The organism is Mesorhizobium waimense, assembly GCF_003601975.1.
In the GTDB taxonomy this organism is placed as follows: domain Bacteria; phylum Pseudomonadota; class Alphaproteobacteria; order Rhizobiales; family Rhizobiaceae; genus Mesorhizobium; species Mesorhizobium waimense.
Window position 1 is genome coordinate 1 of sequence record NZ_QZWZ01000047.1, and the last position, 43,938, is coordinate 43,938.

43 protein-coding genes and 8 pseudogenes are annotated in these 43,938 nt (G+C 59.4%); 15 read left to right on the plus strand and 36 right to left on the minus strand.

Features of this window, described 5'->3' with window-relative positions; translation table 11 throughout:
- The first annotated feature begins 223 nt into the window (after positions 1–223).
- Positions 224–1,492: pseudogene (locus tag D3227_RS43910) on the plus strand (IS256 family transposase).
- Positions 1,493–1,529: 37 nt separating this feature from the next.
- Positions 1,530–2,614 (plus strand): annotated as a pseudogene (locus tag D3227_RS32980) (IS701 family transposase); the annotation flags it as partial.
- Here the strand turns inward: D3227_RS32980 and D3227_RS32985 are convergent.
- From D3227_RS32985 to nifH, 19 genes and pseudogenes are all read right to left on the minus strand, one after another.
- A pseudogene (locus tag D3227_RS32985) lies at positions 2,560–2,700 on the minus strand (IS630 family transposase); the annotation flags it as partial. The pseudogenes D3227_RS32980 and D3227_RS32985 overlap by 55 nt on opposite strands.
- 305 nt (positions 2,701–3,005) lie before the next feature.
- The gene (locus D3227_RS32990) at positions 3,006–4,163 is read right to left on the minus strand and encodes an IS110 family RNA-guided transposase (RefSeq protein ID WP_425374580.1); all 1,158 of its coding nucleotides are present in this window, start codon (positions 4,161–4,163) and stop codon (positions 3,006–3,008) included.
- An 88-nt stretch (positions 4,164–4,251) separates the two neighbouring features.
- A pseudogene (locus tag D3227_RS32995) lies at positions 4,252–4,588 on the minus strand (helix-turn-helix domain-containing protein); the annotation flags it as partial.
- Between the two features lie 250 nt (positions 4,589–4,838).
- A pseudogene (locus tag D3227_RS33000) lies at positions 4,839–5,362 on the minus strand (transposase); the annotation flags it as partial.
- A 116-nt stretch (positions 5,363–5,478) separates the two neighbouring features.
- Positions 5,479–6,260 (minus strand): annotated as a pseudogene (locus tag D3227_RS44150) (1-aminocyclopropane-1-carboxylate deaminase); the annotation flags it as partial.
- Between the two features lie 234 nt (positions 6,261–6,494).
- The gene (locus D3227_RS33010) at positions 6,495–6,866 is read right to left on the minus strand and encodes an exopolysaccharide production repressor protein (protein ID WP_342634033.1); all 372 of its coding nucleotides are present in this window, start codon (positions 6,864–6,866) and stop codon (positions 6,495–6,497) included.
- Positions 6,775–7,092, minus strand: coding sequence for a ferredoxin III, nif-specific (gene fdxB / locus D3227_RS33015; RefSeq protein WP_120018357.1), 318 nt, complete (start codon positions 7,090–7,092; stop codon positions 6,775–6,777). The genes D3227_RS33010 and fdxB overlap by 92 nt, the downstream gene beginning before the upstream one ends.
- Positions 7,089–7,292: a CCE_0567 family metalloprotein gene (locus D3227_RS33020; protein WP_120018358.1), complete on the minus strand. Its 204-nt coding sequence runs from the start codon at positions 7,290–7,292 to the stop codon at positions 7,089–7,091. The genes fdxB and D3227_RS33020 overlap by 4 nt, the downstream gene beginning before the upstream one ends.
- A gap of 275 nt (positions 7,293–7,567) precedes the next feature.
- Positions 7,568–8,071, minus strand: coding sequence for a phasin family protein (locus D3227_RS33025; RefSeq protein ID WP_147377738.1), 504 nt, complete (start codon positions 8,069–8,071; stop codon positions 7,568–7,570).
- Positions 8,072–8,276: 205 nt separating this feature from the next.
- A complete protein-coding gene (locus tag D3227_RS41280; protein WP_147377739.1) occupies positions 8,277–8,654 on the minus strand; it encodes a hypothetical protein in 378 nt (125 codons plus the stop codon).
- Positions 8,655–8,723: 69 nt separating this feature from the next.
- Entirely contained in the window at positions 8,724–9,368 is a 645-nt protein-coding gene (locus D3227_RS33030) for a universal stress protein (RefSeq protein WP_245451993.1), read from the minus strand.
- 345 nt (positions 9,369–9,713) lie between these two features.
- Positions 9,714–10,499, minus strand: a complete 786-nt coding sequence (locus D3227_RS33035) for a response regulator transcription factor (RefSeq protein WP_120018361.1) — start codon at positions 10,497–10,499, stop codon at positions 9,714–9,716.
- 27 nt (positions 10,500–10,526) lie between these two features.
- Entirely contained in the window at positions 10,527–11,006 is a 480-nt protein-coding gene (locus D3227_RS33040) for a NifX-associated nitrogen fixation protein (RefSeq protein WP_120018362.1), read from the minus strand.
- Between the two features lie 16 nt (positions 11,007–11,022).
- The gene (gene nifX / locus D3227_RS33045) at positions 11,023–11,520 is read right to left on the minus strand and encodes a nitrogen fixation protein NifX (protein ID WP_120018363.1); all 498 of its coding nucleotides are present in this window, start codon (positions 11,518–11,520) and stop codon (positions 11,023–11,025) included.
- Entirely contained in the window at positions 11,486–12,868 is a 1,383-nt protein-coding gene (gene nifN / locus D3227_RS33050) for a nitrogenase iron-molybdenum cofactor biosynthesis protein NifN (RefSeq protein ID WP_120018364.1), read from the minus strand. The genes nifX and nifN overlap by 35 nt, the downstream gene beginning before the upstream one ends.
- 9 nt (positions 12,869–12,877) lie before the next feature.
- Positions 12,878–14,368, minus strand: a complete 1,491-nt coding sequence (nifE, locus tag D3227_RS33055) for a nitrogenase iron-molybdenum cofactor biosynthesis protein NifE (protein WP_120018389.1) — start codon at positions 14,366–14,368, stop codon at positions 12,878–12,880.
- 63 nt (positions 14,369–14,431) lie between these two features.
- Positions 14,432–15,973, minus strand: a complete 1,542-nt coding sequence (nifK, locus tag D3227_RS33060) for a nitrogenase molybdenum-iron protein subunit beta (protein WP_120018365.1) — start codon at positions 15,971–15,973, stop codon at positions 14,432–14,434.
- 132 nt (positions 15,974–16,105) lie between these two features.
- Entirely contained in the window at positions 16,106–17,608 is a 1,503-nt protein-coding gene (nifD, locus tag D3227_RS33065) for a nitrogenase molybdenum-iron protein alpha chain (protein ID WP_120018366.1), read from the minus strand.
- Between the two features lie 102 nt (positions 17,609–17,710).
- The gene (gene nifH / locus D3227_RS33070; RefSeq protein ID WP_120018367.1) at positions 17,711–18,604 is read right to left on the minus strand and encodes a nitrogenase iron protein; all 894 of its coding nucleotides are present in this window, start codon (positions 18,602–18,604) and stop codon (positions 17,711–17,713) included.
- Between the two features lie 445 nt (positions 18,605–19,049).
- Between nifH and D3227_RS41285 the strand changes: the two genes are divergently transcribed.
- Together D3227_RS41285 and D3227_RS33075 are read left to right on the plus strand one after the other, a co-directional pair.
- Positions 19,050–19,382: a hypothetical protein gene (locus tag D3227_RS41285; RefSeq protein ID WP_147377740.1), complete on the plus strand. Its 333-nt coding sequence runs from the start codon at positions 19,050–19,052 to the stop codon at positions 19,380–19,382.
- Between the two features lie 257 nt (positions 19,383–19,639).
- Positions 19,640–20,047, plus strand: a complete 408-nt coding sequence (locus D3227_RS33075) for a DUF6538 domain-containing protein (protein ID WP_120018368.1) — start codon at positions 19,640–19,642, stop codon at positions 20,045–20,047.
- Between the two features lie 121 nt (positions 20,048–20,168).
- Here the strand turns inward: D3227_RS33075 and D3227_RS43915 are convergent, their stop codons facing one another.
- Positions 20,169–20,303, minus strand: a complete 135-nt coding sequence (locus D3227_RS43915) for a hypothetical protein (protein WP_281035005.1) — start codon at positions 20,301–20,303, stop codon at positions 20,169–20,171.
- A gap of 31 nt (positions 20,304–20,334) precedes the next feature.
- On the opposite strand from D3227_RS43915, the gene D3227_RS41290 reads away from it, so the two are divergent.
- The 5 genes from D3227_RS41290 to D3227_RS33095 all read left to right on the plus strand — a co-directional run bounded on the left by D3227_RS41290 (position 20,335) and on the right by D3227_RS33095 (position 24,530).
- Positions 20,335–20,733, plus strand: coding sequence for a hypothetical protein (locus D3227_RS41290; protein ID WP_147377741.1), 399 nt, complete (start codon positions 20,335–20,337; stop codon positions 20,731–20,733).
- Between the two features lie 112 nt (positions 20,734–20,845).
- A complete protein-coding gene (locus D3227_RS33080) occupies positions 20,846–21,883 on the plus strand; it encodes an SIR2 family protein (RefSeq protein WP_120018369.1) in 1,038 nt (345 codons plus the stop codon).
- Positions 21,880–23,628 (plus strand): ATP-binding protein, encoded by a 1,749-nt coding sequence (locus tag D3227_RS33085; protein ID WP_120018370.1) that lies wholly within the window; start codon positions 21,880–21,882, stop codon positions 23,626–23,628. Before D3227_RS33080 ends, D3227_RS33085 begins: the two co-directional genes overlap by 4 nt.
- A 159-nt stretch (positions 23,629–23,787) precedes the next feature.
- A complete protein-coding gene (locus D3227_RS33090; RefSeq protein WP_120018371.1) occupies positions 23,788–24,081 on the plus strand; it encodes a hypothetical protein in 294 nt (97 codons plus the stop codon).
- A 158-nt stretch (positions 24,082–24,239) separates the two neighbouring features.
- Positions 24,240–24,530 carry a hypothetical protein gene (locus D3227_RS33095; RefSeq protein ID WP_120018372.1) on the plus strand — a complete coding sequence of 97 codons (291 nt, stop codon included), beginning with the start codon at positions 24,240–24,242 and terminating at the stop codon, positions 24,528–24,530.
- Positions 24,531–24,796: 266 nt separating this feature from the next.
- Here the strand turns inward: D3227_RS33095 and ubiM are convergent, their stop codons facing one another.
- The 11 genes from ubiM to queC all read right to left on the minus strand — a co-directional run bounded on the left by ubiM (position 24,797) and on the right by queC (position 34,233).
- On the minus strand, positions 24,797–25,978 hold the full coding sequence (gene ubiM, locus D3227_RS33100; protein WP_120018373.1) for a 5-demethoxyubiquinol-8 5-hydroxylase UbiM: 1,182 nt from the start codon (positions 25,976–25,978) through the stop codon (positions 24,797–24,799).
- 106 nt (positions 25,979–26,084) lie between these two features.
- Positions 26,085–26,795 carry a DsbA family protein gene (locus D3227_RS33105; protein ID WP_120018374.1) on the minus strand — a complete coding sequence of 237 codons (711 nt, stop codon included), beginning with the start codon at positions 26,793–26,795 and terminating at the stop codon, positions 26,085–26,087.
- Positions 26,796–27,056: 261 nt separating this feature from the next.
- Positions 27,057–27,281: a cation:dicarboxylate symporter family transporter gene (locus D3227_RS43205; RefSeq protein ID WP_342634034.1), complete on the minus strand. Its 225-nt coding sequence runs from the start codon at positions 27,279–27,281 to the stop codon at positions 27,057–27,059.
- 613 nt (positions 27,282–27,894) lie between these two features.
- Entirely contained in the window at positions 27,895–28,035 is a 141-nt protein-coding gene (locus D3227_RS41935) for a hypothetical protein (RefSeq protein WP_167480959.1), read from the minus strand.
- A 44-nt stretch (positions 28,036–28,079) separates the two neighbouring features.
- A complete protein-coding gene (locus D3227_RS33115; protein ID WP_120018375.1) occupies positions 28,080–29,213 on the minus strand; it encodes a M24 family metallopeptidase in 1,134 nt (377 codons plus the stop codon).
- A gap of 27 nt (positions 29,214–29,240) precedes the next feature.
- Positions 29,241–29,846 (minus strand): hypothetical protein, encoded by a 606-nt coding sequence (locus tag D3227_RS41295; RefSeq protein WP_147377742.1) that lies wholly within the window; start codon positions 29,844–29,846, stop codon positions 29,241–29,243.
- Positions 29,843–31,336, minus strand: coding sequence for an efflux transporter outer membrane subunit (locus tag D3227_RS33130; protein WP_120018378.1), 1,494 nt, complete (start codon positions 31,334–31,336; stop codon positions 29,843–29,845). Before D3227_RS33130 ends, D3227_RS41295 begins: the two co-directional genes overlap by 4 nt.
- Positions 31,337–31,849: 513 nt before the next feature.
- Positions 31,850–31,978 carry a hypothetical protein gene (locus D3227_RS43920; protein WP_281035006.1) on the minus strand — a complete coding sequence of 43 codons (129 nt, stop codon included), beginning with the start codon at positions 31,976–31,978 and terminating at the stop codon, positions 31,850–31,852.
- Positions 31,979–32,453: 475 nt separating this feature from the next.
- Entirely contained in the window at positions 32,454–33,182 is a 729-nt protein-coding gene (gene queE, locus D3227_RS33135; RefSeq protein WP_120018390.1) for a 7-carboxy-7-deazaguanine synthase QueE, read from the minus strand.
- Positions 33,179–33,535: a 6-carboxytetrahydropterin synthase QueD gene (queD, locus tag D3227_RS33140; protein ID WP_120018379.1), complete on the minus strand. Its 357-nt coding sequence runs from the start codon at positions 33,533–33,535 to the stop codon at positions 33,179–33,181. Before queD ends, queE begins: the two co-directional genes overlap by 4 nt.
- Positions 33,535–34,233, minus strand: coding sequence for a 7-cyano-7-deazaguanine synthase QueC (gene queC / locus D3227_RS33145; RefSeq protein WP_120018380.1), 699 nt, complete (start codon positions 34,231–34,233; stop codon positions 33,535–33,537). The genes queD and queC overlap by 1 nt, the downstream gene beginning before the upstream one ends.
- A gap of 332 nt (positions 34,234–34,565) precedes the next feature.
- Here queC and D3227_RS41300 point away from each other — a divergent pair, with 332 nt between their 5' ends.
- Entirely contained in the window at positions 34,566–34,745 is a 180-nt protein-coding gene (locus tag D3227_RS41300; protein ID WP_147377743.1) for a hypothetical protein, read from the plus strand.
- A 334-nt stretch (positions 34,746–35,079) separates the two neighbouring features.
- Complete coding sequence (locus D3227_RS43210) at positions 35,080–35,331, plus strand: DUF6074 family protein (RefSeq protein ID WP_120018381.1); 252 nt, start codon at positions 35,080–35,082, stop codon at positions 35,329–35,331.
- A 227-nt stretch (positions 35,332–35,558) separates the two neighbouring features.
- Here D3227_RS43210 and D3227_RS44155 read toward each other — a convergent pair whose 3' ends face one another.
- Both D3227_RS44155 and D3227_RS33165 read right to left on the minus strand, forming a co-directional pair.
- On the minus strand, positions 35,559–35,738 hold the full coding sequence (locus D3227_RS44155) for a hypothetical protein (RefSeq protein WP_342634035.1): 180 nt from the start codon (positions 35,736–35,738) through the stop codon (positions 35,559–35,561).
- Positions 35,739–36,298: 560 nt separating this feature from the next.
- Positions 36,299–37,810: an IS66 family transposase gene (locus tag D3227_RS33165; protein WP_208646523.1), complete on the minus strand. Its 1,512-nt coding sequence runs from the start codon at positions 37,808–37,810 to the stop codon at positions 36,299–36,301.
- Between the two features lie 213 nt (positions 37,811–38,023).
- Between D3227_RS33165 and D3227_RS41305 the strand changes: the two genes are divergently transcribed.
- From D3227_RS41305 to D3227_RS33180, 4 genes are read left to right on the plus strand one after another with little or no spacing between them, the layout of a single operon-like run.
- Positions 38,024–38,593: a hypothetical protein gene (locus tag D3227_RS41305; protein ID WP_147377744.1), complete on the plus strand. Its 570-nt coding sequence runs from the start codon at positions 38,024–38,026 to the stop codon at positions 38,591–38,593.
- Positions 38,574–40,064 (plus strand): DNA methyltransferase family protein, encoded by a 1,491-nt coding sequence (locus D3227_RS33175; RefSeq protein ID WP_120018385.1) that lies wholly within the window; start codon positions 38,574–38,576, stop codon positions 40,062–40,064. Before D3227_RS41305 ends, D3227_RS33175 begins: the two co-directional genes overlap by 20 nt.
- A complete protein-coding gene (locus D3227_RS41310; protein WP_147377745.1) occupies positions 40,042–40,449 on the plus strand; it encodes a hypothetical protein in 408 nt (135 codons plus the stop codon). The genes D3227_RS33175 and D3227_RS41310 overlap by 23 nt, the downstream gene beginning before the upstream one ends.
- Positions 40,439–40,954 carry a hypothetical protein gene (locus tag D3227_RS33180; RefSeq protein ID WP_147377746.1) on the plus strand — a complete coding sequence of 172 codons (516 nt, stop codon included), beginning with the start codon at positions 40,439–40,441 and terminating at the stop codon, positions 40,952–40,954. Before D3227_RS41310 ends, D3227_RS33180 begins: the two co-directional genes overlap by 11 nt.
- Here the strand turns inward: D3227_RS33180 and D3227_RS33185 are convergent.
- From D3227_RS33185 to D3227_RS33195, 3 genes and pseudogenes are all read right to left on the minus strand, one after another.
- Positions 40,930–41,468: pseudogene (locus tag D3227_RS33185) on the minus strand (transposase); the annotation flags it as partial. The gene D3227_RS33180 and the pseudogene D3227_RS33185 overlap by 25 nt on opposite strands.
- Positions 41,469–42,202: 734 nt before the next feature.
- Entirely contained in the window at positions 42,203–43,177 is a 975-nt protein-coding gene (locus D3227_RS33190) for a hypothetical protein (protein WP_120018387.1), read from the minus strand.
- A 641-nt stretch (positions 43,178–43,818) separates the two neighbouring features.
- A pseudogene (locus D3227_RS33195) lies at positions 43,819–43,938 on the minus strand (IS5/IS1182 family transposase); the annotation flags it as partial.

A 43,938-nucleotide genomic window follows, 5' to 3' on the forward strand; every position in this document is an offset into this window, starting at 1 on the left:
TCAGGCGCTGGCGATCAATCGGCGAAACGGTGAGGGATATTCCTGTGCGCATGCGCCAAACTCGCATGCGCACTCGCGAAAGGGAATCCCAAGCCGGACTCTTATGTTAGGCGGAAACCACTAGGTGGAGCTATGGCCGAACTGGGGGATGACGGTTTGAGAAGAGCGGCGTATCGAGGCGGTGATGAAGCCTGCCAGAACCTCTCAAGGAGAGCGAGACGCCATGAACGAGACTATCAACATTGTCCGCCTTCGTCAGCCCAACGAAATCGATGATCCCCTGACGGATGTGCTTCGCAGCGGCGCGCGCAAATTGCTTGCGCAGGCGATCGAGATGGAAGCCGAGGCGTTTCTCGCCGAGATGAAGGATCTCAAAGCTTGCCGATGGTCGTGACCGGATTGTCCGGCATGGTCACGCCCCGGAGCGGAGCATCCAGACGGGGATCGGGCCGGTGCCTGTCAGCCGGGTGAAGGTCCGGGATCGCGGCGCGAACGGCGAAGCGGACCGGGTCCGGTTCTCCTCATCGATCCTGCCGAAATGGGCGCGTCGGACGCGCAGTCTGGATGCGCTGCTTCCCGTTCTCTACCTGCGCGGCGTTTCGACGGGGATTTTCAGGACGCTCTGGCGGCCCTCTTGGGCAAGGAGGCGCCGAACCTGTCACCATCGGTGATCACGCGGCTGACGGCAGAGTGGAACGCCGATTATGAGCGTTGGCAAAAGCGCGATCTTTCGGCGCGCCGCTATGTCTATGTGTGGGCGGACGGGGTCTACCTGCAGGCGCGGATGGAAGACCAAGCCGAATGCATGCTGGTTCTGATCGGCGCCACACCCGAGGGCAAGAAGTAACTTGTCGGCTTCCAGACCGGTATTCGCGAAGGTGCGCACAGCTGGCGCGAGCTGCTGGTCGACGTCAGGCGTCGTGGCCTTAAGATCGCGCCCGATCTTGCCGTGGGCGACGGCGCGCTTGGCTTCTGAAGGCGCTCGATGAGCTCCTTCCCGGCACCAAACACCAGCGATGCTGGGTGCACAAGACAGCCAATGTTCTCAACAAGGTGCCGAAATCGGTGCAGGCCGGCATGAAGGCAGACCTGCGCGAAATCTATCTCGCTCCCAACCGGGCCTCGGCCGAGACGGCAATTGCCGTCTTCGTCGAAAAATATGACGCGAAATATGCCAAGGCGGTCGACTGCCTGACGAAAGATCAGAATGCGTTGCTGGCGTTCTACGATTTCCCCGCTGAACACTGGGATCATCTGCGAACGTCGGATGAGATCGACAAGCGTCTTTGCCACCGTTCGCCACCGCACGGTGCGTACCAAGGGCCCGCTATCCTCGAAAACCGCTAGGCTGATGGTCTTCAAGCTGGTCATGGCCGCGGCCAGGACGTGGCGACGATTGAAAGGACAAAATCAGTTGCCGAAACTGCTCGCAGGTGCCAGGTTCCTGGACGGAATCGAGGTCATCGAAACGAAGCCGCAGAGCGCCGCTTGATCAGCCTCGTCACCCAAATTCCAGCATAGCTCCAGGTCGACAAGTTGGCGGTAACGGTGCGTGGCTGATCGTGGCGACACCGCGCTCCCCAAGAAGGGGCGCCACTCGGTCGGCGTCGCGCCGCAATATGCATCGGCGCGTTGGCAAGAACGTCAACAGTCGCTGACGCTGGCCTCTGGCGAAGGGCCGGTCATGGTGGGGCTGCGGCTGTTTCTGCCCGAGAGCTGGACTTCCGATCCCGCCCGGCTCGATCGTGCCGGTGTGCCCGCGGACCATCGTGCCTCCAGGACCAAGCCCGAAATCGCGCTGGCCGAGATCGACCGGGCTCGCGCAGCCGGCATACGCTTTGGCTGCGTGCTCGCCGATGCCGGATATGGCTTGAGCGCCCCCTTCCGGCAGGCGCTCACCGAGCGCGGCCTGATCTGGGCCGTCGGCATCCCGTTCAAGCAGAAGGTCTATCCCGCCGACGTGGCGATGATCTTCCCCGTTGCCGGACGTGGCCGCCCACGCCAGCGGCACATCCCTGATGTGAAGTCGATGACCGCGCAGGCGATGCTGGAGAAAGCCCAATGGCGGACGGTCAGTTGGCGGCGTGGTACCAAAGGCCGCCTCTCGGCACGCTTCGCAGCTGTCCGTGTCCGGGTTGCAGATGGCCCACCCCAGCGCATCCGCGACATGGGCGCTCAGCATCTGCCCGGCGAGGAGGTCTGGGTGATCGGCGAGCACCGCTCGACCGGCGAGCGCAAATACTACCTGTCCAACTTACCCGCCGACACTCCGCTCAAGCAGATCGCAGGCGCCATCAAGGCGCGCTGGGTCTGCGAACAGGCGCATCAGCAGCTCAAGGAGGAACTTGGCCTCGACCACTTCGAGGGGCGCTCATGGACGGGCCTGCATCGGCACGCGCTGATGACGATGATCGCTTACGCCTTCCTGCAATCTTGCCGCCTCAAACAAGCGGGAGGGGGAAAAAAGAATCCTCGGCCCGCCGCCCCAACCGAGCCTACCCGCCGTCAGGCAAGCCATCCTCACCGCGCTCGCGCAGCTGCCCCCAATGTAGCATTTACCATAACGAAGCCCGAGGCGATATCGAGGGCTGCGAACAAGGAAGCGGTGCCGTGACGGACATAGCTATGGGTCCGGCGCTCGGGAATGCCGGGCATCATCGGCAGGATGGGCTGGGTGCGGTCGAGCGCCTGGATTTGGCTCACATGGGGATTTGCGGGTCAAGATGCTCGGATCAGGATTCCATGGTAAATCTCGCTCGTGCTCCGTATCCAAGGTCTGAGCCCGTTTGCATGACTCGGCCCGTTTCCGATGCCGCTTCAAACTCACATCCGGTCGCCGCTCTCATCGGCCGCACCAATATCCCGCTTGCGTCGGGCGAAGGCTCAGGAGGGCGGGACCATTCTCTTCTTCGGCTTTTTAAGCCAGGCCAAATTTCGGTCCGCTCACCTGGATCCGCCGGAGCTGATCAGGCCCCAGGAGATTGAAAAGGGGAAAGCGTTTGTTCTCAGGCGGCCGTTGTCTCGACTCCTTCCAGCACAACCCCAGCGGTCACATATTTCCAGAAGGCGATCAGCAGCTTTCGCGCCAAGGCAACGATCAGGACTTTCCGAACTCGGCCACCATTGGACTGTACACGCTGATGAAACCACAGGGTCAGCATCGAGCGGAGCTGATGCTTTACCCACAACCAGGCGAGCTGGATCATCGTTGTTCGCAGCCGGGGGTTTCCGGCTTTGGAGACACCTTGCTCGTGCGCGACGGATCCGCTCCGCCAAGGCGTCGGCGCCAATCCGGCATAAGCGGCAACCTGCCGTCGGTTGGAAAAGCTTCGGAATAATCCCTCCGACCACAGGACACCGGCGAATTCCGGGCCAATCCCCTTCAAATTCTTCAACATTGCTCCCGGCGCTGGCGTGCCTTCGTCAGACGGGCTGAGCATAGCATCCCGCTCAGTCTCCACGGACTTGATCTGCTGAAGCGTGAGTTCGAGTCGATCAAGTTCGCGTCCAATCTGTGCCTTCAAATGCTTAGGTAGCGGACGATCATCACCGGTCCTGAGTTCCTCAAGCCGTTCCCGTCTTTTGCGCAATAAAGGCTCATAGTCAGAGATGCCCTGGGCGAAGAGCAGCCCCTTGATCCGATTGACGTGCTCGACGCGCTCCGCGGTCAGCGTCTTGCGCTCGCGGCAGATTCGGCGGCGATCCTCCTCTTGTGGGGTCGGTGCTCGAACCATGGCGCACACCCGCGGCTCGCCTCGCTTGTACGCCAGCAACGCGCGCACCAGAGCTTCCCCGTCGATCTTGTCAGTCTTCGCCCGTCGACGCCGGCGCGACGTCGCGATTGAAGCGGGGTCAACGACGTGGCTTTCGACCCGTTCGTCCTGCAGTAAGCGGTGGATCCAAAAGCCGTCGAGGCCCGCCTCTTGAATCACGATGACTGGAACGACCTGTCCCGTGCGGACCTGAACCTTGTCTTTGAGCTGAGACAACCGTGCCCGTAGTCCAGCGACGTCACCGCTGCGAACCGTATGCTTCGACATCTTTTCTCCGCCGCCCGGCGACAGCGATGTAATCAGCCAGGTCGATCGACTAAGTTCCAGTGAGACGAAAATTGCGCCAAGATTGGTGCGAATAGCGGTCGGCGCTTGGGATCGGTCAGTGATAATTTGCATGGTCGCCTCCAGAGTGGGTGGGTCAGCAACCTTCACTCTGCCAGAGCGTTGGTCGCTATCCACTCCCCATGGGATCTCTCTTCTCATCGACGCTGAGAAACAGCGCCCTGTTGGGCGGTGACAGGTGAAGGCCGGCGATATCGCGGACTTTGTCGACGAACAGCGGATCGCTGGAGCAGGCCGTCAACGCGCTCCTTCAAAAAGCGCCGCCGCCACTTGCCAACGGTCTGCTCATGAACGCCGAGTTCGGCTGCCACGGACTTGCTGGGAAGGCCATCTGCGCACCGCAGAATGATCCGGCATCGTTCAGACATCGACCGCGCCACACGACGCCGGCGAACCTGACGCTCAAGATAGGCCCGCTCATCCCCACTCAACACCAGCGGCGAAATCGGCCGTCCCGTCGCATTGGCCATCGTCTCGCTCCTTCTTCACTCGCGAGCACAACCCTATAATGAAATGAACTTCAGTTCCAGACGACTAGTTTCCGTTCAAAAATGCACGCATTTCGCTGCGCTTACAATGATTTGTGCCTGACTGGAGTGAAGGCATGGCACAGCGTTATCGGAGCCGACGGTCGGCAAAATGGTGTCGTCGGCACGATCGTGCATACGCTGGGAGGGCCGGCGAAGGCCGGCGCGACGCAACCGCGAAACCGGCTCGGTGTCAGGTCGGCTTGGTGCGGGTGAAGCGGGCGTGGTTGTAGACCACAACCGAGGACCAGACGTAGGCCTTGAGGTGATCAAGGCCTCGCCAGGTGCAGCGGGCAAGGCCGTAGGCGCGCTTGAGACATGAGATGCCGGCTTCGATGCCGGCGCAGAAGTTGCGCAGCTTGCGATAGACCCACTTGCTTCTGACCATGTCCTCGATCCCGAGGCCGGCCTTCTTGTGGAAGGCCATGTCGCGAACGCCCCACGCCTTGGCCGTGGACAGGTTGTCGCGCGTGGCGAAGCCGCCATCGGCCGCCGCTTGCCGCGGCGCCTGACCATAGAGATCGATGTGGCGCGCCAGCATCGGCAGCAAGCGGTCGCCGTCGGCGGTTGCCTGCTTCGATCACTAGATCGAGGCTCATGCCACTCCTGCCGGTGGTCAGGTTGAATTTGTGGCCGTACTCGGTGTCTCGGCTGCCTTTGACGATGATGTCGGCATGCTCTTCGAAGAGGCTGACCCAGCTTCTCGCCGGCCGCAATCCTCGTGTTGGAGCATCAACCGCCGACTCCCTCGGTTTGCCCGACGGCCCTCGAATGAATTTTGGGCGGCGTATCGCCGTCACGGCAGGGCGGCGTAATCGCAATCTGTCGAGGCGTCAGCCGTCGCGGAAGGTGTAGCCATAACCGTTAATAGCCGGCGCGCCGCCGAGATGCGCGTAGAGGGTCCTCGGCCCTTCCGGAAAGAATCCTTTCTGGACGAGGTCGATCATCCCTTGCATCGATTTGCCCTCATAAACGGGATCGGTAATCATGCCCTCGAGCTGCGCGCATAGACGGATCGCCTCCTTGGTTTCCTGGGACGGAATGCCATAACGCGGGTACGCGTAGTCTTCCAGCAACACCACGTCATCCTCGACAGGTTCCGTTTCGAGATCGACAAGCATCGCTGTGTGTTGGGCAATGCTGAGCACTTGCGCCTTAGTCTTTCGGGAGTGGCAGAGGCATCGATACCGATCACTTTGCGCTGTTGGTTATCTTCTGCGAACCCGACGAGCATGCCGGCGTGCGTTGAACCGGTGACCGTGCAAACGACAATGTAGTCGAAAGCAAATCCAAGCTGTTTCTCCTGACCGCGCACCTCTTCCGCGAAGCCCACATAGCCGAGGCCGCCATTCGGGTGGACAGAGGCGCCGGCGGGTATCGCATACGGTCTGCCGCCCCTCGCCTTGACCTCACAGAGCGCTTTTTCCCAACTGTGGCGGATGCCAATGTCAAAGCCCGCGTCGACCAGGCGCACCTCTGCTCCCATGATGCGGCTCAAGAGAATATTGCCGACCCGGTCATAGACGGCATCCTCATGGGGAACCCAGCTCTCCTGAACCAGGAGGCATTTCATGCCGATCTCGGCGGCAACCGCGGCGACCATGCGGTTCTGCGACGGCTATTATGTGTCCGCGATACCAAACAGCTGCATCTCTTCCCGTTGGACGGCCCAGGATGCGGTCACCTCTGCCATTTCAAGCGTACCTATTTTGAACGATCAGCTTAACGTCCCTGGTTGACCCAAAGTGGCGTGAGATTGATGTCCGAGCTTGTCACTGCGCAACAGAGCAGCGATGTGCCGCCCATCGAAACGAGCTGAGGCACATTCGAAAGTTCATCCCTCATCTCGTCATGGTCTAACGGCTGGTTTCGAACTTCCTTCCCCTGTCGAAATGCTCAGTCCTTTTTCACCCGCTCTACAAGCGCAGTTGGACCGCCAGACCAGAAAGAGCAAGCTTGCAAAATAGACCATCTGAAGCAGCAGCGAGCAGGCCAGCGTCGTAACGATTGCAAGACGGACAGAATGCGAGGCGAAGTAGACAGTCACAGCGTTGCTGCAGAGAACCAGCACCAGGACACGAAAAAAAGTTCTAAAAGGCAACGCCATTCTCCTCGTTTGTCTCGTCATGTCATGCCGCGACCTGGTCGGCCGCGACATGGGTCTGACAATTCTTCGGGCAGACTCGGGCGCAGGCTCCGCAGCCAATGCAGCGGCCGGCATGGTCGACCACCATGATCATGCGATTGAGCTCGCCATCGAAGTCATCGTCCTTGCCGTCGCAGGCACCGAGGATTTCACCGGCGTCATCGACGCCGTAAAGATGCATGACCCCGCGCGAGCAGACTTTAAAACAGCGGCCGCAGCCGATGCAGGTCGTGCCGTCGATAACGGTCAGACATTGCGGCATATAATAGGAGCGGTCGCGGGTGACGAAAGTGCTGCTCATCGTGAACTCTCCAACGCGTCGAGATCTCTCTTGGCAGCATCCAACTCGGCAAACACGTCGAACGTTTTCTCGGCGACCGCCTTGATCTCGGTCCAGTTTACCGGGAGATCTTCAGCAAGGTCGTGCAATTCCATCTTCGCATTTCCCGCGCGCGATTGCAGTTTGCGGACTTTTCTCTGCAACTCATCAAGCCCTGACATGATCCCATTCCTCGAAAATCATTCATCGCGCCGATGCCGCGTCGGGGAGAGCAGCGGTCGCATAAGTTTCGCGCCACCTCCGGCGCGCTCCGAGACGTCTTTAAGGCGGACCCACATGCACCTAGGGAAGGGTTTTCACCTAACCGACCAACAGCCAGACTCATCAAAAAACATGCGCTCGATGCACCCACGGCTGACCTCCATCGTCGGCGGTGTCCTTAGAGCCGGCGGGCTACGGAGTCGAAAAGGATGACCTTTCAGTGCCGCCACCATCATCAGGTCGCCTCGAAGTCCGTCAGCGCTTTCTCCAAGACGTCGTTGATCGGCCTGGAGAGGTCCGCTGCCGCCATGATGGTGAGTGCTTGGAATTCCCTGGCCTGCTCCACACACATCTCAGCACTCTGGCGCAAGAAATTCGACTGCAGCACGATGGCCTCCGACGGCGCCTTCGCAGCAACCAACGCCTGCAGATGCGAGAAGGCGGCCTCGGCGTTGGTCCGCAATAGAGCGACCGTCTCCAGCGACAGTTCGTTACCGACGGCTCTTTCGCTTTGGAAGATGGTTTTGAGCATTCTCCCGGCGTCTTCAGCATCCGACGCAAATTTGACAAGAGCTCCTGTCGACTGCTCGCTCGTTTCTTCGGCGACTGCACGGAGATGACCGGAGGTTTTGGCAGGGTCTAATGCCAGGACGCAGGCAGTTCGATCCTTCTCGCCAGCTTTGTCTTCGGTCCTGGCCATTTCGTTTTCCTTCTGCTCGACCATTGCCTTGGCGGCCAAGCTCTTTGCATTGCCCTGTGGCTCCGTCCGGCTGAGCTGGCCGGAGCCGAGCTTTGTATGTCCGCGCGTTATTGACTATATCGGCGCACGGGGAGCGGCATAAAACCAGTCTTACGGACACGACGCATTTTAACCTTAGCATAGAAGGTAAGCGAGATAATTAATTGTTGTGTTAAATTCTTTAAGAAATAATTGCATTTGTTATTTATATTTTAAATCGTTTCAGTTGCATATCATTTGTAACGCACCCGTTATATTTGTTACAGCGAAGGCGATACGAACATGCCGTTGCCGCCAAACCCTTGACCAGATGCCCCAGCACAAGAAAAAGGGAATGATCCCGCACATTCAGCCGTCCGGCTTCTGGGGCGACCATTCCGGATGTAAAGACACCAAGGTGCAAGGCTGATTTCAACGCACTTCTAAGCCGCCGATATGGAGGGATCTCCCTGGTGACCTGGCCTGATGACACTTCGGAGAAAGTCCCAGCGAACGAGGGCGCACCAAGCCTCGCGAATTGCAGCACATTCACGTTGCCCGGCAAAGCCGCGTCGCATTGCTCCTCCCGGTCGAAAGGCTTCACTGGCTTCTTCAAACGGACCTGCGGCATCAGGCGCACAAGGAACGGTCCCGATGAGCAGTCCGAACCCGGTCAGCGAGCCAGAAACAGCGGCAAGGCCGGCTTCCCAACGATCCATCTCGTAACGCCGCCAAAGAGCCGCTCGCGCAGCCGGCGGCTGCCATAAGCGCCCATGACGATCATGTCGGCAGATGTGTCGATCGCGTGCTGCGCGAGCACCGTGGCCGCCGGTTTGCCGGCGCTCGGCAGCCGGTCGACCGCCACCCGAGCACCGTGCCGGGTGAGATAGGCTGCAATGTCGGCTCCGGGCTCCGCGCCGTTTGCGTTGCAGATTGGCTCCGGATCGACGAGTGTGACACGAACTTCCTCAGCACGGGACAAGATATCCAGCGCTTCCCGAACCGCACGGGACGCCTCGACTCGCGAATCCCAGCAGACCACCACGCGCCGTGGCGACAGTGTCGCCTCAGCGCCCTTCGGCACAACAAGCACCGGCTTTCCCGTATCGAACAAGCTGCCGTTGACGACAGAAGGTCCAAGATGATCATCGTTGAGAAGTGCGGGTCCGACGATCGTGAGGTCGGCGCAGAGCGCCCGCTGTCGCACCGCGTCACCGACGCTGGCCTGATCGCAGTAGTCGGTATCGACGTCATAGCAAAGCCACATTGCTCTTAGCAGCGTCTGAATTTCCCTGGCTGTTTTTTCCAGTGTGGCCATGTCCTGTGAGAATCTCTCGATCTGCCTATACCGTTTTTCCAGTCTGGCGATAGCCACTGCGCTTTGTCTAGGCCACTCGGGGATGCCATCGCCGAGCAGCGGAGACGCCATAACGAGCGGCGGAGGCGACATCACCAGAACCGAAAGATACGCACCAACTTCGGCACACAAGGTGGCAGCTATTCTGACGTCCTGATCGCCATGGTCTGACCCCGTCACATTGAGTACGCTTCTGAAAGTCATTTGACTGCTTCTTTCTGAACATGTCCTTTAGGCGCGTTTCAGAGCCGCGAAACTTGCCCTAAGCACGACGGAGATGGGGGAATGGCAGCAGCCGTTATCCATTCAGCCGTCCAGCTCCTCGAGTGAGTAGCCGGCCGATCTGACGGTACGGATGGCGATGCCAGGCGAGGCCTCCTTCAGCGCCTTTCTGAGCCGGCTCATATGGACATCGACGGTGCGTACACCGACATGGATGTTGGCCGGCCAGGCCGCGCCAATCAGTTCGTCCCGAGTGAAGACCTTGCCGGGTGCCTCAAGCAAAAGCCGCAGCAGGTTGAACTCGATCGGCCCGAGATGGATCTCGTGGCCATTGCCACGAACCCGGTGGGCGTCGAGCTTCATCTCAAGCTTGCCACAGGAGAGCCAGCCGCCGTTTTCAAACCCGTTCGAACCCCGCTTCGTCAACGCCAGCTTCGCGCGTAGACAGTCGAGCAGCTTGGCTGGGGCGATCGGCCGCACAAAGCTCTCGTCAATGCCTGCCTTCAGGAGATCGAGGTGCTGGTTTTCGGCGCCGGGGGCAATCAGGGCAATAATGGGCAGGCTGCCGGTCCGAGGCTCCCGCTTGAGCCGGGCGCAGATTGCGGACCCGGTTATGCTCACTGGCCCGCAGTCCAGCACCACGGCCCGGAATTCCCGTTCGTCGGCCCTTGCAAGTGCTTCCTTCGCGCCGCCTGCCGGCTCACTGGTAAATCCATCCACCTCCAATATGTGGCTGAGGAACAGATAGAACTCCGCATCTTGCGAACAGATCAGGACGAGTGGCTTCATCAGCGCTACCCCAACGACCGCATCGGCCTGGACCGCGTCGGCTGCGTGGGCTGGCCATCGCGGCTGCTCAAGACCTGACATGCCCCCCCTGCTCGACAACCGGTTTCCTCACGACCTTGCCACCTCGGGATAGGCCTCGATCGTTGCGATCGCATCGCCGGCCAGTTTCGTGCCGGCCGCTGCGAGCTTCCAGAGCGTCTCGAAGCCGAACCGGTGGACGTCGCGCAGGGTCTTCGACAGAACAACCAGCCGCCCGGCCGTGAAAATGACGCGTCCAAAGCCCTCGTGACTCATCTCCATCACCGGAGATGCCATCAGCCCGGAGCGTTCCTCGATCGCAAGCCCGACGGCGGCGTAGAACTTATCGAGCCTCCACAGCACGTCCGGATCCGGATCGTCGACGATTGGGATCGCACGGCGCTGTTCCTTGGTGAGGATAAAGTCTCCCAGCAGCTCGGCATCCGGTTTGCCTTCCCATGACCCGTAGGAATCCTGCGCACGGATCAGCCGCACAAGGCATTTGACGAATGGGGTGGCAAGGGCCGCCTCGTCGTCGGCGATCGCAGGGCCAACCGCGGCATCAGACATTTCGCTTCTCCTCATCTCAGTCCTCGTCCTCGAAGGACGGCTTCTTGTTGGTGGCGCCTGCCTCCGCCAGCACCTTGCGCAGCCAGGGGGGAGGACACGTCCTGAGCATTATCTGCGTGCGCAACAGCACCTCCTGAATGCTTTCCGGCTGAGGCACCTTGATCGGATGGATTTTCGCCGAAACAAGCTTCGCTGCCGAAGGCCCGCCGATCGCCAGGCAAAACAGGAGATGACATCCCTTCAGGGCGTGCACCTTCGGCGTGATACGATCATCGCCCTCGGCCTGATGCTTCCCGCTCTGGTCGGAAACATCGTCGAAGGCCACGGCTTCCACGAGACTCCATTCCTCGCGCGTCACGTCGTAGATGGCAAAGCGCCTGGCGGACCCGAAATGCGCATTGAGATCCTTCATGTCTTGCGTAGCGATTGCCACGCGCAATGCGCCTGCTGGTCGTTCACGCAGGGGACCGTGGACTTCGTCAGGGACGACTGAGAGGCGACGGACGGGACCCATCTGGCGTTTCTCGCTTACCGAGTGGACAGAGTTCCTCACGCGTCGGCGCCTGCCGGTTAGCTTGGAAAATGTTGGCAACCTCGAAAACCAGGTCGCGGATGCCCTGATAGAGGATTGTGGGCTTGTGCTGGCTGCCGAGCCGGTCGAAGACGGGGAAGCCGACGCGCATGAGCGGAATGCCGAGGCGCTCTGCCGCCTGACGTCCGTGCGAATGGGTGACGAGGAGATCGGCACTGGCGCCAAGAGTTTCCAGATCGCCGAGATCACCGATCTGAACCGACTGCGCCGGTACTTTTTCCAGAATTTTCGACATATCGGTCGTGGTGACCGCTGCGGCGATTTCGCAGCCCATGCCGATGAAGAAAGTTGCGAGTTGGTAGAGTTGGTCTGGTTCAGCTGCGATCGCAATTTTCTTGCCTCCGAAATGGAAATGTCCGTCGAGCAACGCATCCTGCAATTGTGCCCGGCGGCGGCGCACACCTGCCGGCACAGGTTCACCCGAGATCGCGGACAAGAGCGAGACGAACCGGTCGGTGCTCTTCAATCCGGTCAGCGACTGAAACAGCACGTAAGGGACGCCCGTCACCTTCCGCAGCACCTCCGCCGAGCGACGCATGTGCTCGCCGATGGCGATGCAGTACTGGGCCGTGCCAAGTTCGCGGATACCCTCCACGCTGGTGCCGCCATAGGTGGTCGTGACCCAGCGCTCAGGCACGGTGCCGTCGAGCGAGCCGGAGACGTCCGGCAGGATCACCGGCTCGAGTCCGAAGTTTTCAATCATGTCACGCAAATGCTCGATGTCAGCCACGGTGAGGTTCCAGCCGGGGAGGATCGCGATCTTCTTTGACTGCCGCACCTGCTCGCCAGGGCGTGTAAGCCGTTCGATCATCGCGGTGACTGCCTTGGCCCAGCCCTCCTCGATTGCGCCTTCGAAATCCGGCGTATTGGCCAGCACGATCTCGGTGCCTGGGAGGTCTTGCGCGCGTTTCAGCCTGATGTCGGCGACGTCTCCTGCTGTATCTTCGCCACGGGTTTCGACCAGCGCCGTCGTGCAGACCCCGATCAGCTTCGGCTTCGTGCGAGCCTTGATGTTGAGGATCGCCTCTTCAAGATTGTCCGCCCCGCCGAGGATCGTCGTCACCTCGTCCATCGCGGTGGTCTGCAGCGGGATGGCTTCCTTGAAGTGCCGTACCAAGAGCACGAGCGCGAAGCTGGTGCAGCCCTGGCTGCCGTGGAACAGCGGCATTGCGCCTTCGACTCCAAGAAAGGCCAAGGCGGCACCGAGCGGCTGTGACGACTTCAGCGGATTGACCGCGGCTGATTTGGTCTGGGAAAGGATGCGGGACATCGGTTTTCCTCAACACTCGCCGAAATCGCCGGCCGTCGGGCCGGCGAATTCTTCGGCAGCGTGCAAGGTCGCGGCCTCGCTCTTGGTACCCGGCAGTTCGTCCTTCACATCAGCCTGGCGATCCCACGGGGCCGGGTCGCGCACCTGGTGCCAGATCGGGTTATGAATGGCGAGGTCGATCTGGCGTACGAGTTCCACCATGCCGTCATAGCCGGCATAAGGATGCTGGCGCTCCTGGTTGATATCGAGCCAGGGCGTCTTGGCCTTGAGCGCGATGAATTGCGTGCGTCCGCCCGACAGCATGATATCGGCCTTCTGTTCTGAGAGCATGGCGTAAAGGTCGCGCGCTGGCATCTGCTCGAACATGTGGTTGTCGTCCTTGAGGATCTGTTTGATGCGCTCCTTGTCTTCGAGCGTGGATTTTTTTACCGAGGTGCCGACGATCTCGATGCCGATCTCCGTCAGCGCGTGGACGACTGACCATGACTTGACACCACCTGTGTTGAGCAACACGCGCTTGCCTTGCAGCCGCGGCCGATAAGCCTCGAGCTTCTTCCACGCAATCGCCTCCTCCTGTGCAATCAGCGTCTCAGTGCGATCGAGGATCTGTCGATCGGCGCCTTTCCTCACCAGCAGTTCAGCAATGTTGCGAAGTGCTTCGGAGGTATCGGTGATGCCGTAGAAGGAGCCCTCGAAGAACGGGATGTCCCAGCGCTCCTCCATCTTGCGGCCCAGATTGATAAGTGCGGTCGAGCACACCATCATAGCCGCGCGGGCGCGGTGAGCCGACGCAACGTCGATGTATCGCGCGTCCCCCGGAATGCAGGCGCGCACCCGGATGCCAAGCCGATCAAGCAGCGGCTTCACCAGCCAGAACTCACCCGATAGGTTGAATTCGCCAAGGATGTTGATGTCGTGGGGCCCGGCGTCGTCGGGTTCCACGGTGCCGATGACGTGTTCGAGCAAAGCCTCGCCGGCGAGCTTGTTGCCGAGGTTCTTCGACCCGGCCAGGCCCGGCACATTGACCGGCACCACGGCCAAGCCGAATTTTTCCCCCGCGCGCTTGCAGACGGCCTCGATGTCGTCGCCGATCAGCGCCGTTACGCAAGTCGAGTAGACGAAGATTGCTGGCGGCGCATGTGCCTCCTTGATCTCGCGGATCGCTTTGAAAAGTTTACGCTCGCCCTGCCCCATCACGATGTCGAGTGCGGCAAGATCGGTGGTGAAGCTAGTGCGCCACAGCGTTGGCCCGGACGAAGCCGAGCCGCGGTTGTCCCAGGAATTGCCCTCGCATGCGAGCGGCCCATGGACTAGGTGCGCAACGTCGGTGATCGGCTGCAGCACGATCTTGGCGCCATCGAAGGCGCAGCCGCCGGCTGCCGCTCCCGGCGTCAGCGGCTTTGCGCAGCCCTGTTTGCGCGCCTTGGCATCCTTGTTACGGTTCTTATCGCAGGCGGGCTCGTTGAAGACATCCTGAATCTTGGCGCTGAGCGAGGACATTGCATCGGTCTCCAAAAGGCCAGTGGAAGGTGGCCGGCTTCGACGAAAAGCCGGCCGCGGCGCTCAGCGGGTGAGGTCATAGGAATAGTCCGTCACGCCCGTCTGGCTCGTCTCGCGATCGAGCTTGTCGAAGATCTTGTCGAGGATCGCCGTCAGCACGCGTAGCCCGCCCTGGTAGCCCATGAGTGCAAAGCGATGGTGATGGTGCCGGTCGAAGATCGGAAACGTCAGCCGGATCAGCGGCGTGCCGGTGTCGCGCTCCAGATACTTGCCATGGGAATTGCCGATCAGCAGGTCCACCGGCTCGGTGAAGAGCAGTGAGCGCATCGCCCACAGGTCCTTGCCTGCCCACACTTGAGCATCCTTGCCGTACGGTGAGGAACCAAGCAGTTCCTTCAACTCGGCTTTCCATGCCGATGTGCCATTGGTGGCGAGGCAATGTGTCGGCTCGCCGCCGGTTTCCATGATGAAGCGGGCCATGGCGTAGACGAAGTCCGGATCGCCGTAGATCGCGTATTTCTTGCCGTGCAGCCAGGACTGGCTGTCCGCCATGGCATCAATCAGTCGGCCGCGCTCCAGGCGGATTGTCTCCGGGATCTCCTTGCCGGAAATCGCCGAGACCTTCATCAGCAATTCGTCGGTCGCCTGGACGCCGAGCGGATAATGGAATGGGGCCGTCGCCTGCCCGACTTCCTCGCAATACTCGAGCGTTTTTCGGGTGTTGTAACGCTGTAGTGAAACTGTCGCCTCGGCGTTAAGTGCCTTCTTCACGTCTTCAATCTTCGTGCCACCGTCGTACATGCGGTATTCGCCGTCCGACGGCGTGTCGAACTGGTCAGAGGCGTCCTGGATGAAGGTGTAGGACACGCCTATCAGATCGAGCAGGCGCTTGAGTTCACGGTTGTTGCCGACGCAGAAGCCGTCGAAGCCCGGGATGATGTTGATGGTTCCCTTGACTTGACTGCGCTCCTGGCCTTTCCAGAAGTGCTCCAGAATGCCCTTGACCATGCCGTCATAGCCATCGACATGGCTGCCGACGAAAGCCGGCGTGTGGGCAAAGGGCACGTCGAAATCGCGCGGGACGGAGTTTTCGTCCTTGGCATTCTCGATGAAGCTGTGCAGGTCGTCGCCAATGACCTCGGCCATACAAGTCGTGGAGACGGCGATCATCTTCGGGTCATAGAGCTGGTAGGTGTTGGCTAGTCCATCGACCATGTTCTTCAGGCCGCCGAAAACCGCCGCATCTTCAGTCATCGAGGAGGAAACCGCCGAAGCAGGCTCCTTGAAATGGCGCGACAGGTGCGAGCGGTAGTAGGCCACGCAGCCCTGGCTGCCATGGACGAAGGACATCGTTCGCTCGAAGCCCGCGGCCGCGAACACTGCGCCGAGCGGCTGGCAGGCCTTGGCGGGGTTCACCACAAGCGCTTCGCGGGCGAGATTCTTTTCGCGGTATTCCCAGGTCTTGGTGAATTCACGTTGATCGGTGACGATCTGATCGGGGTGCGGACATTCGAAATTCAGCTTCTTCTCGGCGAGCATCTGCCTATATTCCGGCTCGCGGAACAGAGGGGCGTGGTCGAGAATTTTTTCAGCCGACTGCGGCATTGGTGGTTACCTCTTTTTCATCTGGCCTCGCCATATGGCGGCTCAGGGACGTCGAGCGTTTCAGGTCTCCCGCGGATCGCGGGCGCAGGCGTTCATCGTCTCCCTTGGGGAGACAAAGCTGAACACAGGTGGTTATTCGGCAGCCAACGCTTGCCCACGGCTCGGGCTCTTTTTCCAGGGGGCCTGGAATAGGTCCCAGACCGGGTTGTTGATGGCAAGATCCACGTCGCGGGCGAAAATGGCAAAGCCGTCATAGCCGTGATATGGTCCTGAATAATCCCAGGAGTGCATTTGCCGGAACGGTATGCCCATCTTCTGCACCGGGTACTTTTCCTTGATGCCCGAGCCGACCAGATTAGGGCGAACCCCCTCGATGAACTTCTCCAACTCGTAACCGGTCACGTCGTCATAGATCAGCGTGCCGTTCTTCACGTAATGGCTGGTGCGCTGATAGTCGTCATTGTGGGCGAACTCATAGCCCGTGCCGACGATCACCATGCCGAGATCTTCGTAGGCCGTGATGACGTGACGGGGTCGCAGGCCGCCGACATAGAGCATGACGGTATTGCCTTCGAGGCGCGGCCGGTACTTGGCAATGACCGCATCGACAAGCGGCCTGTACTTGGCGATGACCTTCTCGGTCTTCTCCTCGATTTCAGGCCCAAAATGCTTGGCTATCTTGCGCAGAGAGGATTCGATCTGAGAGGGGCCGAAGAAATTGTATTCCATCCAGGGGATGCCGTATTTTTCCTCCATGTGCCGGCAGATGTAGTTCATCGACCGGTAGCAATGGATGAGATTGAGCTTGGCCTTCGGCGCGCGCTCGATTTCGGCGAGCGTAGCATCGCCCGACCAGTTGCCGACCACGCGCAGCCCTATCTCCTCAAGCAGGATGCGAGAGGCCCAGGCGTCGCCACCGATATTGTAGTCGCCGATGACGTTGACGTCATAAGGACCGGCTTCGAATTCGACTTGCTTCTTCTCGAACACCCAATCGCGGATCGAATCGTTGGCGATGTGGTGGCCAAGCGATTGCGAGACGCCGCGGAAGCCCTCGCAGCGTACCGGCACGATCGTCTTTTCGAGCTCCTTGGCCTTGTTGCGGGACACAGCTTCGGTGTCGTCGCCAATCAGGCCGATCGGGCATTCCGATTGCACGGTCATGCCGTTGTTGAGGGGAAACAGTTCCTCGATCTCGTCGATGATCTGTTCCAGCTTCTTGTCGCCGCCGAAAACAATGTCCTTCTCCTGGAAGTCGGAGGTGAACTGCATTGTCCCGAACGTGTCGATGCCCGTCGTACCGACATAGTAGTTGCGGCGCTGCGACCAGGAGTATTGCCCGCAGCCGACCGGTCCGTGCGAGATATGAACCATATCCTTGACTGGACCCCACACCACGCCTTTAGAGCCGGCATAGGCGCAGCCGCGAATCGTCATCACGCCCGGAATGGACTTGATGTTCGACTTGACGTCGCATTCGGAGACGACCTCGCCTTCCCCGCCAGCCTCTTCTCCGCTCTTTGCAACGCTAAGGTGCTTTTTGCGGCGCTTCGCCGCCTTGTCGGGATATTGCGACAGCACCTCCTCGACAAGCTTCGCATGGAGAGCGCCGTCATTCTCGTATTCCAGGCTCATGGGATCCCTTTTAATGGTTCGGGTGACGCCTCATTGAGGAGGCGCCGTTCTTTTGAAAAGGCGCGCCAGCTCCAGGTCCGCACCTGGCGGCGGCAGGAGCGGTTATTGGGCGACCGCCTTGACGGTTTCCTTAGCCTGAAGCTCGGCAAGCATCTGCTCGTCGGTCTTCATGATGCCGAAGTCGAGCAGCATGTCCTCGAGCTCCTCCATGGTGATCGGGGTCGGGACGGTGCCCTGGCCGGAATTGCCATGAATCTTCTCGGCCAGTGCGCGGTATTCCCCCGCCTGCTTGGAGTTCGGCGCGTACTGGATGACTGACATCTTCCTGAGCTCAGCGTGCTGAACGATGTTGTCGCGCGGCACAAAATGGATGAGCTTGGAATTGAGCTTGGCGGCCAGTGCTTCGGCAAGGTCGAGCTCGCGGTCGGTTTGGCGTTCGTTGCAGATCAGGCCGCCGAGCCGCACGCCGCCCGAATGGGCATATTTCAGGATGCCCTTGGCGATGTTGTTGGCGGCATAAAGCGCCATCATCTCGCCGGACATGACGATGTAGATTTCCTGCGCCTTGTTCTCGCGGATCGGCATCGCGAAGCCGCCGCACACGACATCGCCGAGCACGTCGTAGGATACATAGTCCATATCGTCATAGGCGCCGTTCTCCTCAAGGAAGTTGATCGAGGTGATGACGCCGCGGCCGGCGCAGCCGACACCCGGCTCGGGGCCGCCGGACTCCACGCACTTGATGCCTTTGTAGCCGACCTTGAGCACATCCTCGAGTTCGAGGTCTTCAACCGAGCCTTCCTGCGCCGCGAGATGTAGGACCGTATCCTGCGCCTTTGCGTTCAGGATCAGGCGGGTGGAGTCGGCTTTGGGGTCACAGCCGACGATAAGGATCTTCTGCCCGAGGTCGACAAGTGCGGCGAGTGTATTCTGGGAGGTGGTGGATTTGCCGATCCCCCCTTTGCCGTAGAATGCGATCTGACGCAGACCTGACATGTAGCGTTCCTTCCTTCTTTTCACCCATCGCGGCTGCCCGCGACATGAATGCCGGCCGGCAGCTCTCGCCGCCTCGTACTCAAGGTTTCAAGACTCGTGCCAACTTGCCTGATGGGGTCGAAGAAGAATTTCGTGGTTGCTTTTCAGCTATTTAGCCTAAGGACAAAACAAGAGATTGGCCAAACACGCCTGTGTCGTGGACCCGACAAAGGCGACAGAAGGTGGCAGATGGCGTAAAAGAGACGAGATCGTAAATCGTCGCGCGTCGGGCATATTGATGACAACGGGTCGCGAATTCAGGCAGCAGCGAGGTGAGCAATCTGCGCTGTGGCCAGGGCGAGGCGGGGAACGGTAGCGGCGATAAGCGGATTGGGGCCATCCTGTATATGCACGCTTCATCGTACAAATTCGTCAGCCCTCTCTTAATTTTACGATGCCCAACGGCATGCCCGACGTCGTGCCGGTGCGGCGACAGAAGGTCGAGCATGCCTTCGGCGAGGACTGGATGGAGCTATGTCACCTGCTCACTTGCCAGCTACCAACATCAAAACCACATCCTCGCCTAAAACGGGTAACCGCCATCCTTGGCGCGCCGATCTCGATGAGCCGCCTGAACCCTCAAATCATGTGGGCGCCAAGAGGAAAACGCTGCCGTACCGGTCTCACAGATCTTGACCGCGATAGGTTACCAGCGGCGGGTTCGAAAATGGAAATAGAAGGCTACGCCTACCGCGAATACGGTGCCGACAGTCGCGATGATCTGACCGATGGCGGATAGACTTCCGCCGCCTCCGCTGCCGTCATTGGGAAATAGATTTGTTGTGAAAGCGCATATTACCGCAACGATTGCGGCGGGCACGCTATAGTCGAGAACGAGCCGGGCCAACTCCATAAGCGACGACGCTACTTGTCTGTGGTCAGGATTGTCAGAGTTTAATCCTCTCTCGCAGCACCATTCCAAGCCATTGAAATCGCTCAACGTCTTGCGTTGTAAGGACTTTTCAACCGCTCCACTAGTACACAGGAGCGGTACACATGGTCCTTCGCATGAATCATCCTTGGCCACATCCGGACTCCGGTATCTACTGGTATCGCAAGCGCGTTCCCGAGCGGCTGAAGCCGCTGGTCGGAAAGACGGAGGAGAGGATTTCCCTCCGAACGCGCGACCCTGAACAGGCCAGGATCGAGTTCGCCCGCGTTTGTCTTGAAGTGCAGCAGCGTTGGCGGGAGCTTTCCGCAGGCCCCCGCAGCCTTAGCGAAAGGCAGGCTGCTGGCCTCGCGGGAGAAATCTACGATGCCATGGTCAAGGAGCATGGGGACAACCCATCGCGCATGCCCGGCCGCAGCTTGGCGCTCATGCTGGACCAAGCCGCGTTGCGACGGGGCTCAGTGCGGATGATTCCCTTACCCGATAAACGGCCAAGTGTTGCAGGGACGGTTTAGCGTTTTGTCGGCCCGATTGGCTTGTCGTCGTCAGGGTCCGTCGAGGTCGCGACAACAGGTTCGTCCGGAGCGGGCGGCATCAACAACTCGTCGCCTCGCCTCGTCCATTCCGGAGTCAGCTTCAGGATTTTCCGTTGGCGAAGCGACGCAGGAATTTCCTTACCGCTTGTTGTTCCCGGAGGAGGAAGCGCGTCAGAAATTTCCTTTTCCAAATCGCCCGCGCCAGTTCCAACTTCTGAGAAAGATCATCGGCCATATCGTCCCTCCGGTTTTTGAATCCTCCGGTTTTGCCGATCATTCCATGGCCGAGATTTCAGCTCCCCGTCATCATTCTCGCGCGGGCTGCTGTCGGCTCCGAGGGAATGCTGCCGTTCCCGCCGCCACCTGCTGATATTGAGTATGCGGCTGCATTCACTGCGATAGTCCAACAGCATCATGCGGAGGATTTGGAAGCTCCAATTGAAATAGTCGTAGACGAGATCGATGCCATTGTTGGACCTGCACTCGGTCTGTCGTTTGAAGATGTCGCGTCAATCCGTCGTGAGCTGACCGAAGATCCATTTTTGAAAAACATAAAGCCTCGTTATCCTGCTTCAGCCACACGTATTCATGGTTATAGGACAGGCCTTGATAGTTCCGAGCGTCACATTAGCTCGGCAAAAATCGTTGGATTTCTCAAGAAATAAAGTATCGGACAGTACCCAATTTACCCTTGGAAAAGCTGGCTATGGCGTTTCCTTATCGATGAGGGGGGTGTAGAGCCCAAGTCAAGTTTAACAAGTATCTCGGGGGGAGATCTTGAATCTGCACGACCTAAAGTCGCTGTTGCAGCGGCATTTCAGCGATGGGCTTGTGACCATCGTCGGGTCAGGCTTGTCTTGCGCTGAGGGTCTGCCAGGCATGGCCGAAATCGCGCAACATCTTCAGGCTGTAATAGTAGACGATCTCACCCCCTTCGATGCAGAACAATGGGCGGTTCTTAGCCCACTCATCGCTGACAAGGGACTGGAGGCCGCTTTATTGGAAGTGGCCCCAACTCCAGCACTGGAAACGGCAATCGTTGCGCGGACGGGGCAGTTTATCGCAAATCGGGAGCGCGAAATCGTCGAGGAGGTCTTTGCAAAGACCAGAACGCTGCGGTTCACGCGACTGTTGGCGCATCTCCTTAAGCCGGATAGCGGCGCACCAATCATAACCACGAATTACGACCGATTGATCGAGATTGCCGCCGAAGAAGCAGGACTTGGCGTGGATACGATGTTTGTCGGCCAGTTTGCAGGCATCCTCAATGAACATGAAAGTCGTCTCGGCTTTTGTCGCGAAGTGACCCTCCGCGGAAAGCAGGTTCAATGGAGATACCGCCAGCGGGTGAATGTGTTTAAGCCGCATGGCAGTCTCGATTGGTACCATCGAGACGGTCGGCCAGTGCGCTATGCTGGCGATTTGACATCGCCACGTCTGATCATAACTCCTGGATTGAATAAGTTCCGCAATGGCTACGAGAGCCCTTTTGATCGGCATCGAGAGAGGGCGAATTCTGCAATCGATCGCGCGAGCCGTTTTCTGATCATTGGCTACGGGTTCAACGACGATCACCTCGAAACTCACCTCACGCCTCGTATTCGCAGCGGTGTTCCGACGCTGTTGCTGACGCGCGGGTTGTCTCCCAACGCGATGAAACTCGTTGAAGAGTGTCCGAACGTAGTAGCGATTCAGCACGCCGTCGTCGGAGGCAGTCAAGGTTCATCGGTGTTTGTGGATAGGGCGGAAATGCAAGTACCGGACCTCGCCCTTTGGGAACTGAACTCCTTCATTTCTGAGGTGCTTGAACCATGACCGAAGCCGCATTGCAGTTTTCCGATGGCGACCGAATTGGGCGTGTCGCCTCCGTCGATACCAGCCGTGTTGCAGTCGATGTCACCAATTCGGTCCTGCTCACCCGCATTGGCATAGGCCAACTCGTTGCCATTCGGGGGGCGACTGAGAGGGAGTACCTGATTGCGATGACAGAGCGGGTTACGCGCAGCATGCGCGAGGAACTGCCTGCGCAGGGCAGTGACGACGAGACTGGCGCACTTCTCGCCGCAGTGCCGACCGACATTCTGCAAGGTGTCCTTATAGGCACATTCCGAACTGTCGAAGGGGCGAAGATAAATACATTCAAACGAGGTGCCGACAGCTTCCCGCAGATTGATCGTGAATGCTACGTGATCGAAAGCCTAAACCTACAAAGGTTTATGGGAATCTTGGGTGCGGGATTCTCCGAAGACGAACGGCTAAAGCTAGGTGTCTTCGTTGCTGATCGTTCGGCCGATGCCATTGCCAGCGGCGACAAGTTTTTCCAGCGCCATGCCGCAATCCTCGGCAGTACAGGGTCAGGAAAGAGTTGGGCCGTCGCACTGATCCTTGAACGCGCAGCCAAGCTCAAATTCCCAAATATCATCGTATTCGACATGCATGGGGAATACGCACCTTTAGCGGACAAAGCCGCTGGCGGATTCGCCGAGCGTTTCCGCATCGCTGGTCCAGGCGATCTTGAGAAACCCGGGGATGATGTCCTGTTTCTTCCGTACTGGCTGCTCAACCGCGACGAAATGTTGTCGATGATCCTCGATCGCAGCGATCAGAATGCGCCAAATCAGGCTTCACGCTTCACGCTACACGTTCGCAATCTGAAAGGGCGAACGTTGGATAACGAGGGCAAAGCCAGCGTGAAGAAAACTTTCACCGTGGATTCGCCTATCCCATACAACGTAAGAGAATTGTTCGGATTATTAGATGCTGACAACAGCACCAAGGGAATGGGCAAGACGGGTCCTATTAAGGGTGAATGGGAGGATAAGCTGACCCGCTTCCTTTCACGTCTGGAAGCCAAATTAGATGATCGACGCTACGGATTCATGTTCGCGCCCTCAGAAGCAGCCTCTAGTTACGACTGGCTTGCAAAACAGGCGCTGAAGCTTCTGAGTGCCGGAGATGGATCTGGAATCAAGATCATCGACTTTTCGGAGGTACCTGCGGATGTGCTACCTGTCGTAACTGGCACGCTCGCTCGGCTCCTGTATGATGTCCAGTTCTGGATGGGTGGGAAAGCGCGCACACCAGTCACCCTGCTTTGCGACGAGGCGCATCTGTACCTTCCTGTTCGCGACGATGCCGATGCCGTGCAACGGCAGGCGCTGGGTTCTTTCGAGCGCATCGCAAAGGAGGGACGAAAGTACGGCTTCTCTCTGCTGGTGGTGAGCCAGCGACCCTCGGACGTAAGTCGAACGATCCTCAGTCAGTGCAACAATTTTCTTGCGTTGCGGCTTACCAATGAGACTGACCAAGGTGTGATCAAGCGTCTCATGCCGGATTCGTTAGCTGGCCTCACGAGCATCCTTCCCTTGCTTGACGTAGGGGAGGCGCTTTTGCTCGGGGACGCAGTACTGTTACCCACCCGAATTCGGCTTGATGTTCCAAAGATCAGGCCGGACAGCGCGACGCGCGATTTCTGGACCGAATGGGGCTCGGTGAGGCCAGATGTCGCTGCGATAACAGCAGCGGTGGAATGCCTACGTAGCCAATCACGCAGAGAATGAACTTGGGGTAACACTCCCACCTCCGCGTCCGGCAACCATAGAGGCGCAGGTAGTGAACGCAATCGCACCGCCATGTAAGGACCCCCAATTTCCGCGTGTCCATTTACCGTTCTTGAAGGGCATCATGCATAGGGATACGAGAAGGAGAACATTGCATCGATGGACCAGACCAAGCAGACAGACGAATTCGCCGCCGCTCTGAAACGATTGAGCGACAGGGCCAGCGAACTTAAGTTCGCGTCCTTTTTCCCGGCCGCAACCTTCACGCCGAAGAAGCAGGAAGCCGAGGCGATGAAGGTTGGCTATGAGCTCATCCAGCTTGTCGAAGCTGCCAACGCGGCCGGACGGCCCGAGATTTCCGCCAAGGCCCTCAAGTCCGCGAAGGTGGTGCGCGACATGTCCTTGAAAGCGAGAGCGCAGATGCCGAAGCGCAAGCGGAAGACATCTGCCTAGTCATCAATGAAGGGGCAAACCAGAGCTGGCGCTCGCGCCGCCTAGTTGCCGTAGGCAAGCGAACCAAGGACGGGCTCGGCATTTTTGCCGAGAATGCCGCCCTTTCTCCCGCAGCCGAGACCTGGTCCATAAGGCAGGCAAACAACCGGAGAACGGGAATGAGGAAACTTGCAGCGCCGATCAAAGACCTGCCCAGAACCCTCAAGCGCCTGCAGGAGAGGGGGTCTTCTCTTGCCACGGTGGCCTTACTCTTCCCCGATCCGGCTTGGACTCTGGATGAGTTGGAGGCCGCCGGGGCGGAGGTCGGTCGTAAGCTGATGGAAGTGATGGCCGCTGCGGAGGGTGTGGGAAGGTTCGACATCGCGAAGGAGGCCAGGGACTCCGCCGACCTGATGCAAGCCATGATTGATCGGGTGCAAGCGCGGCTAACGGCTTTCCGACCCTTGTGAATGAGCCACAACACTGGTACACAGAGCGCCTTCAGCGGCGGCTGAAACCCTTGATTCCCAAGGCTCGCAGGGGCGTTTGAGCGGAGTTCCGCCGTTTATCCGGCAGAACGGGACTGTCGAGCCTTCATCCCTTCTTGGTCGTGGTTTGGCCAGCGAAACGACCCTCGTAACCGCGAACGGGGGTACCAAGGGTCTGCTCGAAAATGAGCGCTCACTGGCAGCCATCACTGGCAGCTGCGATATGCTTTACGAATCTCGGTGTGATCTTACCGCGTGAGCATGGCGGAAATGCCATGGCGGACGAAGGGGAGATACTGGGCAAAGCGAAGCCCGACATGTCTTGCAACCCGTGCCGCTGGGTGCTCGCCTGAGTATAGTCCGATAAGGATATTCGTGGCATGATAGATCGGTGCCGCCGATAGGCGCAGGCAGCTTTCGTATTTGTGAAGCAAATCGGGATCGGCAATGTCGCGACGGTCGCGACATGCTGTCAGGATTCCATTTGCGAGTTGCTTCTGCCCGCTGAGGCCGATGTTGAAGCCATGCGCGGTCACTGGGTGCATGCCGATGGCGGCATCGCCAACAAGTGCGGCGCTTGGAGCGCAGAACTTGTGCGCCCACGTCGTGACCAGCGCATAGCTGTGGCGGGTGCTTGCCAGGCTCATTTTTCCGAGGCGCCCTCGACACCGGTCCGTCAATTCCTTCAGGAACAAATCGTCGTCGAAAGCAATCAGTCTGTCGGCCTGGTTTGAGGGCAAGGTGAGAAGCAGCGACGACACGCCTTGGGTGAGCGGCAACATCGCTATCGTCTGACGGTGATCGAACCATTCGACTGCGATCTGGTGATGGAGGCGCTCGTGCCTCACCCGGCAAATCAGCATCGATTTGCCGAGCTGATTGATATCGGCGCCGATGCCGAGCAGGTCGCGCGTGGGGGACAAACGCGAATCCGCTGCAACGAGAAGCCGAGCGGTCAATTGCCTGCCGTCAGAGAGCGTTATGACCGCACCTTCGTGGCTGTTTGTTGCATGGACGACCGCGTGGCCGCACAGCAGCTGGGCATGATCCTGCAAGCGTATGATCTTGAACAGGGCGTCGCGGATCCGACAATTTGGCACCAGAACCCCGAGCGGCTCGCGAGATCGGCTGGGCGAATCGAAGCGCAGCGTGAAGGGGCTCGATCCATTGAGCACGCGCGCGCCTTGAAGGGGTGATTTGTCCGAAGCGGGGATGGCATCCCAGGCGCCGAGCTCGCGAAGGATTGCAATCGAAGCGTTGGTCAGCGCGATCTCGCGACCGTCGAAAGCCGGATTGGCCAGCCTTTCCAGGGGCTGCTTTTCGACGACGGCCACCTTGAGTTGGCTCCGGGCAAGCGATGTGGCGAAGGAAAGCCCGACCGGCCCGGCTCCGATGACGACGATGTCAAATGTCTCGTGGGAGCCAGCCATCAGCGTGCCGCCATCGCGTCGGCCGTCCCGGCGAGATACTGCCTGGGGAGAGCCGCAAGCGCGGCTCGATTGAGCTGCTTTTCCAATGCCCGCCCCAGCCTTTTGGTCAAAATGGCAAGTCTGCGGATGTGGTAGGCTGAGCCTTGGCCGTTGCGCGCGCATCTGCAATGGCGCGTTGCAGCCTGACAAGGTCGACCACCCCGGGGATCACTTCGTCGCCGACCACCAACGCCGGCGTGCCGGTGATATGCAGACCGCTGGCGAGCGCGCGATTGCGCGCGATGGCGTCTGCGATCGCCGGATCCTCCATGTCCCGCTTGAGCTGCTCAACGTCTAGGCCCACGCGGCCTGCGATGATCAAGGTGGTTCTTTTGCTGACCACGCCGGGAAAATTCATAAGAGCGAGGTGGAACGCCTCATACTTTCGCTGTTGGCGGGAGGCGAGCGCCGCCACCGCGGCGAATTCGGAATTCGATCCCAGGACCGGGAACTCCTTGAACACAAGCTTCACATTGGCATCGCCCCTAATGGCTTGCTGGATATTGAGGCCTGCCGCCCGGCAAGGCGGACAGTTGTAGTCGAAGAAAGAGACCAGAGCGACATCGGCTTCGGGATTGCCGGCGATTGGCGAAGCGAGGTCCTTGAGGAGTACGTCGCGCCGCTTGAGAATGAGGATGCGCAGCTCCGATGCGAGCTGGCGATCGTCTCCCAGCAGGCGTAGGTCATCTGGATATTGCTTTAGCGCCGCCAGCGCCGAAAGAAGCAGCGCGACCAGAATAGCGATCGCGGCGACGAGGGCGGTACTTTGCTTAAACATGAGGCGGGCTCCAATCAGCGGTGAACGGTCGGCAGCAACGGCTGGCCTTTTGGCGCAAAGCGGTCATCGCTTTGGATCGGCGGCCGAGCGGGTCGCGCAGCACGGGAAACTGGAACCCGTAGCCATCGAGCCGGTGCCATCTGGCGGTGCGTCCATGACGGCTTCGTGCCAACGAGCCGACCCCAATATCTGGGAAGCGTTCGCGCGAGCTGGCCAGACGCAAGTGCCGTTCGCCACGCCGGCCGACCTTCTGGAGATCGTTCATAGCGGCGATGCCGGTCGAATTGTCAGAAAGATGACAGGCACGATGACCATCTTGACGAACTTGATGAAGGCATCGTCCAGCAGCTTCATGCTCTCGCCGACCTGCGGATAGAAGCAAACAAGGGTGACGCCAAGGGCGATGGCGGCAAGCACCTGCGCGTAAAGCCGGGCGTAGCAAGCTTGCGGGGCGCGGGACGTGGGCTGCGAATTGGCCGGATTCAAGATAGTTGTCTCCCTGCGCGGATCGAGGTGGGTTCCTCCCTTTGGGGGCTTCTCCCATCACGGCGTTCCGGTCGAACGCCGTACCAACGCCGTTGCAAGCTTCGTGCCGACTAGCGGCCGCGCGAAACGCGCGGGATCTCTCATACCGATCCTGGCACATTTGTGCACTCGCCGCTGGCGCGTGCCCTGCACCGAAAGGCCGACTGCGGGAATTGAACTTCGCGGAGCGGCTGGAAGGCCGTCGACGCGACGTCTTTGCCTTAGTGGCTGCGATCGGCGTGGTCGATATCGTGGTACGGCTATGCCCCGGGCCCGTAGCCCGGCGGTCTGATCATACCGGGTGATCGAATATCAAACGCCGCGGTTGGCACCGATTGTCTCTGCAGCCACCCTATGGTCGGGTGCTGAGCAGGCGGCGGGGTCGACGACCGCGTTACGACATAGCCCAAGTTGCGCACCTGGCGCGCAATCGTTGCACTGGCCGCACCGCCTGGACAGTTACGTCGGATGCGCAGTCGGTGCCGGTGCGGACTTCGGAATGAACAGCGAGGCGATCCTGCGATCGACCGGGTGCGGCCTTTACCTCAGACGCATCGCCCGATGGCTACAAGTCTCAAACCTCGCCGCCGTTCAATGCCTTGACGGTTTGGGCAAGGCGAGCATCAGCAATATCGTGGATGGGGTTGGCGGCTTGCCCGTTGACAAGTTGAACATAACCACGCTGCGCCCAGTGTCGTGCTTGCAGCGAACCCATCAGGTGGCATTTGTCGCCCTCCGGCTGACTGACAACGGGTCCGCTCAGACAAGAGTCATCGAATCCAGGTCAGATGGGAAATCGGTCAGCTTCCGATAGCCGTCCGCAGTGATCAGAACTGTATCGGAATGGCGGTAGCCACCTTGGCCGTGCCAGTAGATGCCCGGTTCGACACTGATCAACATGTTCTCCTGCAGGATGTCGTCGCTCCCCTCGGCAAGCCACGGTCCTTCGTGTCCGGCCATGCCGATACCGTGACCGGTCCGGTGCAGCAGATTTCCGCCGAATCCTTCAGAACGCAGGAACGACATGACCTTATGATCGACTTCGTGGGCGCTGACACCGGGCCGAAGCATGTCATATGCGATGTTGCGGGCCGCGAGCATCGTCGCGAAGACCGCGGCTTGGTCGCCCGAGGTGCGGTGCAGGAAGAAGGTGCGCTCGGTCTCCGCCGAATAGCCGTTCACCCGAAGAAACGACAAGCCGACATTGGGACCTTCGCCGAATATGTCCGTCGGTTCGGGAAAGCGATGCGGCTGGGCGCTGAAGGGTGCAGCCCAGACACCGAGCCAGATCGAGCTGGTGTGCTGGTCGAATTTTCCCTCGCCCTCGACGATGGCATTGCGAAGCTCCGGGATGCGGTCATACCCGCCTTGTATGGAGGTGCCGATACGCGCTGCATCCAACACCATCCGCAGGCCGAGGTCACAAAAGCGCGCGGCCCGTTCGATCCGACTGATCTCGTAGGGCGACTTGACCAGTCGCAAGCGCTCCACCAGTGGCTCCACCATCGGGAAAAAGTGCTCGAGTGCTCGCATGAGTTCGGCAGGCATGGAAGGCTCCACTGCGATCACATCATGCTCCCCGATCACCTGTGCAAGCGCGTCGAGAAATGTTTCGCCTTCGGGCGCCGGGTACTCGGTGTATTCCAAGATGCGATGCTGCAGCGGGATCGTCGCGACGTTCTCGGCCTCCAGCCGCGGTGTCACAAAGACGAGATCGCCCTCGGGGCGTACGACGAGGAAAAATGGGCGCTCGAATGGCTGATAGCGGAAGCCGGTCAGATAAAAGATGCTGTCTGTAGAGGTTATCAGCGCAGCATCCAGCTCCTTGTGCTCGATCAAGCGTCTTAGTTTATTGAGCCGCAGTTCGTATTCGTCCAGTATTCCTGTCTCCATGACAATCCGTCTCCTTGTTGTTCCAGGTTAATCGGCCCCGCCGAACACGACATCGAAATTCATCGAACTCACGGCAGCACATTTCGAAAAAGCCGAGGCACTAAGTCGTTGCACAGTCACGAACGGAGTGAAGTGAGCACAGTTGGCGCGGTTACGACCTGCGGCTGTCGCCGATGAACGCCAGTCCCTGTCGATCTTGAGGCGATCCATGTCAGAGAGGCGGAGGCTGGCCAGCTGTTGACGTCCCGCCTTGCCGAACAAGTCAACCGGCGGCACGGTCTGCTCCGGGCAACGGTCGAACGCCGCTGCGATCCCGTCTTCATCATAGTGCACAACCGGACGTGAACAGCAGCTGGCGGACATGGAAACGTTCCCTTTTGCGGCATGATGTGGTGGAAGCGCGCGACCCTGCTGAGCTGCACCGAAACCGCGTCGTCGCGGATGATTGCCAGGCGGCGGTGGCTCCGACCGCGTTGGAAGGTCGATCGCAGGATCCAGGACGGCCGGCGCGTCGATGCGCTTTTCGTAGAAGCGCCGGACCAATCCGATGCAAGGTCGACGATGTAGGAAGATCTCATTGCCTCGAAACCCTGCAAAACGGAACGTGTGAAGTTCGGCTTGCGCGTTTGTCATTGGGTTGCCTTCGACGCCGGCTGTGGCCTGGTTTTGGCGTCGACACCCTCCGGCTTGGCGCTGTCGATGGCCCCGTCCCAGCCGCCGCCGAGCGCCTTGTTGAGCGCGATGTAGTCGGTGGTGATCGAGACGCGACTTTGCAGGAGAGTGTCCTCGGCCGTATCGAGCGAGCGCTCCGCGTCCAGCACGTCGAGCAGGCTCGCCGCACCGGACTGGTAGAGTATCCGCACCAGGCGTGCGGCGTCGCGGGCCGATTTCGCCGACGAGGCAAGCTTGCCGTTCCTGATGCGCTCCTGTGTCAGCGAGACGCTGGCGTTTTCCACATCTTGGAGCGCCGTCAGCACGGATGCCTTGTAGGCGATGAAATGTTGGTCGCGCTCGGCCTTGGCGACGTCGACGGCGGCCTGCAGCTTGCCGGCGTTGAACAGCGGCACGCTGAGCTTCGGCCCAAAAGACAAGCCGATGGTGGAGTTCTTGCCGAGGTCGCCAAGCTTGAGGGCCGACGTGTCGATATTTCCAGTCAGGCCGACGCTTGGATAGCGGGCTGCCTCGGCCTGGCCGATCCTGGCGGTGTACTGAGCATATTGCCGCTCCGCCATGCGCACGTCGGGGCGGGCGAGCAGGATGTCGGCGGGAATGCCGGTCGGCACCGGCAGGCGTGGCGCCGGGATCGGCGCGCCGCGCTTCAGCCTGTCGTTCAGCGCGTCCGGCGACCGTCCGGTGAGCACGGCAAGACGGTGCACCGTCTCCGCATAGCTTGCCTCCAGCGTCGGCACCTCGGCCTCCGTGCTGCTTGCCTGCGCCTTGGCTTTTGCCACCTCGGCCGCTGTCACCAGGCCGGCCTTGGCCCTTGTGCGGGTGATGGCGACGGTCTGCTTTTGGGAGGCGACTGAGCGGCGCGCGAGTTGAATGCGCGCCTGATAGCCGCGCGCCTGAGCGTAGTTGGAGGCGACATCACCGATCAGGGTCAGCAGCCTGGAGCGCAGTTCTTCCTCGGCGGCGTCCAGTCCATAGCGGGCCGCCTCGACGCTCCGGTGGTTGGCGCCGAACAGATCCAGCTCCCATGTGGCGTCGAAACCGGACCGGAACTCGCCAGAGGAATCGCCGCCAGATCCCGACGTGATCGCGGCAGTCGTGCCGCGGTTGGCCGATAGGGAGCCGTCGGCGGACGGGAACAAGGTCGCTGCGCTTTGGCGATAGCTCGCGTGAGCCTCGCGTATCTTGGCTTTGGCGGAGGCGACCTCGAGATTGCCGGCAACCGCTTCCTCGACAAGCGCGTTCAGCTCGGGGTCGCGCAGCCGCTGCCACCATTTCGACAATTGAGCCGGTAAGGCGGTCTTTGTTGGGTTTTGGCCGCTCCAGTGTGCCGGCGTGGGCAAAATTGGCGTCCGATAATCCGGGCCGACGATACATCCCGCCAGCAGGACAAAGGTGGAAATAGGCACGATGAGCCGCCCCGCGGCAATCGAGCCGCGTTCGAAACTTTGCATATAAAAAGCCCTTGTTGCTGATTGACTGTCGCTGGCGTCTTGCCCGTGTTCCTGTCTGGCCGCCTTGCCATTGAAAAGTTGCGCCGCACCCGAACTGCGGCACACTGCGATCTCGCCCACCCTGACAGGTGATAATCACATGGTGGGTTTTGTCTTTCCTTATTGGGTTCTTCCAATCAAAATAATGCCGCTGGAAGACAGAAGATGTGACGGTCCCGTGACCATCATCAGCTCGGCAATTGGTCCTTCCTCCGGCGGGCGCGACCTGTCTCATGCCACCTCCTTCTTTGGTTTTCGTCGAGCAATTTCAAACTCGGCATCGTCGACAGGGCACTTCCTGGGGCCGTGCGATGAAAACCCGCAAGAAGCGCGCCAGCTGCAGGAGGCGTCGACGGATCGCACGCGTTCAAATAATCGCACGCGTTCAAATAATTGTGTTGCGTCAGCCTTTTGGTGGGGGCGCAGGGCCGTCTCGAGTTCTGTCAATTGCGGATGGCGAGACAATTGCGGCGCTCACGCCATCGGGCGCCAACCAACATGCAGTCTTTCCAGGTTCGATAGCAGAATGTTTTCGACGGCGGTGCTGCGTTCATGCTTGCCGTCATGATCATGGTGGCGTTCGGTGACGTTGAACATTGCCATGGCCGCCCCCTTTTTGCAGAACTTGACGAACACAACCCTCAACAGCCGCAATCCTTAAGGAGCCTCAAAGCAAATGGGCACCGCTGCCGCGTCAGCCTCCATACGTCCGAGGCGCAGCCGCCAGCCTTGAGCGCCCCTGGGGTGGGCTTCCACTGTTAGACGTCTTCGCTCGGCCGCGGCTGAAGAGGGTCCAAATGGACGTCCATTTTGCCGTCGGTCTCCATGCAGACACCTCCCTCCAAAGCGGAGACGTCTTCGCATGATCAGCCCAGGCTGGGCAGGAGGGAATCGGGTGGGCGCTTACCGACCAACAGGGCCGACACTTGTCGATATCGCCAGCAATCCGAATCGGGGAAAGGTCATCGTTGCGGCGTGGTCCGCCCTTGGCGCTGATACCAGAAACAACAGCGCCGTCAAATGTGGGCCAACGCGAACCTAAGACCCGCAGGCGCAGTTCCAGTGAAAGGCGGGCAGGCTAGACGCCTCTCTTGTTACCCCAGAGCATAACGTGCAACTGCGGCAGCACGCGGGCTTCGAACCACCTGTCGCGGGTCACGCTTTCAACCAGCCACTCCATGCGTTTCGTTATTCCGTCAAGGTCGACAGCGGAGTCTCCATTTCCGGGGCGTGGCGGCGTGTGATTGCCGGGTTGCAGATAGATCGGCAATCGTGGAAATCTCGCGGCGGCGTCCTTCGCGTAGGCGTAGTCGCTTTCGTCGAACACAACGAGCTTGAGCACGACTTGCGGCTTCTCGTTTGCCGCCTGGACGCATGCCTCGAAAGCGGCCCAATCGGTCGTCATTTCGCTTGACGGCGGCTTTGGGCTCAGAACCAGTACGTCAAGCTCGGCAAACCAGTCCCTGACCACCGAACCTTGGGTTTCCAGCGCAAAACGGTATCCTTCCCGGTGGCCCCGTTCGATAAGCGCACCGAGCGGCTGGATGGCCGGATTGCCGCCCGACAGCGACACCATAACCGGGCGGCCACCGGAAAGCCCAACCACGCTCTGCCAGACCGCGTCAATGGACATCATTTCCCATTCATGGCGGTATTGATTGTCCACCGCATGCAGGCTGTCGCACCAGGAACAGCGATAGTCACACCCGCCGGTTCTGACGAAGACCGTAGGCAAACCGATGAGCACGCCTTCGCCCTGGATCGTCGGCCCGAAAATCTCACTGACGCGGATTGCGGGATGCGTCATGGCCGCCATTCCGCCCATGTTTTCGGTGTTTCGCTCACCCGCACGGCCGAAGTCTCCGGCAGGCGTGCCTTGCACCATTCATAAAAATGTCTTGCCAGGTATTCCGCCGTGACTTGCGCATGTCCCAGCACATCGTTGAGATGTCGGTGGTCGAAACTCTGGTCGATATAGCGTTTGAGCAGTGCCAAATCGTGATAGTCGCGCACGAACCCGTGCTCGTTCAGTTCCTTCGCCGAAAGCTCTACTTCGACGATGTAATTATGTCCGTGCAGGCGCGCGCACTGGTGGTCGGGAGGCAAGGAGGTCAGCTGATGCGAGGCTGAGAAGTGGAATTCCTTGGTGATGCGGAACATTACACGTTCCTCCTATGCAGCGCCTCGAGCCAGAAGTCGCCATCCTCGTAGTTGGTAGGGTCAGGGTGCCGCGCGAGATGGAACGCTTCGCGTCGCTCGACGCAGGTCCCGCACCGCCCGCAGTGACGCTCACCGCCCTTGTAGCAGGACCAGGTCTCCGCAAATTGCGTGCCGTATCGTGCTCCATCCTCAACGATGTCCGCCTTGGTGAGATTCACGTAAGGCGCATGAAGGCGAATGTTCGCGTAGCCGTCGAGGGCGCGGTCTTGCATCATCTGGAAGGCATCAATGAAGGCCGGACGGCAATCTGGATAGATGAAATGATCCCCACCATGCACGGCCGTCGCCACCGCTTCGGCCCCTTGCGCGGCCGCGAATCCAAAGGCGGTAGCTAACATGATGGCGTTCCGGTTCGGCACCACCGTGACCTTCATCCTGTCTTCGGCGTAGTGCCCGTCCGGCACGTCCACACTATCGGTCAGGGCGGAGCCGGAAAGGCCGCGGCCGATTTCGCGGATATCGATGATCCGATGCAGCACGTTTAGTCGATCCGCGCAAAGGGCGGCGAAGCCCAATTCCTTCCTGTGCCGTTGGCCATAATCGAAAGATAGCAGGCTGGCGAGTTGGTGCTCCGCTGCCACCTTGTGAGCAAGCGAAACGGAATCCAATCCGCCGGAGCAGATGACGAGAGTCTTCATTGTTGGGTTCCTTGTTTTGACCGGGTAGGCTGCGACCGGAGTTTTATGTGGGTCCCCAGTACTCCAGGGATTCCATTTTGTGAATGAGGCGACGAGTTGCATGCGCCGACGTGTCGCTGTGCGCCATCGGGCGGAGCTGAACCTGCAAGAAGGCGCGGATCGTTTTTGATCAAACGGCCGACCTCGCGCCATCTCTGCGGCTACTGGCAGGGCAAAGGCCGCCACCTTATTTGAGGAGGCGATTGAGACTTTTCAGCGCCTACAGCTTGCGTTCGAGAGCATCGACTCTATCGGTGAAAATTTGCCCTCAATGCGGCCAAGAGATCCATCTATTGAAGTCTGAAGGTCGGCAAACCGCCGCCGAAATTGGCCGTGATTTCGAGATCATCGCGCAGCTCAGATTGCCGACGTTGTCGGGAATGAGCGGCACCTTCATAGACTTCTCCAACAAAACAGGGACGCGTGATGCAATTGGGAGATTTCCTCCCGACCTGGCGCTCCCAACAAATTAAATTGAATGGCTCGATTTCGGCCGGATCGGCCCCGTCCACCGACTGGCCCAGGTTAACGCGGCAGCCAGGCTGGAATATGGCGGTTCACCTGGGTTCTGATCAAGTCCAAGAGCCTGTTCGCCGATAGCGCTTCCTGTCCTATTCCCTGCTGCTCATCATCACTGATGGACTTCCTGGACGGAAGTCGAACTCGCGAAAGCCGCCGCATCCTTCGCGGGGACCCAACCAAGCCCAAGTCAATTTATTGCAGGGCCACCCATAAAAGAAGGCGCTGTTAACCAAATTTTTCAACGCGCCAATGCTTATTCGCCAAACTGAAGGGGTGGGGTGATCGATGTGTGATTCAAACATAAGCGTGTTCCCGCTGCATCGTCGGCGGAAATTGGTCGAAGGGATCGCCCGGGTCTTGGAATCCAAAAACGGGGAGGATGCGAATGCGTTCTGGCGCAGCACCGCCACAACAATTCTCGTTCAACTGTCCGAATCGGGAATTGCACCCAGGCTCGCCGAACAAGAGGTTCGAACGCTTCTTCATGCCGTCATAGACGATATAGCGACCCGGAATGCTGCGAAGTTTGCCCAATAGAACGGTCTTATGTAGCAAACGCACCAACTTCCCGCGCGACCTAAAGGGTGGGTTCCCATAAAATCCGGGGTGCCAAGAGTGGCGCCGACTGTCCACTCCGCCCGATACGAGCACGCCATCAACACCCTTGTCGCCAAGCGTGCCGAGATATCAGGCATGATCCGGTTCAAGGGTGCGGACCTGGCGCATGATCTCCAGCATATAGACGCGGTGCTGCTGATCCTTGGCTACAAGGGCGACCCGTCCCAAATCGCATGCTGCTGCTGCAATTCGAGATTGGGCTCGAGCAGCGTGCCGACATCGGCGACCTCAGGCGGCAGCGATGGCTCGACAACCCAGGTCTCCCACACGTCACGGTCGGCAATGGCGATCGGGCTGACACCGAGCATGAGCAAGGTCTCGGCCAACCCGTCATCCCGGCACGATGCGCAGTGGTTTCGCCGCGGCGGATGGCGATGCCATTGCGGTGAAGGGCAGAGCGAAAAGTCCCAGCGCGCCGCGCCGGGTGATCCGGCCGCGGAGACGGTCAACCCGGTGAGGCTCAAGCGCCACCGTCACCGCACGACGCCTGTGCGGAAAGCCGTCTGGCATGAATGTGAGGCACGGTCTTTCTCCACAACGTGCCGCTGCGACGGAAGCCGAACCGGTTCCGCAAGGGCGAGCTTTACGGGCCGATACTGAAGCACAAAGCGGACGGCAGCGCGTCAAACCGCGAAACCGCAACGCGTATCGTGCAGGCGAAGGGATGGGATGCCGCGCTTGTAAAGCCGCTCATGGACTGCATCAAGACAGCCAAGGGATGGCGGGCAAGGCGGCTTGGATGTGGCCGACTGTGAAATGACTGGCACAGTCGCCGTACAAAACCGCCAAAATTGCGGTTATAAATCAATAACTTAACAATCTTTAACAATCCAGGTAACCGGGGCAAAACCGGTGGCGTTTGAGCGGGTCGATCTGCTGTTGGGGTTCACTGAGCGGCGACGAGAACGGGAAGCGGTAGGATCTTGCTGCCAGGGATGCCGAGGCGATCGCCGAGATAATCCCAGAAGCTGACACCGAGCTTGTTGCAGGTCTTCATCATGCTGAGCATGGTGTCGCGGGCAGCACGGCCCTGGTCACTGTGGGTTCCGCCGCTGATCTTGCGGCGGGTCACCACGCTGCGGATATCGTTCTCCGAGCCGTTGGTGTGGAGCGGAATGTCGGGGCGTCGGAGGATCCTCAGGAAGCTTTGGCGGTCGGTCCGGATGCGCGCGAGCAGACGGTCGAGGGTCACGAACCTGGTCTTCATGCCGACGATCCGGTCGAACCGCCGGGCCAGTTCCCTGGCTCTTCGGGGCGTGGGATCCAGACACCACGCCTTGATGTCGTTGTAGAGCCACCAGATCCGGCTCTGGATCAGGGCCTTGGCGCGGCGCTGCGGGTCGGTGAAGCTATCGAGGGCATGGATCTGCCGCTCCATGTGGACCCAGCACCGCGCGTGCTCGCCGATTGCGAACTGGCCCGCCCCATCACTGAGGATGACGGTGCCGTCGAGGGCCTTTGCCTCGGTCAGACCGCCCCACAACGCGCCTTCACTGGCGATGCGGAACGGGTCCAGAGGGCCATCCTTGGGCTCCAGGCCATGGGCGAGCAGATGGGCGTCCCATGACGCCGCGTCCTCGAACCCGGACGGCTCGCGCCCGGCATGCAGAAGATCCGTCGTGATCACCGGCAGCCCGCGCTCCAGCATGTAGGCGCGTGAGGCGGCGTTCAGGACCCACCGGGCCGACCCGCCGTGCAGGAGCCGCAGGAAGTTCAGCCGGCTCTTCGACTTGGTGGTCGTGAACACGGCGAACCGGTCATTGCCGATTTGCGTGCACACGCCATTGACCGCGCCATGGCGGGCCCCGGTGTCGTCGACGCTGACCCAACCGGCCGAAGCGAGCCCGGCCGTCAGAACCTGCTTCGCTTCGGCGACAAAGGCGTCGATCTTGCTGGTCAGGATCCGCACGACCTGGCGCTTGGAGATCGACACGCCGAAGTCGCGCAGCAACGCGACGATCCGCTCCACGGTCGATTGACCCTGGTGATAAAGCGACAGCACCAGACGCCGAAGCTCCAAACCGAAGTGCCCGTCGACCCCGTCCGGCAGCGGAGCGACGACGATCCGGCCATCCGGCAAACGCCAGCGGTCCCGATGATAGCGGACCACCCGCACCCCAATCGTCAGATCCTGCACCACGAAGCTTGTCCGCCCCACAAACCGCGAGCCCGGTGGCGGCTCATAACAAAGACGGCGCTCTTCGGTGACGACCGCCCGGCTCGAGCCACGTCGCTTCGGACCCGTTGCCGCAGGTGAGTTCCGCTTGGACGACTGCTCCATCCCGCTCGGCTTCAGCGTCGGGCGCGGCGGTAGACCTTTCAGACGCCGGATCTCATCCTTCAGAGCCGCATTCTCGGCGCGAAGCCCGGCGACCTCGGCCCGCAACTGCAGGATCATGTCGAGCAGGTCCGCAGGGGTCAGCGTTCGAGAATCTGGTGGCTCCGCCATGGCCTGATGGAATCACGCCGCCCGCCAAACCGCCACCCACCCCAACCCGATACACCCGAGTCATAACGCCGCGTCCGCCACCGGTTTTGCCCCGGTTACTCTTTAACCTAGCCTTAACCGTAAATGGCGCGTTAATACCTGAATTGCGGGGGCACAATATTTATGGGCGAACGTCATCGTGAAGAAGTTCTAAATACAGTCCTTGCGACCTGCCTGGGGAGGCGCGGCGTAGAAGCCGATCCTGAGACGATACTGAATAGCGGCCGGTCACGACCAGATGTTATCGCGTCCTATCGCGGGCTTCGCTGCGCAATCGAAGGCAAAGTGGCTGATACTCCGCAAGCTGGTCTTCTCGTGCTTTCGGATGCACGCGGCAGGATTGAGCAGGGGATTGCCCATTTGGCAATCGCTGTCGTCTACCCGGCCAAGATACGAACTGTCGAGTTCGTCAAGCTAAGTGAGGCTCTGAGTTCAACGAGCCTAGAATTCGCCGTCCTAACGGAAGCCGGCGACGGTGCCTGGCATAGCGGCTCGATGAATGACATTTTGGCCGAACTTCGGAGAGCGCACGACATTCTGGTACGTGACGATGTTCTTCAACAGGCAGTTGACACGCTTAATGTTGGCCTTTCGGAGGTTGCAAGCGCGCTAATGAACAACCGCGGAGCTTGCGATCGTCTCATTCAGGTTTTGGGAGTGGGGGGGAAGACAAGTGCCGACGCTTCCGTTTGAACAACGCCGTCGCGAGACCACGGCGAAACTCGCGGCCTTGATGCTGGCGAACGCGTTCATTTTCCAAGAGCAATTGTCTGGCCTCGAAGAGAAGGTAAAGCCGATACGATCGTTACTCGTAGAGCGGGACTTTGTTGGGAAGACTGCTGCCCACTGGAACATGATAATAAATGAGATCAATTACGTGCCAATTTTCAAGGTGGCACGTGACATTATTCTGTCGCTGCCGTCGCATTCAGATACCGACTCAGCAGTTCGGCATCTTGCCGAGCGAGCGCTAGAGATAGTGTCTAAGAAGGCTGCCCTACGGCACGACCTAATGGGAAGGATTTATCATCTCCTCTTGCTTGAAGCAAAATATCTAGGCACCTATTACACGTCTGTTCCAGCAGCAACTTTATTACTAAAGCTGACTTTGGATATTGACAGATGGCCCAAAGTTGATTGGGCTAATCCTGTTTCGTTGAACGAATTCAAGATAGCGGATTTGGCCTGCGGTACGGGTACGCTGCTTATGGCCGCGAGCCAAGCTTTGACAGATAATTTCATAAAGTTTAGAGCAAGTCGAAGCGAGACGATCGATAATGGCTCACTAACAGAATTGCATAAGCTAATAATTGAGGAAATGCTTTACGGCTACGACGTCCTTCCATCGGCCGTTCATCTTACGGCGTCAACTTTAGCGCTTCTGGCGCCGGAAACGTGCTTTCATAAAATGCACCTCTACTCTCTGCCAATGGGCCGAATGAAATCGGGGCAGGTTTACCTAGGTAGTATCGATTACGTTTCCGCCAGTACCATCGAGACCCAGTTGGATCTCATGAGCCCAGGAATCGGCAGTGCGATAAGCGCTGCCGATGAAGACGTACCCTCCGTTGCGCCACTTCCGTCATTGGATTTGTGCGTCATGAATCCGCCGTTCGTAAGAAGTGTCGGCGGGAATCTTCTTTTCGGATCGGTACCTGATCAACGCGGGCATATGCAGGCAGAGCTGGCCCAGCGCCTTAAAGCGACGAACTTGGCAGCGTCTTCTACAGCCGGGCTCGGAAGTGTGTTTGCTGCCGTCGGCGACCGCCATATTAAGGATGGCGGGCGCCTTGCTTTAGTTCTTCCGGCAGCCCTTACGACCGGCATAGCGTGGGGAAGGACGCGGGAGCTAATCAATCGCGGGTACATTTTGGAAACGGTCATAGCAAGCCATGACCCGGAGCGATGGAATTTCTCGGAGAATACCGAACTTAGCGAAGTGATGGTCATCGCGAGAAAACGCGATCGGCGAATTGAGACCCTGGACTCTGTTGCTGATGAGCCAACGCAATTCATCAACCTTTGGCGAAACCCGGTCACCAGCGCACACGCCCTTGCTGTCGGGGAGAAAATCTCCCGCGGCGCCCCCCGCACCTATCGGAACGGCGGATTCACCGCGACACGGTGTTTCCGAGATTGTCGTGGGATCACAAAAATACGGTGAGGCTATCGAAATCCCGTGGGGCGAGGTGCGATCATCGCCTTGGATAGGTTCCGCTTTTGCGCAGACAAACTTGGTTCGCACGGCTTGGCTGTTGCGGCAAGGACAGCTTTATATGCCAGGCCGCAAGGCGACAATCTCGCTTCCGATCGGCACGATTGAAGAAATAGGAATTCTTGGCCCCGACCGGCGAGATATTGCCGATGGTTTTACGCTGTCGAGCTCTCGCACGCCGTATCCTGTATTTTGGGGGCATTCGGCCGACGAGGTTCGCAGGATCGGAGCGGCGCCGAACAAATGGCTGTCGCCGAGACCAGTCGCAGCCAAGGGGCGTTCATTGCGAGATGTTGCGGTGCTATGGCAGCGCGGGGACGGTCATGATAGCTGAGCGGTCTTGGCTTAACACCCAAAGAACTTTAGCTATTCGCCTTACAAAGCCTGCTTTGTCGAATGTCTGGTGGCCATTGCGGTTGAGGGTGGAAAACGAGGCTGCCGAAAAGGCGCTCATTTTGTGGCTTAACTCTACACTTGGTCTACTGACATCGCTGGCACACCGGGTGCCTACGCGGGGCGCATGGATTCAATTTAAGAAACCGACCATCCAGAATATGCCGGTCCTTGATGTGCTTGCGTTGTCGGCCAATCAATTGCGCACAATTGCCAGCGCTTATGACAAGATCGCCGGCAGGGAGTTGAGCACAATTGTAAATATGGCAATCGACCCTACGAGGATCGCCATTGATGACCTTTTTTGCCAAGTGCTTGATATACCGTCTGTTGAAGGACTGAGAGCGGAGTTGGCAGAGGAACCGATTATCAAGTTGCGCTATTGCCAAGAGCAGCGAGAAGTCACCCCCGAGCCCGACGATCAAATGCAATTCGAGTTGATCTGAACTAATCTCTTATCGTACGGCCCGCTGCAATACCCGGCCCACACACGGCTTACGGGGTGGTTGAGCCGCCACCAAGGATGGCGAAGGCATTGCCGCCGTTTGAGCGGCGGCGGTGATCCTCAAGCCAAGCGGCGTGGTTCGCGTACTGGTAGAGGTACTTGTGCGAGACATGGTGGTGCTGGCCGACGACCATGCGGCGCAGGCGGCTGAAGTAGCTTTCCACCATGTTCATATGCTTGCCGTGGCCGTCGCTGTAGCTTTCCGAAGGATTGATACGGGTCGAAGCGTAATCGGCTTCAAGCGCATCCCAATGGCTCGCCTCGTCAGCGAACAGCTTTGAGCCGGCCAGCATACGAGCGCGGGCGATTTCGATGCATTCGGCTTCGCGATGGCGGATGAATGTCAGGGTGCGGCCAGCGCGCTCGCGCAGGGCGATGACAACGCGGCGGCGGTCTGACTGGTTCTCCTGGTCCTTGCGGTCCTCTACGCGGTTCTCAGGGCGTACCACACCGCCTAAGCTTGGTGCTTTTGCTACATAAGACCGCAATAGAACGCCAAGAGAGTCATTGTTCGCCACCCCCCTTTGGATAGACGTGGTGAGAGCATGGAAGAGGCCGTCCCCTGTAGGAACGATCCATGCTTCAAATTCGTTGGAGATCGGAATTTGAACGCATCGACAGTCGGGGCGAATAACAGAACTCTGTGCGGCCATTGTGGATTTCGCCGGATACATCCGTCCGACGGCTGCGGCCTGGATGAATAGCCAGGGCTAGGTGAAGGGTGTTCTGGAGCACAATCCCCTAACCGGCTTGAGGTACAAGCAAATCGGCAAACCTCTTCATCCCGTGTCCATTGAGTTCGTCCAGCCGAGCAGCGAGGGTCTAACGCGATTTCCTCGCAGTAGCGCCCTCGGATGCGCGGCGCGGTGCTGCGCCGCTGTCAATTCCCATGATGCGAAGTTTTCCGCTGGGATGAAAGATTGCTTCCGTAACGGACCAGGCTGAGCTCAAAGTAAAGCACTCGAGCCATGTCGATCTGACAGCTGCGGGAGGCCTATCGGGCCGTGTTGCCGAAAGCGCCGCACGGCAACCGACTCGCACACGCGATCGAGGCGTTTGTCTGTCGCCAGGCGGCGCCTATGGCGACAGCTCGAAACCGACCTGCACAGAACGCTTTGGGCCGATCATCCGGAGATGGCGCCATTGCCCTTATCTCGGGTGGGAAAGGTTGTTTCGGGAATTTTCGAAATCAGCGAATGACCGGCTCGCCATGGAAGCGTCGCCGCGAGGGCGGGGACACGCCGAAACCGACTTCCATCATCAAGCGTGGCCTACGCGCCGGCACGGTGCCCATATGGAAGCCGAACGGATCCTCGACGAAACCGAGACCGGCTTCGCCGGTCAGTTTAATGGGGCTCTGCTGGCCGTAGACGTCCAGAACCTCTTGGGCCGGATGGCCGACAATAAGCGTCAGCTGGTGCTTGAAGGCCCGGCGGTTATGGCTGCCGCGGACATAGACGTGCGGGCCGGTGCCTTCGTCGACTGGCACCAGATAGAAGAAGAACTTCAGCATCCGCCAGTCATCGAGATCGAAGTGGTATTTGCCGAGCGAAGCGAGGTTCTTGTCGGCGTCGGAGGCCTGTTCGGTGGGGAAGCTCCACCAGACGCGCGTGGTAATCAGTTTCGCCTGGCCTCCGAGATAGTGCGCAGCGACATCCATGAGCAGTGGATCGCTCTGTATGGCGAGTGCGGCCTTACAACCGAGAATGCGCTCGAAATAGTGGCCGCTGAGCAACGGACGGCCGAACCGTGCCTCAGCTTCCGCATGCTCCATCGGCATGAATTCGAGACGGCGATCGAAATTGCCAAAGCAAGGCGTGCCCCGGGCGAAGGCTGCGATCTCCTGGTGGATAAATGGCGGCAGGACGAGCCCGGAAAAGAGCCCCTGCGACCGCAGCGCGTTGACGACGTCCTGTCGATTGACACCCATGAACATCGTGTCCAGGGCTTTCTGTGACTCTTGAACAGGCTTTGCACCACGCCAGTGCATTCTGCGCGCCGGCATGGTGCGGGCGAGTACGAACATCGGCAGCCATGCAGGATTCTCGCGAATATCCGACAAATAAGTCGGAATGCGTACGGCAATGCGATGCAGCATGCTGCCGTTTCGCGCGACGGCCTCAAGGCTTGCAGGGCTGGATTTGTCAGGGCTCGTAAAGGTCATCAGGGTCCTCATGCACTTTCAACGAAGCGAGGTTCTAACCGCTTCGTCATTATTACCCAAACCCCGATGCCCGCACCGAAAGGACGCTAACCACGCGTCAAGTTCTTGTGCAATGCACAAAACCTCGCACCGTATTAGCTGCATTCAGATTGTTGAGGCGTTTCGAATAAGCCAGCTATGCAAAATGGTAGGCAAACGGCCGCGGAGGGGAAACCCGAGCGGCACGCAAACCACGTGCCATGCAATATTCTATCTAACCGCGTCCCCTGCGCGCCGCCTGACCTAGAGAATTTGCCGGTCTCTAACCGAAACGACCTCCCATCTGACAATAAATGTCCACGCGACAACCGTTGGTAGCGGCGCTTCATGCCTAGCGAGGACGAGTGTCGGGTTTACGACGCAGGTCGGAGACCAGACATAGATGGGGTGGCTCACCACGTTGTAACTGAAAGCTCTAGTCCTTTGGCACGATTAGTGAGGCGGACGATCCCAAACATTGCACGGAACCGATGCAATGGAGGGGTGAGCGTCATCCAGATACTTGCGTTAACGGTCCACGGAGTCGCAGCCGCGCAGGCTCTGCCGGACGCCGGCCATCCCGATACTCATCGATCCAGTCAGCTTAGAGTCCGTTTTGAAATTCAGGGATGAGCGTTTCTGCGGATGAGATTGCCGCCCATAGCGACAAGGATCATGGCGTGAGAGACGTCGATGCGCTTCTCGTAGTCGCGCACGAGGCGGCGCCATCTTGTCATCCAGCC

Coding starts and splice junctions, on each gene's coding strand:
- fdxB (WP_120018357.1), bottom strand. CDS start 7,092: ATGAGCAGCACTTTCGTCACCCGCGACCGCTCCTATTATATGCCGCAA.
- D3227_RS41935 (WP_167480959.1), bottom strand. CDS start 28,035: ATGGGTTCGCTGCAAGCACGACACTGGGCGCAGCGTGGTTATGTTCAA.
- D3227_RS33090 (WP_120018371.1), top strand. CDS start 23,788: ATGGACCAGACCAAGCAGACAGACGAATTCGCCGCCGCTCTGAAACGA.
- D3227_RS33190 (WP_120018387.1), bottom strand. CDS start 43,177: ATGACCTTTACGAGCCCTGACAAATCCAGCCCTGCAAGCCTTGAGGCC.
- D3227_RS33130 (WP_120018378.1), bottom strand. CDS start 31,336: ATGCAAAGTTTCGAACGCGGCTCGATTGCCGCGGGGCGGCTCATCGTG.
- D3227_RS43210 (WP_120018381.1), top strand. CDS start 35,080: ATGTGTGATTCAAACATAAGCGTGTTCCCGCTGCATCGTCGGCGGAAA.
- nifX (WP_120018363.1), bottom strand. CDS start 11,520: ATGGGTCCCGTCCGTCGCCTCTCAGTCGTCCCTGACGAAGTCCACGGT.
- nifE (WP_120018389.1), bottom strand. CDS start 14,368: ATGTCCTCGCTCAGCGCCAAGATTCAGGATGTCTTCAACGAGCCCGCC.
- nifK (WP_120018365.1), bottom strand. CDS start 15,973: ATGCCGCAGTCGGCTGAAAAAATTCTCGACCACGCCCCTCTGTTCCGC.
- nifN (WP_120018364.1), bottom strand. CDS start 12,868: ATGTCCCGCATCCTTTCCCAGACCAAATCAGCCGCGGTCAATCCGCTG.
- nifD (WP_120018366.1), bottom strand. CDS start 17,608: ATGAGCCTGGAATACGAGAATGACGGCGCTCTCCATGCGAAGCTTGTC.
- D3227_RS33030 (WP_245451993.1), bottom strand. CDS start 9,368: ATGGCCACACTGGAAAAAACAGCCAGGGAAATTCAGACGCTGCTAAGA.
- D3227_RS43920 (WP_281035006.1), bottom strand. CDS start 31,978: ATGGCAATGTTCAACGTCACCGAACGCCACCATGATCATGACGGCAAG.
- D3227_RS33010 (WP_342634033.1), bottom strand. CDS start 6,866: ATGCCGGCCGCTGCATTGGCTGCGGAGCCTGCGCCCGAGTCTGCCCGA.
- D3227_RS33165 (WP_208646523.1), bottom strand. CDS start 37,810: ATGATCCTGCAGTTGCGGGCCGAGGTCGCCGGGCTTCGCGCCGAGAAT.
- D3227_RS33075 (WP_120018368.1), top strand. CDS start 19,640: ATGGTCCTTCGCATGAATCATCCTTGGCCACATCCGGACTCCGGTATC.
- D3227_RS33035 (WP_120018361.1), bottom strand. CDS start 10,499: ATGTCAGGTCTTGAGCAGCCGCGATGGCCAGCCCACGCAGCCGACGCG.
- D3227_RS33020 (WP_120018358.1), bottom strand. CDS start 7,292: ATGTCAGGGCTTGATGAGTTGCAGAGAAAAGTCCGCAAACTGCAATCG.
- queD (WP_120018379.1), bottom strand. CDS start 33,535: ATGTTCCGCATCACCAAGGAATTCCACTTCTCAGCCTCGCATCAGCTG.
- D3227_RS33180 (WP_147377746.1), top strand. CDS start 40,439: ATGATAGCTGAGCGGTCTTGGCTTAACACCCAAAGAACTTTAGCTATT.
- D3227_RS43915 (WP_281035005.1), bottom strand. CDS start 20,303: ATGGCCGATGATCTTTCTCAGAAGTTGGAACTGGCGCGGGCGATTTGG.
- D3227_RS33040 (WP_120018362.1), bottom strand. CDS start 11,006: ATGTCTGATGCCGCGGTTGGCCCTGCGATCGCCGACGACGAGGCGGCC.
- D3227_RS41285 (WP_147377740.1), top strand. CDS start 19,050: ATGCCCGACGTCGTGCCGGTGCGGCGACAGAAGGTCGAGCATGCCTTC.
- nifH (WP_120018367.1), bottom strand. CDS start 18,604: ATGTCAGGTCTGCGTCAGATCGCATTCTACGGCAAAGGGGGGATCGGC.
- ubiM (WP_120018373.1), bottom strand. CDS start 25,978: ATGGCTGGCTCCCACGAGACATTTGACATCGTCGTCATCGGAGCCGGG.
- D3227_RS33105 (WP_120018374.1), bottom strand. CDS start 26,795: ATGTTTAAGCAAAGTACCGCCCTCGTCGCCGCGATCGCTATTCTGGTC.
- D3227_RS33095 (WP_120018372.1), top strand. CDS start 24,240: ATGAGGAAACTTGCAGCGCCGATCAAAGACCTGCCCAGAACCCTCAAG.
- D3227_RS41295 (WP_147377742.1), bottom strand. CDS start 29,846: ATGACAAACGCGCAAGCCGAACTTCACACGTTCCGTTTTGCAGGGTTT.
- D3227_RS33115 (WP_120018375.1), bottom strand. CDS start 29,213: ATGGAGACAGGAATACTGGACGAATACGAACTGCGGCTCAATAAACTA.
- D3227_RS33085 (WP_120018370.1), top strand. CDS start 21,880: ATGACCGAAGCCGCATTGCAGTTTTCCGATGGCGACCGAATTGGGCGT.
- queE (WP_120018390.1), bottom strand. CDS start 33,182: ATGACGCATCCCGCAATCCGCGTCAGTGAGATTTTCGGGCCGACGATC.
- D3227_RS41305 (WP_147377744.1), top strand. CDS start 38,024: ATGGGCGAACGTCATCGTGAAGAAGTTCTAAATACAGTCCTTGCGACC.
- queC (WP_120018380.1), bottom strand. CDS start 34,233: ATGAAGACTCTCGTCATCTGCTCCGGCGGATTGGATTCCGTTTCGCTT.